Source organism: Vibrio sp. 1F255, assembly GCF_041439145.1.
Lineage (GTDB): Bacteria > Pseudomonadota > Gammaproteobacteria > Enterobacterales > Vibrionaceae > Vibrio > Vibrio crassostreae_C.
In genome coordinates, this window is record NZ_JBGONQ010000007.1 from 57672 (window position 1) to 115342 (window position 57671).

Below are 57671 nucleotides of genomic sequence, written 5' to 3' on the forward strand. Positions count from 1 at the left end.
AATGCTCTTAAGCAGATTGTTAAAAAGGCGAATGACGATTAAGTCACTCGCCTTTTTTGTTGTCTATTTTCTCTATTGATTACTTTCAGACGGCACAAAAAAATGGCCGTATCATACGATGCGGCCATTTTCAAAATTTAATGTCACTTGAAGACTTAATGCTCTCTAAAACTCAGAGCACTTTAAGACTTAAAGCATTTTACGAGCGGCTTCTACAACCACTTTGATTGAACGTGCTTCTGTTACTTTTAGAGTGTCGTGATCAGGCGTCTCTTTTTGAGTACGGTTGATGATTACACCAGCAACACAACCTGCTTTCAGACCAGAACTTGCACACATAGTTAGCAGTGTTGCAGATTCCATCTCGAAGTTTAGAACGCCCATGTCTTGCCATTCTTGCATAGAGCCTTGGAAGCGCTTAACAACGCGACCAGAGAACGTGTCGTAACGCTCTTGACCTGGGTAGAACGTATCGCTTGATGCCGTTACGCCCATGTGAACTGTTGCACCTGATTCATCAACTGCCGCTTTCATTGCTGTTGCAACTTCAAAGTCAGCCACTGCTGGGAACTCCATAGGAGCAAAGTGTAGGCTAGCGCCGTCTAGACGAACAGAACCTGTAGAAACAATCATGTCACCCACGTTTACGTGAGGTTGGATAGCACCAGTCGTACCAACACGTAGGAAAGTGCGAACACCAAGTTGAGCAAGCTCTTCAACTGCGATAGAAGTCGATGGACCACCAATACCTGTTGAACATACAACAACTGGTTTGCCGTCTAGCTCTGCGCGGTAAAGCGTGTATTCACGGTGACTAGCAAGGAATACTGGGTTCTCCATCTCTTCTGCAATTTTTTGCACACGAGCAGGATCACCAGGGATGATCGCAAGAGTAGCACCGTTAAGATCTGCTTCAGTAACACCTAAGTGGAAAACAGCTTGAGACATAGTTCGCTCCTTTTGGCTTATTGGGCTTTTTACCCTTATTTAAGCTCATAGTAAATTCGTGGGGTACGAACACACTCTAACCAAGCTCATTACAAAATGAAGTGACACATGTCACATGAATGATCGCAACAATAATTCAAGTTTCACAAAAAACCGATTGGCATCACAAAAATAAGCAATCCGCACGCCTATGTTGCATACTAATGAGACAAAAAGCGCCTTTAACGTATTACCGCTAAAGGCGCTTTTATATTAAGAATGCTCTATGTCGGTGAGCTCGATTTAGTCCGCTTTAGATTTAAATCGAAGCAGACGCAATGCGTTCAATGTCACCAATGCAGTTGCACCACTATCCGCTAAAACTGCCACCCACAAACCGGTAATACCTAACAAGCTTGTCACCAAGAATACGACCTTCAAACCAAGCGCAAGGGCTACGTTTTGACGGATGTTGTTCATGGTCGCTTGCGACAGTTCAATCATCGCTGGCAGCTCAGTTAAACGGTTATGAGTCAGTGCTGAATCCGCCGTTTCCAAAGCGACCTCCGTACCACCACCCATTGCGATGCCGACATTCGCCGTTTTCATTGCTGGTGCATCATTAATGCCATCACCGACCATCGCCACGTGCGACTGTTGAGATAACTCCTCAACGTAAGATACCTTGTCGCTTGGCAATAGGCTTGCCTTGTACTGCATACCAATCTTGCTACTGATCGCTGCTGCACTGCGCGGATTATCGCCGGTCAACATGATAGATTGAATACCTAATTCATTAAGTCGTTCAATCGCAAGCTTAGCGTCACTGCGTAACGTATCTTGCCAAGCAATCAGACCAATCACCGTCGTAGCTTGCTCTGTTGATTCTTCTTGATCTTTAACCTCAAGAGCAACCACAACCGTCTTGCCCTCACCTTCTAATGCTTCTACCTGAGAAACCACATCGGCACCAAGTTCGAACGTGACTTTAGACGGTGACAGAACCTGATACTTAACACCATCAACATCCCCTTCAACACCACTACCAATCAACGCTTTCTTGTTGTGTGATTCAGGAATCTCAATATTCAGGTCTTTTACTTTAGCGACAAGTGACTGCGCCAACGGGTGAGTAGAGCCAACTTCAATCGCCCCAACCACACGCAGCATCGCGTCTTGTTGCCACCCCGATAGAGGTTGAATATCCGTAACCTGAGGCTTACCTTCGGTCAGTGTGCCTGTCTTATCGAAGGCGATGGTTTGGATTTTACCAAGCTGCTCTAGCGCTGCGCCGCCTTTAATGAGCGCGCCACGTTTCGCTGCTGCTGCTAAGCCAGAGGTAATCGCTGCAGGAGTCGAGATAACCAAGGCACACGGACAAGCAATCAACAATAGCGCTAGGCCACGGTAAACCCATGTTTCCCATGGCTGCGCAAACAACAATGGTGGTGTGATGATGACCAACAGAGCCACTACCATCATTAACGGTGTGTACCAACGGCTGAACTTATCGAGGAATCGCTCTAGTGGTGCTTTACGAGACTCTGCTTCTTCAATCAGATGAAGAATGCGATCGATCGCGTTCTCACCCTGTTTTGAAGTGATGGTGATACGAACCACTTTATCGACCACCACAGCGCCAGCCATGATGCTATTGCCTTCGATGTGTTCAACAGGAACAGATTCACCGGTTAACGCACTTTCATCAAAGCTTGCCGCGTCTGTAATCAATTGGCCGTCAGCAGGTAAACGAGAGCCCGCGGCCACTTCAATCACATCACCTGGAACCAGTTCACTGACTGCTACTTCTACACGCTCGCCGTTGATGATCTTAGTCGCGTTTTCTGGTACCAATGCCATTAGAGCTTGAACGCCACTTCTTGCTCTTGATGAAGCAAACGCTTCTAAGCGCTCACCAATCAAGAACAACAATAGAACCATCGCTGCTTCCGCAGTTTCGCCAAGGTACAAAGCACCCAGCGCGGCAACACTCATTAAGGTTTCAATAGCAAACGGTGTACCTGAACGCGCCAGCTGAACCGCTTTCTTCGCCACCGGATATAAACCAAGCAGACAAGTTACCGTAAACAAGCCTTCGCTTAATTGAGGAGAGGTACTTTTCAGAAGCGCCGCAAACAGCATTGCCGCTGCAATCGCGATAATCTGTAAATTAGGTTGGATATAAGCTTGCCAAAAAGTCTCAGGTTGTTGTTTTTCTTTCTTTGAACCGACTTCCGTAAGAGGGAAACCCGTTTTGATAGAGACCTGTTCAATGGTGTCAGCAAGGCTTTCATTATCGAATTTCACAACCAGCTTTTCGGTAGCAAAGAGAACCTTCGCTTGAATAACACCGTCAATATTGCTGATCGCGTTTTCTATTTTTCTTGCACAAGCTGGGCAGTCCATTCCGGCAACCAGCCAACTTTTCGAAAATTTGGCATCGAGAGATAAAGTTGAGGACTGACTGTCTTCTTCTCCACTATCCGACGAACTACAACAATCATCTCCAGACGATGACGAAGCAGCAGAAGAGCTACAACAACCAGATGAAGTACCTGCTGCTGTGATGCTTGAAATTTTAGGGCTAGAGCAACTTGCTCCTGCCGCTTGAGGTTGAACGTCCACTTTTGCTGAGCGGCACGCTGCATGTTTTGCGCACATAATGTATCTCCTTAATACTCAAAAGCCTTGAGGTTGTTGCTAACTTACGAGCAACAGAACCTTAAGTTCATCAAAAGTATAAACCTTGGAGGCTACTCCAAGGTCAAGAAGAAGTTTTCAAGAAAACAAAAATATTATGCCAGCGCCGATGGCTTACTGAGATTTAAGCTCCGCACACTCTTCACGGTTAGCGGATACATCATCAATAAGAACCGCATCGTGTGAACAGAATGGCTGAGTGTTCAAGCTGACAATCGACACATCATCTTCCACTGGATCAACTTGAGATCCTTGCATCAGTTCAGCGATATGATGTCGAAGCACCAAGATACCTAAAATTCCGAACAAAACATTACCCAAAGCTTGACCATAGAGAACACCCAAAGCGCCATACCACTCCGAACCTAGATAGACGAACGGCAGAGTACCTAACGTCGCTTTACCCAAATTCAATGCTGTCGAGTAAAGCGGTTTACCTAGGTTATTAAAAGAGGTGTTGGCAACAAATAGTGCACCGTTAAAGGTGAAGGTTAACGCCACATAGGTACAGAAAGCCGCCACAATGATTGCTGCATCACCTTGTAAGCTAAAGCCTTGAATGACATAACCTTGAACGAAGTACAACAGAATACAAACAGCGATGGTGTATGCCGTAGTAACCAGCAATGAGTTATTGAGTGTTTCTTTTACTCGGTCCATGCGTTCAGCACCAAAGTTCTGACCAATGATTGGCCCCACAGCGCCAGACAAGGCAAAGATAACCGCAAAACAAACTGGCGTCAGACGACCTATCACGGCAAAGCCCGCGACAAAATCCTCACCATATTGTGCGATACCCGTTGTTACAATCGCATTACCGATAGGCGTTGCGGTATTGGTGATAATCGCAGGCAGCGCAATCGCCAATATTGGTCGAATATTAATGCGCCATTGCACAAAAGAAGGCGGAGCTACCAGCTGATGGCTGCGAATAAGAGGATAAAGCGAAAAGAATAGCACCGAGAAACGAGCGACAACCGAAGCGATAGCCGCCCCTTCGATGTTCCAACCAAAACCAAAAATAAACAGAGGATCGAGAATCGCGTTAACAATGCCGCCAGACAAAGTTGCCCACATCGAACGCTTAGCATCACCTGCCGCTCTTAAGCCCGCACCCGCTGCCATCGCTAACGCCAAAAATGGACCACTAGGTAGCAAAATCTGTAGGTAAGCTTGAGCGCGTTCGGCTGCAATGCCTTTGGCGCCTATCGCGGCTAGCAGCTCTGGAATATAAGCGAACATGATTGCAGTTATGGTTGAACTGATAACAAACGCAGTCAGCATGATACTGGTGCTTAGGTTTCGAGCGTGCTCTTGATTCTTGGAGCCGATGGCTTTGGACACTAATGCGCCCATGGCAATGGAAGTACCGATAGAAACGGAGGTAGAAAAGAAAGTCAGCGTACCTGCAAATCCTACCGCAGCAGCCAATTCAACCTGTCCGAGCATACTGATAAACAGCATGTCGAGCAGATCGACCACAAATAACGCCATCAAACCGACAGAGCCAGCCCCCGACATCACCAATATGTGGCGCATCGTTGAACCTTCAACAAACTTTGCCGTTTGATTTGACATGAAACCTCCAAAAGTTGGAATACCCAAGAGCTAAAGCCTAATCAGCTGTTCAACTGTTCAACTGTTCAACTGTTCAACTGTTCAACTGTTCAACTGTTCAACTGGCTAGGGATCCAAAAAGAAAGGATCGACCAAGAAAAGCGCTATACAGAAAAAAGGCGCTAGTGCGCCTTTTTTCAATTGAGAGTATTGAGAAAAATAATCGTTCTTAACACGCTACTATACCTGATGTTTGAAGCATTCTTCCAAGTTCTTGCCAATTGCTCTCAAAACATCAGTTCTGGTGATAATACCCACCAGTTTTCGATTATCGATCACAGGGTATGCTTTAGGTTTTCCAACCTGCATCATGTCCGCCAATTCAATAATGGATAAGTCAGGTGACACCGACAGCACTTCTTGGTACATACAGTCACCCACAAGGTGTGTGTCTTGGCAGAAGTAACTGACCTTCACAAGTTTCTCGAGTAAATCCTGCTCTGAAAGGAAGCCAATCACTTGTTCGTTATCATCGATTACGGGCCCACCCATATGGTGGCTACGCATCACTTTGTCTAACGCTAGACTTAACGGCATATCAGGAGTAAATGTCACAACCTGCTGCGTCATGTAATCTTTCACTTTAATAGAATGCATTGCGTTCTCCCTAAATACTTTGCGTCATATATTTTCTATCTTGTTAAGTTAATTGTTGTCTAAAATCTTGATTTTACTAAATGGATTTCAACAATTTTATTGATAGGCAAAACCTAACAAGACAAAAAAGTGAGACAAACAAAGGGTTGAGCACGTTTTCGAACGCCAGAAAAAAGAAAAAAAGAGCCCTTACAAAGCCTTACTTTCCCTTGCTTAACCTTACTTAGCCGAGCTAGCCTGCGTAAATAAACCCTGTAATCTTCACCTCACTAATAATTAGAAATCCCGTTTTAGGAAGTTTATGCAACACGACAACAACATGTACGCGTATATTTACGCAGGTAACGACGGCACGGAAAACACACTCATCGCCACTATCGATAATCAAGAAAAACCGCTGATATCAAGCTCCGTTGATGAGATAAAACGCATGTCATGCTTAGCCATTGATTTAGCAGCAAAACACGACCTAAAAGTGAAGCTGGTGAAATATCAAAGAGAACAAGAGATCGACTTCGGCCTATTCGTTAAATAGTGAATCCGACACTGATTTGGTTAATCTCTAACTGGCAGCCATAGTAGCATTAGCAAGCGCAATAGCCGTGAATGGCTGCCGAATTCGACCTGACAAGCCTAACGGGTAAAGGCTATAATGATCAGACGGCGCCCTTGCCGATTTTCATTGTCCAAATACGGTTTACTATGTCTTCCCAAACCCCACCTAAAACGTATCTAACGAATTCCTTATCTAAGTTAAAAAGCTACTTTAGTGAGTTATTGGATTTCCAATCACGCATTTGGGTGGTTCATATCTTTGAAGACTCTATTACCGATCAGTCGTTTGTGATTAATGAAGATGGCTTTAAAGAACCGCTAGAGTGGATGAAAAAACGTGATTACCAAGCGAGAATGCTTGATCGTGTTGATAAGATGAAAATCTCACAGGTGATTGAGATTCAGTTCGAAGACAAAATGCATCGCTTGATGCGAGTGAAGTAGCTTTATTGTTTGGGCGTTCACGAAAAGCCCTTGCTAGAAATCAAGTATAAAAAGGCCAGCGCTCGCTGACCTTCTCTCATTGATTACAAACCACCATCTAACGCGCACAATACTCATGCCACAGGCGCACCGCTTTCTGGTATGCCTCAGTTTTATCGTGCGTTTCTGCAAAGAGAATGGCTGTCATGCTGTCGACAACGGTATTCGCCATTAGCGCCATATCTTCAGCCGATGTGCCAAGTACACATTGACTAGGAAGTGGCAGCTCTAGGTTCATCATCTCTTCCCAGTAGAACGATTCGACTTTGTCAGGAGAGCTCATCCATACCGTTTGGCTAACTTTAGGATTATATTCCGACTCACCGTTCATCCCTTTGAATGAAATCACCGAGTGGGATTTATTTCCGATAACATGCTCAACTTCCGCATGAAGTTGTGGAAAGCCAGGATGGAAACTGCCACGCAGACCTAAACGGCCACCACCAGGATTCAATGCTCGAACTACCGTGTTAATTGGTGTTCTCAAACCGTAGCGGTGTTTCCAACCAATCATGGTTTGTGCTTCGGGCGCAAAGTTAGCTAGCGGTAAATAAGCAATGCCGTCTTGTTCAAGAATCGACTTAGCATGTTCAGGGCTCTCAGCACTTTGCACACCGACATCTTGCAAATGGCTTTCAACGTGCGTCCTACCGCTCGGCTTATCCATATAGCCATGCATTAACACTTTATAGCCATTGTCAGCTAAGATTTTTGCCGCCAACAAGTTCCAAGGCTTGCCACTGGCGTTATCGTTACGCTTACCTGCATAACACGGCCAATCAATATCAGCGCCTAAATCTGGCACTCGAGATTGAAACGCTTTTACAAAGCCAGCGATCTCTTCATTGGTTTCATTCTGCACACGAATCAACATCAGTAGCATAGCCATTTGGTCGTCACCGACTTCTCCGCTTAAATACTCATCCATGATGCGGTAGGCTTGTTCGAACGATAAAGGCTTACGCCCTCTTTCTCCTCGTCCAACTGTACGAATACACTCTAAAATACTACTCATTGATTGTTTATTCTCTTCCGTTGATATCAATAAAATTCGAATACACTTTCGATTCTATGATACCCACCGTGCATTGCAAAGCGATTCAGTTGCTCTCGACCGAATTACCAATACGCGGATTGGTGTTCTAAAAGTAAACTTACTGGTGTAAAATTAGCGTATGTAATGCTAACCGCGACATATTGAGTAGTATCCCGATGACTGTAAAAAAAACGCTGAGCCAAAGAAAACGTGAATCGATCGTTGCCGCTGCTATCGCAGAGTTTACTGAGCATGGCTACAAGGCCACCAGCATGGATAAAATATCGAGTCGCGCAGAAGTATCAAAGCGTACCGTATACAATCACTTTGCCAGCAAAGAACTGCTTTTAGATGAGATTCTAGACAGCATTTGGAGCAAAACTCTGGCCGCAACGCATTTCCCATATCAAGCAGAACTGCCACTTGAAGAACAGCTTTCCTCGATAGCCAATCAAGAGCTTGAGTTACTTGAGTCTGAAGGCTTCATCGACCTGTCACGCGTTTTGTTCTCAGAGTATTTCCATAACGCAGAACTGGCGCATCAAGCGATGGAAAAATATTCCCAAGCAGAAAGTGGACTTACAACCTGGATTAAAGCCGCGTTGGCAGACGGTCGTTTAGTAGAACTAGACCCACAATTCGCCTCCACGCAGTTCATTGGTCTGCTTAAGTCTTTTGCGTTTTGGCCGCAAATCATTGGTCATGTGCCGTCACCGGATGCTGCACACAAGCAAGTGCTCATTACTTCAAGTGTCGAGATGTTCCTTAAACAATATCAGGCGTGATTTTGGTGGTTGACGAGAATTCAACCACAATAAAACCATCACTGGTATCCGCTGTTATTTTCCCTATACTGCAACCCACTTTCGTCATTACGACTCAGTAAAACTTCAACTTTAGGTAGCCCTATGATTACTTTCACCACCAACTTTGGCGATATCGAGATTGAACTGAACCTTGAAAAAGCGCCAGTAACGTCGAAAAACTTCCTTAAATACTGCCAAGACGGTTTCTACGAAGGCACGACATTTCACCGTGTTATTGAAGGTTTCATGATTCAAGGTGGTGGTCACACTATCGACATGACAGAAAAACCAACTCGCGCCCCAATCGTCAACGAAGCAAACCGTGGTTTGAAGAATGTGATTGGTTCTGTGGCAATGGCTCGGACTGATGCACCACATTCTGCAACGGCGCAGTTCTTCATCAACCTTGATGACAACGATTTCCTAGATCACACCTCAACAACCAATGCTGGCTGGGGTTACGCGGTATTCGGTAAGGTTTCAGCAGGTATGGATGTGGTAAACAAAATTGCGAAAGCACCAACAACCATTCGCTGGGGACACGAAGATGTGCCTTGCGAAGATATTGTGATTACAAAAGTCACTATTCGCGACTAATTCATTCACGTCCTTTCCCGCCCCTAGTGCATTCGAATTGATGGCATAAAGAAAAGAAGGCTGTGCGATAGGACTATGGTGGTAAGGGTTCGACTTTACCACCTGTATTTAAAGCTCGTTGTTAGAATAGTTACCAGCGAGAACGATAAGTACGGTGACACCCTTTGCACGTCTTATTCGCAGAATTTAACCCTTGCTCTGCACTCGACAAGTCTTGTTCAACACTCGCCTGATAAGGCTCAGAAAAGCACTTGAAGAACAACTCGTTCCTATCCCCGTTCGTTTAAACAAAGAGTTGATGAACGAGTTAGATGCTGAAGAGCAACAACAAATGCTCAAGCTACTTCAGAAAGTAGTCGCGGCAATCTGATCTTACCGCGTTCACTGCTTAGCAAGCTTAGTGCTTAGAAATTATTACACTCTGAACGTGTATTGAAAAACAACCCACACTCGGCCTTGCGCCGTGTGTTTTATTTTCGTCTCGACCATTTGATATAGCAAAATAGTGAAGCAATGATCACCGCCCCACCGAGCAGCTTCTGCATCTCTACACTTTCGCCAAGCACACTCACACTTAACAGCAGCGTCCACACAGGCTCAAGAATCATGATCAATGCCGCCACTTCCATGTTCACGGAGTGCTGACCGACCGTTTGTAGCAAGTAACGAATAGACGTTGCGATCACCGCAGAGACAATAAACCAGAAGACTAAGGTTTTGGTGATTTCGAACTCCGGCTGAGCTGTCATAGAAGCAAAGGCTAAACCACTCACACCCACCACAAACAGTTGCACACAGATTGATGCGATAGGCTTGATATTGGTAATCACACGCTTGTTCATCACAAAGTGAACAGACAACAACATCGATGCTAGTAAGAAATAAATCTGACTCTGCTCAACATGCCAGCCGTTACCCAAAGTCAGCAACAGCATGCCAATAATCGCGATCGGGAAAGACATCCAAAACGCGCGATTAGGCTTAACTCGAAACAAAATCCAAGACACAAACGGTGCAATGATCATGGCTAAGCTCATGATGAATGCCCCTTCCGACAAGCTTTCAGTCACCGAAACTGCAAACACCCATACCTGCAATGAGGCAGACAACAACAAACCCACGCCGCAAAGAGACAGAATCTGCTTAAACGAAAGCTTACGAATATGGTGAATACAAAATGGCAGAAGAATAAGACTCGCGACGAGGAATCGCACACCAATGAACACTGGCCCAGGCATTTCTAATACCACCAGCTTAGATGCAATCCATCCCACCCCAGCTAGCAGGGTGGCAAATAGAAGGTAAAGCTCTCCGCGCATCGCTTTCACGTTCATCATTTTACTTAGTCCAATAACAAAAAAAGCAACCCGACTCTGCAAGGTTGCTTTTTATAAACATTCAACAGGATCGAGATACTATCTCAATACTCTGCTTCAGGCAGCTGTTTTTAGCCTGCGTATTCTGGGTAATCCGTTAAACCTTTTTCAGCACCACCGAACAATGTGTTTGGATCGTGCGCTGCAAGTGGGTAACCATTTTGAATACGAGCTGGTAAATCTGGGTTCGCAACGAATGGACGACCAAAACCAACCATGTCAGTTACGCCTTCAGCAACGGCTTTTTCGCCACGCTCGCTATCGTATTTACCCGCATAAATAAGGACACCCTCGTAGGCTTCACGAACTGCTGCTTTAAATGCTTTTGGCGTTTCAGGTGCATCGTCCCAATCAACTTCTGCAATGTGTAGGTAAACAATTTTGTATAGGTTAAGTAGTGCTGCCGCCGCTGTGTAAGTCTCTACTGGTGTAGCGTCAACCGTACCATTCAACGATGTGAACGGAGCAAGGCGTACACCAACACGGTCAGCACCAATCGCTTCAACCATAGCTTCAACCACTTCGCCTAGGAAACGTAAACGGTTTTCAATTGAACCACCGTATTCGTCAGTGCGGTTGTTTGCTTCAGAATCGATGAATTGGTTGATTAAGTAACCATTCGCTGCGTGAAGTTCGATACCATCAAAGCCTGCTTCAACCGCATTCAAAGCCGCTTGGCGATACTGTTCAACCACCTCTTTGATGTCTTGTTTCGTCATTTCACGAGGTTCAACCACATCAACAAAGCCCGGTTCATCAGTACCGTTATCGATGAATACCTTTACGTTTTGTGCTTTAAGTGCAGAAGACGAGATTGGCTGTTCACCACCAATGTTGTCTGGGTGTGTTACACGGCCTACATGCCAAAGTTGAGCGATGATAACGCCCTCTTTTTCATGTACGGCATCAGTCACTTTTTTCCAACCAGCGATCTGCTCATCAGAATAGATACCCGGAGTCCAAGCATAGCCTTGACCCATAGGTGAAATTTGTGTGCCTTCAGCAATAATCAAACCTGCAGAAGCACGCTGAGCGTAGTAAGCCGCCATCATATCGTTTGCTGAATTACCAGGTTGCGTTGCGCGAGAACGCGTCATCGGTGGCATAACAATACGGTTTTTAAGCTCGATATTACCAAGTTGAATTGGTTGAAATAGTGCGTTTGTCATTGTTATATCCTCGATTAACCTAGTTGAATCAGTTCGATTTGGTAGCCGTCTGGGTCAGTAATAAAAGCGATATGAGTTGAGCCGCCTTTCACTGGACCCGCTTCGCGAGTGACGTTGCCACCTAGCGATTTGATTTTGTCACATGCTGCGTAAATATCTTCTACACCCAATGCCAGATGACCAAACGCGCTGCCCATCTCGTACTCATTCGTATCCCAGTTGTACGTTAGCTCGATAGTCGTGCCGCCTTGCTCATAGCCAACAAAAACCAATGTGTAGCGGTACTCTTTGTTTTCGTGGCGTTCAAGTTCCTTCATTCCCAATACCTTGGTGTAGAACTCGATAGACTTGTCTAAATCAGTAACTCGGATCATTGTGTGTAGGAATTTCATATTTCGCCCTTTTTAGCCCAGCAACCTGAGCCGATATAATCGTGAGTGGAGGTTACCCACTCCTTTGTTAGGGTTAATATACGAGCTGACAGCAAATAAATGAAATTATCATAAATTCTCATTGTGATAATTTTCTATTATAACTCACTTAATACAAGTGATTTGTTAAGAAGATATTTGGCAAACAAAAGATAGGGCGACGATCAGAAAGCGGAGCGCCAACTGTTTAGTGATTTAGACATGTCATTAGTCGTATTGATGATCTGCTCTCTGAACCACTTATGTGCCGGATCGGTGTTCTGTTTTTTCAACCAAATGAGGTAATGAGAGATAGGCTGATAATCGAAAGGCGGTTTGAACAACTGTAACCCAAGACGTTCCTGATACTGGATCGCCATAGAAAGCGGCACAACAGTGATGTAATCAGTCTGGCTACACAGCATTAGGTTACTGGCCATAGAGCTGCCGTGAATTACAATTTTACGCGAGGATAAGTCTAACGAAGTGTAGTGAGTCAAACTTCTTACTTGGCGACGTGTTCTGGCTAAAACCGCATGTTGCTCACTGAGATATTGCGCCTCGGTGATCTCACCTTTGATCCTAGGGTGCCCATTTCGGCAAACAATCACAAACTCACTGTCGTAGAGCTTTTCGCTCATCATGCTTGAATGCTCAGGCAACACAATGTCGATCATCAAATCAAACTTCTGAGTTAATAGATCCTCATGGACTTGATCATCACTATCTGGTTGGTCATACACCTCAAGAGATAAGCCTTGGTTAGATAACTGAGAAAATCGATCGAGCAACATCCACTTTAAATGTTCGGGAACCGAAGCCACAAACCTGCGCTCTGTACTCGCTTCATCAAACCCAGCCATACCTTGAAACACGCCGTTGAGCTCGTGTATTGGCGCTTTGATTTGCTCATACAAGCTTTGCGAGTAAGCAGTAGGCACAACCCCTCGCCCACTGCGCACAAACAACTCTTGGCCAATTTCATTTTTCAGTCGGCCGAGCGCAGTGCTGATCGTCGATTGATTGGTATTCAAATGATCGGCAGCCTTACTCAAACTGCCCTGCTCCATCACCGCTGAAAACACAGCCAATAAGTTAAAATTCGGAATGTCATTACTCATGATTCAGTGCTCATTTGGCGATAGATTTAATTATCTTATCGTAAAAGCGATAGAATGAAACAACGGATGCTCATTGAGAAAACAAAACTGAGAAGGAAGCATCATATGGTAAAGAGCAAAAATGTCAGAACAACTCACTCTTTCGAATAGCTGCCACATTCGCCAGATTGGAATCTAAATCTCTTCGCTGTGCCAGTAACGCTTAATCCACCCAAACTCACCCTAGACTGGTCGGAGTATTCAATATTTCCGTCCTGCCTTATTGATACTTTTATAGCCACTTCTATGATCCAGGCTAATTAAATAGACATATTTTATAAGCCGAGTTTGAGCCTGTTCAAATAAACCCACCTCACGTTTAAGCAACCACTCAATTCATCGTAATTACGATAATTCAATATCGCAATAATGCGTAGATAGCACCAGTTACACTTCCTATTATTTCGCCAACAAATCAATTCTTAACCTAAACAGAAAACCTAAAAATGTGTAGATGATGGTGTTGCACACATCACGGAAGACAGCCTTAAAACCCAATGCAGCAAACGAACCTATCAATGGTAGACGTTACTTAAGAATGATTTCGCCAGGTGTTTTTAACACTCTATTCGCGAGAATGCGTTGTCTACGTGGTCAAAGCGATTTTTAATTGTCATCTAGTACTTTTGACTCAGTAGGTCTATACGGTTACGTGAGTTCAACACCTCTTTCAGATGTCTTCTAAAAGTCTTGTACCAAGGCTGCACTTTCTCTCTCCTTATTTAGGTTGAGATATGAACTTTATAAAAATCGTTTTCCAGAAAATCTGGGCCGTTGTGATGGTCTTGATTAAATTCTGCCTGTTTATGGCAGTGATGTTTGCGGGAGCATGGGCTCTTGCACCATTAGGCACAATCCATTCTAAAGACATCGACATGTCTCAATTCAACAATCATCCCAATGAAATGATGATGAACTTCTTCCAGATGGAGTCCTTCTCTGGTTACTTGTTCTCAGTGACCATTGCTGTGGTTTTAGCCGGTGTTTACGGCATGTGGCAGTTGCATGAACTGGGTGTGCATAAAGCAAAAGAGCACAAAAGCGCTCACGTTCAAATCGTGTTTGCACTGTCACTTTGCGGACTCTTCATCAGCAAAACATTCTGGGTTATCGCCTTGGTTATCGCATTGGCGAACTGGAAACATATTGGTCAATCACTGAGTGATGTGATTCGCCGTGGTGTTCAGCCTAAACAAGACGCGACCAATACAGAGACAGCCGCAGTCCACGTATCACCTGAACAACCGGTAACAGAGCCGTCTTCAGTAGAGCAATCTTCAAAAGAACAGGCTTCAGAAGAAAAGACTCCAACAACACCATCCGCTACAGAAAAAGAGGTCGCATAATGAAAGAGATGATGATTCCATACATCCTAATTGTATGGTCACTGTTTGCGACAGGCGCACTTAAGAAGAACTTCAAGAACTACACATGGGCTGCCATTGGCGGCGTAACGATTCTTGCGGTATTAGCGGTTATCTCTCGCTTGTGGGCACCCGTTGATCTAACCAACTCAACCACAGTGAAAGCACCACACGCGGTGATGTCACCGATCTTTGGCCAGCAGATCGACCAAGTGCTTGTTGAACACAACCAAATGGTTAAAGAAGGCGACGTAATTTACACACTCGTCGACATTAACTCAGCCGCAGACAAAGCAAAGATCGAATCTTCAATTGTTCAGAAAGAAGAAGAGATCAAGCAAATGAATCGCGACTTAGAGCGTGCTGAAACGTCACCTGAAATTTTCAATATGCGTGACGTAGAAAAGTACGACTCTGATCTTCGAGTGCTGCATGCTGAACTGGTGTCGTTAAAAGCCGATTTACAAAAAGTAAATTGGGCGCAAGAGAAAAAGACCATTAGAGCTGAGTTTGATGGTCAGGTATCGATAGTGAATATTGCTGAAGGTTCTGTCATGGGTAACATGCACCTCTACAACACCAGCAAAAAGTTTCTTGAGATGCGTATTTCAGACCAAACTTATGGCTATGTTCAAGTAGGAGACTTCGCTGAGTTCTTCGTTGATGCATACCCAGGCCACGTGTTCCGAGCAAAAGTACACAGCTTTAATGCCGGTACCGGTGAGTCGAGTATTTCTCCACTTCAGGGGCCACAAAGCGTCGGTCAACACGTGGTAAGAAACGGCAATGGTTTAGGTCGTACTATCGTACTTGAGATCATTGAACCAGAAGGTTACAACATCCCTATTGGTTCAACTGGCGCGGCTTGGATCTCAGCTGAGAAGCCACATCCGTTCTGGGGCTTCATCGATGTAATCGGCGCAGCAACGGTTCGCCTACAATCTTACAAGTCTTACTTAGGTGCTTGGTAAGTACTCAGATTCTCGGTAAGTACTCAGATTCTCGGTAAACACTTATATAACAGCCATTAATTCCAAATTAAATGCCCTGAATGTCAGGGCATTTTTGTATCTGTCACAAGCTCATCTGGCTAATTGATTTAGATCAAATAAAAATCGTTAATACAATCATTAATAAAATAAAACATCGTAATAACGATAGGTTGAAATCCTATTAGCGCGTAGATAGCGCCCCCTCTCCTGTCTATTATTTGGCTCAAGAAATCCAATTCCTGTATCCAAATATAAGGTCACTATCATGACTAACACATTCAAAAAAATGGCACTTCCAGTTGCAATCGCAAGTGCACTATTTGCTTCTGGTTTTGCATCTGCAACGCCAACTGTAGAAGCGACATCGAAAGTCGGCCAAGAACTTCAGACGGCAAATGCTGCGCAATACCAAAACATTGATCTTGATGCTCGCTACAAGAGCGAGGTTCTATTCGAACACAAATCAAACATGTTCTGGGGAAAAGGCGAACGTATTCAAGTTGTTTCTAAAACAGGCGATTCTCTAGCTTACACTGCTGAGTCTGACCATGTTCACCCAATCCTCACCAAGCATGGTCGTAAAATGGACCAAGCAATCATCAAAGTAGATGACAACGTATATCTTGGTTACGGTTTCGGTCTAGATACACCCGTCATGATTGAAGGTACGGACGGCATCATCATTGTTGATCCAGGCGAGTCGGTAGAAATGGCTCAATCGGTTAAAGAACAGTTCCGTCAAATCACCGACAAGCCGGTTAAAGCAATCATTTATTCTCACAACCACATCGACCACATCTCTGGTGTGCGTGCGTGGGTGACTGGCGAAGAAGTGGCATCAGGTGAAGTAAAAATCATCGCTGAAGAAGGCCTAACCGCTGCAGTGGCTAACTGGTCTTCAAACCTAGGTACTCTATTTGGTCACCGTACTTCTTACACAGGAGCTAAGCACGTAGAAGAAGGCGAGCACGGCACAGTAAACGACGGCCTTGGTCCGCGCTTCATGCAAGGTGCTATCTCGTTCATCGAACCAAACCTGCTTGTACCAAGCCAAAGCCACATCGAAATCGAAATTTCTGGCGTGAAAATGCACATCGAGAACGTGCCATCTGAAACTAAAGATGAGTTAGTGGTTTACTTCCCAGACCAGAAAATCCTGCACGCGGCTGAAGTACTTCAAGGTGAGAACTTCCCTAACCTTCACACCATCCGTGGTACTAAATTCCGTGACCCATCAATGTGGTTCAAGGGCATCGACGTAATGCGTAAGTTCGACACTGAGATCATGATTAACTCTCACGGTCGTCCTATTGAAGGCAAAGAAGCGGTATCTGACGTACTAACGGCTTACCGTGATGCGATTCAATACACTCATGATCAAACTATCCGTTACATGAACAAAGGTATGACGCCAGACGAGCTAGTTGAAGTAGTTAAACTTCCTAAGCACCTTGCAGAACACCCTTGGTTAGGTGAACACTACGGTACTGTTGCACACGCCGTGCGTCAGATTTACGTAGGTTACAACGGTTTCTTCGAAGCGGATCCATGGCAGCTAGAGCCAATGGCTTACGAGCAACGCGCTAAAGCATTCGTAGAGATCATGGGCGGTCGTGACAACATCCTTACTACTGCACAAGCAGCAATTAAGGCTGAGAACTACACATTTGCAGCAGAAATTCTTTCTTACCCAATCACGGTAAACAAGCAAGATATGGAAGCTCGTGAGATGAAAGCACAAGCTTACAAAGCATGGGCTGCAGACCAAGTGAACATCAACTGGCGTAACTGGGCGCTCAACGCGGCGGCTGAACTAGAGAACAAACGTGACTTCTCTAACATGATCAGCTTCGCTTCTGTTGACGTTCTTACTGCACTACCAAGCAAGCAGATCTTCGACATGATGACTTCAACGCTTATCGCAGAAAACTCGTTAGACGTGAACATGATGCTAACGTACAACTTCTCTGATACGAACGAAGCATTCACTATCGAAATTCGCAACGGTATTGCTCAGTTACACGAAGAAGCAGTGAAAGGCGCAGACATTCAAATCGACACCACTCGTGCAGTATTGAACCAAATCTTGATTGCAGGTCCAAACGCTCAACAAGTGATTGGTACCAACCTACAGTCTGGTGCATTCACGTTCTCGAATGGCGACATCAAAGGCTTCGGTCAATTCATGAGCTACTTCGATAAGGCAATGACTCCAGAAGAGATCATGCTCATCGTTCGCTAATAGCGAGCTCGAACGGTCGCTCTTCGACGATAGCGTATTAGTAAACAATCAATAACACACTATCAACCGATGCACTGACCGCTTCACATGGACGACAAACAAATACAGGGACCCTTTGTGGTCCCTTTTTATCGTCAGGTTCGGCTGCTGCCGTCAGATTCTTAACCCTGTTATAGGTCTCGATAACCATTATGTTAAAACGATTTGCTCTGATTCTTTCACTCACCTCTTCACTCACGTTTGCCTGCGGTCTTCACCAAGAAACCGGATTTAGCTTAGTGACAGAGCCCGGTTCACTAGAAGTATTTGGCAACATCATTACAGCCAGACAAGACGATGAATTCAACAACCTCAATAAGCCGGATCACTTTCGACTCTTTGCCATCAAGGCCGCGCTTGCGAAACCCCACCCAAGCAAAATTGAGTTCAACCTATTCGAAGCAATCAAAGGTCATTACAGCCAAGTGAAACTTGAGAAGGGTGTCGATGTGTCAGGTAGAGACACTTTGCCTACTGAAGAAGATCTACTGTTAATTACTGAATTAGATGTGTTCGATGCGCTAGCAACTGGCACCATATCTTGGGATCACGCGACACTAAATAGCTTAGTGATCATCAATGGCCCACAAGATAAACGAGAGCAGCTTGAAGATTGGCTTAGTGATATTTTTGAAGGGTAATAGCTTAAAGCGGGACAGATAAAAAGTCGTCAAACCCTCGGACTTCAGAACATTGAGGGTTCAACGACAAACTTAAATCAAAAAAGCGTAGGCAACGGAACCAACTCCAGCCCCAGTACACCACTGATGCTCATCACCACCAGCAGAGAGACCTTGAAGACCGTCTTTGACCACTGGATGTAGTTAAGGCAATCGACTTTGCGGAATGTCACTTTGGTCCACATAAAACAGACTGCCGCCGACACCGCTAGGTATTCATAACCTGCTTCCCCAAGTAGGAACAGCGCCAATGATACTGCGCCAAACGCCACAACATACGCTTTCATGTGTTGATGTGCTTTGTCGACGCCCTCTTTCACCGGTAACACTGGAATGCCTGCATCTCGATAATCTTGAAGGCGGAACATCGCGATCGCGTACGAGTGTGGCATTTGCCATAAACAGAACATCGCGAACAACAAAACCGCTTCCAAACTAATGTAATTAGTCACCGCCAAGTAACCCACTAACGGCGGAACGGCTCCCGAAATACTGCCGACTAAAGTGCCGTAAACCGATGTACGCTTGTACCACATGGTGTAGAAAAAGACGTAAAACACATAGCCAAGCAACACCATGACCGCAGAGATCGGATTAGCGAACTGAAACAGCAGCGCTGTGCCTGCTAGCAGTAAAACCAAGGCATAGACGAACGCTACATCTGTATTGATGTTGCCCTGAACCAATTCTCGATTTTGTGTGCGCTTCATCTTTTGGTCGATGTCTCGATCAAAGATGTTGTTCACAACACAACCTGATGCAATCACAAGTCCCACTCCCGCTAATGTTGTCAGTAACAACATCGCACTGGCTGGTTCTGTTTTTGCGGCGAGGAAGAACCCCGCCGCAACAGAAATCAGGTTGCCGAAAATGATGCCCGGTTTGGTGATAGACAGATATCTTTTCAGCATACCTAGCCTACAACTTCATGTTGACGTTCATGTTGTAGATGATCCATACCGAGCCAGCGATAAGAATCAATACAACAATGGCGGTAAACATCAGTGACACCAAGTTCCAACGCCCATCGGAAGATTTCGCTTCCATATGTAGAAAGTACTTAAAGTGCACAAAGATTTGCACCAGCGCGCAGCCGAACAAGATCACGTACGTTTCTGTGCTTGGTAACACATGCGCCCACACGATGTAGAACGGAATAATGGTGAGAATCAGTGACGCTATAAAGCCTTTCACATAATCCGTTGCACCACTGTCTAGATGCTGTTCCATTACATCACCCCCATTAAGTACACGATGGTAAATACGCAAATCCAAACGATATCAAGGAAGTGCCAAAACAAGCTCAAGCACTGGAAGCGCATCGACATGTTGTCGTTCAAACCTTTGGTTGAAAGCTGGTGATAAGCCACCGCCATCCAAATCAGACCAAACGTTACGTGCAAACCGTGTGTGCCAACCAAGGTAAAGAACGCAGAAAGGAACGCACTTTCTTGAGGGCCATACCCTTCTGCAATCAAGTGATGAAACTCATACACTTCCATACAGATAAAGGCTAAACCCAATACGAAAGTGACTTTTATCCATCGCTTCAGTCCCGTAACGTCTTTGCGCTTCATTGCAATCATGCCAAAGCCAAAGGTGATACTACTGAACAACAGCATCATGGTTTCGACAAACACGAACGGCAGTTCAAAGATGTCTTTGCCTGTAGGCCCTGCGATTGATCCACTCTCAAGCACGGCATAAGTCGCGAAAAGCGTGGCAAACAGGACACAGTCACTCATCAAGTAAACCCAGAAGCCAAACAACTTATTGCCCGCAGCTTCGTGGTGATGATCATGCGAGTGTGCAAGACCATAAGTGTGTGACGGAGTATTAGCTTGCATACGTCGTCTCCAAGTCATCTTTATTGTCGTTGTTATCACTGTCAGCATCACTGTCACCGTCAGCACTGTTACCACGACCAGAATGGTCGCCTTTCACTGACTGTTTCTTCGCTTCTTCAAGCTGTGCACGTCGAGCCGCTTCAATCGCTTTGATCTCTTCAACTTCCACGTAGTAGTCCACATCGTCGTTGTAGCTGTGTTGAATACACGTCACCACGATGCCCACTAAGCTTGCTGCTGCTAACCACCAGATGTACCAGATCATCGCGAAGCCAAATGCCAACGCCCATGCAGAAACATAGATACCTGTCGGTGTATTCTTCGGCATGTGAATACGTTCGTATTCTTCTTCCTGAGTTGGGTCAAACTCGCCACTTTGCTTTTGGTACCAGAACGCATCTAGTTCATCGCCCTTAGGCAGTTTTGCAAAGTTGTAGAACGGCGGTGGTGAAGACGTTGCCCATTCGAATGTACGTCCACCCCATGGGTCACCGGTTAGATCTCGGTTTTGGTCGCGGTCACGAACACTCACGTAAATCTGAACGAACTGACACACCACACCCATCGCAATCACGCCCGTACCTGCAGCCGCAACCGCCAATAGTGGGAAGAACTCAGGGTTAATGTCTTGGCTCAAACGACGCGTCATGCCCATAAAGCCCAGAGCGTAAAGCGGCAAGAACGCCATCAAGAAACCGATGATCCAGCAGTAGAATGCGCGTTTGCCCCAAAGCTCGTTCAGAGTGAAACCAGTCGCTTTCGGGAACCAGTAACCAATCGCAGCAAAACAACCGAACACAACACCACCGATGATCACGTTGTGGAAGTGAGCAATCAGGAATACTGAGTTATGCAGAATGAAATCTGCGCCCGGTACTGCCATTAATACGCCCGTCATACCACCAACAGTGAAGGTGATAAGGAAGCCAACTGTCCACAACATAGGTGTTGTGAAACGGATACGACCTTTGTACATGGTGAACAGCCAGTTGAAGATCTTAACCCCGGTCGGGATAGAGATAATCATGGTTGCGATGCCAAAGAAGGCATTCACATTGGCGCCTGAACCCATGGTAAAGAAGTGATGCAGCCAAACCACAAACGCTAAAATAGTGATAGCCACCGTCGCCCATACCAGTGAGGTATAACCAAACAGTTTTTTGCGAGAGAAGGTTGCAGTCACTTCAGAGAACACACCGAAGATAGGCAAGATTAGGATGTACACCTCAGGGTGTCCCCATGCCCAAATCAGGTTCACATACATCATCACGTTGCCACCAAGGTCGTTGGTGAAGAAGTGCGTGCCGATGTATCTATCCAACGTCAGAAGCGCGATGGTTACCGTTAGGATTGGGAAAGAGATGATGATCAGGATGTTGGCACACAGAGATGCCCAAGTGAATACTGGCATCTTCATCATTGGCATAGACGGAGTACGCATGCGCAAAATGGTCGCAAAGAAGTTCACACCCGTTAGCGTAGTACCCACACCGGATATTTGCAGCGCCCATATCCAATAATCGACACCCACCCCCGGGCTTGCCTCAATACCGGAAAGCGGCGGATACGCCAACCAACCCGTGCGGCCAAACTCACCTAAGCCCAGTGACATGTTGGTTAGGATAATACCCACCACAAACAGCCAGAAGCTCAGGTTATTCAGATAAGGAAATGCAACATCACGAGCACCGATTTGCAACGGCACGATGATGTTCATCAAACCGATAACCAAAGGCATCGCTACGAAGAAAATCATGATCACGCCGTGAGCCGTGAAGATCTGGTCGTAGTGATGTGGCGGCAAATAGCCCGTTTCACCGGCTGCAGAAAGCAATTGCTGGCTACGCATCATGACCGCATCAGCAAAGCCACGAACTAACATCACCATCGCTACAGCAATGTACATGAAGCCCAATTTTTTGTGGTCTACAGACGTAAACCATTCATTCCAAAGGTATTGCCACTTACCGGCTTTGGTTACCGCGTACACCACTAAGCTGCCCACTAAAGCGATCATGGTTAACGTGACCAAAATAATGGGTTCGTGGTAGGGAATTGAGTCTAGAGTTAATCTTCCAAACATGACGATTATCCTTGGGTTTCCGGCAAACAGTTCATTGAACCAGGGTGCTGGGTCACGACATCGGTGAATAAAAATGGTGGGATACTGGAGAACAGAGTGACGGGTTCAGCCACACTTGGCGCAGCCAATGAACGGAACTGCTCCCAATCTTCAATACGATCAGGACTTGCTTTCACTTTCTCCACCCAGTTTAGAAATGCCACTTGATCAGGCAGAGCTGATGCGGTGAATTTCATCTGTGAGAACCCTTTGCCACTGTAGTTCGATGCAAAGCCTTTGAAGTCACCTTCGTGGTTTGCAATCAAATTCAACTTGGTCACCATTCCCGGCATCGCGTAGATCTGCGAACCAAGACGCGGGATAAAGAATGCGTTCATGATGTTGTCTGAAGTCAGCTTAAACGTCACCGGAACATCTTTCGGGAACGCAACATAGTTAACCGTCGCAATGTTTTGATCCGGATAGATGAACAGCCATTTCCAGTCCAGAGAGACCACTTCGATCACCATAGGCTTAACGTCACTCACCAGAGGCTTTGATGGCTCTAATTCGTGTGTTGTTCGCCAAGTGATGGTGGCTAGAATCGCGATGATGATGATTGGAATCGTCCATACCACCACTTCAATCTTGGTTGAGTGTGCCCAGTCAGGTGCATACTCTTCCGTGGTATTGCTCTCGCGGTATCGGTAAGCAAAGTAGATGGTCATCAGAATCACTGGGATGACGACAATCAACATCAGCAACAGAGCCGTGATAATCAGCTCTTTTTCCTGAACGCCAACGCTACCTTTTGGGTCGAGCAATGCGGAGTTACATCCTTCGAGCATCAGAACGGTTCCCAGCAAACCAATCTTCGACAAATTTGTCCTCGATAAAATGCGTTTATATCTTGAAGCTTCCATTAACTTTCTCGATGGTTATCCAGCCTCAGAACGAACGTCTGAGTACTGGTTGTCATGATCATTAGAATATTTATGTGTTGAGCATGTGAAACGCCGCATCTCAAAAAGCAATGCAATAAGGTTCGTTACTGCTGGGTTAAAACCACACAGAAAACATGACTTAATTGTTACACTTTGAAATACATTGTTACATTTGGCGCATTATGAAGAGTTGAAATTGAAAGCTCACCAAACAAACTTGGAAACTAACCTTCCATTTATGAAGACGAAAACTAAGAAGCAATAAGCGATTAAGACACACATCAATAGCGTGCTACACAGATGGAGCCAGTACTGACAAGGGATTTAGAAAAAGTAGATAAACACTCGCTCACCACCAAAGCTTGGGGCAAGTTCAAGGTACATTAGAAAGAGCGAATAAATAGAAGTGTGACGCCCGTCAAAATTGTAAATTCACATACCATTTACAAGGTATTCACTGGTTAGATTATTCAAAACCCACACCCATTCACCAAAAAGATAATCAAGCATTCATCGATGCACTAATGTGACGAATTGAAAGAATATAATGACTAACAGAAAGGATAATTTGACTAATTGAGGGCGTAATAGCGGTGAAAAGCACAACAAAAAGGTAGGAATTGGGATGAATTTATCGAGAATAACAACACCATAATCGAGCCTGATACGGCTCGATTATGGGCAATTAAAGAGTAGCTAAATTGAAGAGTAGTTAAATTAAAGATGCGTTAAATTGAAAAACAGTTATGCAGCTTGAGTACCGATGGTTTTTCGCTGATTTTTAGTCATTAAATGATAAACCACCGGCACAAAGTAAAACGAAATAAGCGTGGTTAATACGGTACCGCCAACAATCGCGACCGCGAACGGAGGCCAGAAACCACCACCAGCAATGATCAGTGGCATAAAGCCACCAACGGTTGTGATTGTGGTTGAACTGATATGTCGAGTACACGACATAACAGCATCAACGACTGCATCAACGACTGCATCAACACTCCCAGAGGAAGCCTCCTTGTCTAGCTTCAATTCAGTCAGAATCACGATGGCCGCGTTGATCGCCAAACCTGCAATGCCGAGCATGGCGATGATCACCGTAAAGCCAAACGGATAACCGAAAACCCACACCGACAACAACCCTAACCCACCAGCCAATCCTGCTACCATGAAGATGATGCTGCTCATTCGGAATGAGTTGAACGACATCACCACCACCAACACCATCAATACGACAACGACTGCGACATTCGAGATCAGGCTATTGACTGAATTATCTCGTTCAGCGGATTCACCACCAAAACCAATCGTGTAGCCTGATGGCATCTGATAGCTTGCTAGGCGTTTTTGGAATTCATTGAGCACGGTTTGAGGCAAGACACCCGCTTCAATGTAGCCCTCAATAGTATTCACACGTTGCCCATTTCGGCGGGTTATCGCGCCGCGACTGGTCGTCAATTCAAGTTCAGCCAGTGTCGATACGTTAATACCTGTCGAGTAGACATCTGAACTGATTGGTAAACGGATATTGCTTAAATGCGCTAAGTTCTCACGCGCCTCATCCGCCACACGAACACGGATTGGTACCGACTCACTGCCTTCAATCACAGAGCCACTTTCACGACCTGTCAGAGTAGTTTGCAGCATACCTGCGAACTGGTTCAATGAAATACCATTCAGCTTTGCGGTGTCTTCATCAACCTTCAACCACACCTTCGGAGTACCTGGTTGCAGGGTTTCCCTTGTGTGCGTCACATGAGGAACACCCGCCAAAATCAATCGCACATCCTCACCAATCGCTTTCAACGTATCGAGGTTTTCACCATACACTCGCAGTTCAACGGGCGCGGTAAATGGAGGCCCTTGGTTAAGCTTACGTACCAAGATTTGTGCTTCCGGCACCTCTTCATCCAACACCTTTTGCAACTGTGGAATTAGCGTATTGGCTTGGTCAAAGTTCTCTGTTTTCACCATGGCTTGCGAGAAGTACGGCGCATTATTTTGCCTTGCTTGCAGGTTGTAATAGAAGGATGGGAAGTTTGCACCCACGAGCCAATCGATACGCTCCACTTCAGGGTAACGATGAATGATATCGTCGATTTTTTCAGAAGTATTTTTAGTGGCGTAAATGCTCGCTTGAGGTGGCATATACACCTGAATCTCAAACATGTCTCGGTCTGATGGCGGGAAGAATTGCTCAGTCAACTGAGACATACTCCAGTAACCGGTAAACGGTACCAATAACACCAAAGCAATCGTGATGATTGGATGCGTGACGCCAAAGCGAACAGAAGACGAAAACCAACGCGTCAAAGCAGGAATTCTCAAACCCGTCATGTACCAATGGTGCTGCCCTTTCTTATCGACATCACTGAGTTGTTTCGGCAATAGCTTGGTCGCTAAGCCTGCGATTAAGGTGTGCGAGATGATGTAAGAGCCGATCAATGAGAAAGAAACGGTAATCGCAATACCACCGACGAACTCACCCGATGCACCCGGCATCAAGATAATCGGGGCAAACGCCAACACGGTAGTTAAAGTTGAGCCTAATAACGGCACCCATAAATGCTTCAATGCATTCATGGTCGCTTCTGCTCGTTGTTGCCCTTTCAAACGATAAGCTTGAATGGTATCGACCATCACCACCGCGTTATCAACCATGATCCCGAGCGCCACAATTAGGCCTGTCACCGACATTTGGTTAATCGGCACACCGGTCATTTTCATGATCGACAATGTAAGCAGTGACGTTAACGGCAAAGAAATCGCCACTAAGATCGCGGCGCGCACACCCAAGGTGACAAACAGTACGATCAAAATCAGACCAAAACCGATCATCAGGCTTTTACCCAAATCGTCCAAGCGAGTTTCGGTATAGCCTTGTTGATTGAAAAGCACGTTGACCTGAATATTACTCGGCAGCTCTTGCTCAAATCGACTGATGAGCGCATTAGCTCGCGACGTCCAGTTATCAACTCGCAGATCAGGGTGCATTCTTGCCGCGACAATCACACCCGGCTCACCATCAACAATAGCAATCTGGTCTTGTGGGGTTTTCTCACCACGTTTCACCGAAGCAATGTCTTCCATACGGATGATGTGACCTTTGCTATCAGTGGCTATTGGCACTTGCTTAATGCGTTCAATGGAATCCAGTTCAGATTTAATTTCTAAGCCAAAGCGAGAATAAGCACTGACCAGTTCACCCGCCGAGTTCTTGGCGTCTGCCCCTTCGAGCGATTCAGCGATATTGGCGCTTGAACGCCCTAGAGCAGCGGCATCGGCCGTACGTAAACTGATTTGAATCTCTTCTTGCGGCATCCCGTATTCATCAACGAATTCAGTACCCGACAAAGTTCTTAGTCGCTTGGCGAGCTCTTTGGCATAACGGCCCAGCGTTAACCTATCAGGCTCGCCTGCACCAGACCAAGTTAGAGATGCGATAGTTGTGAAAGCATAGGTATGGTCGCTATCGAGATCGGGAGATTGAGCACCCGCAGGCAAAATGGATTCGATGTCAGATAGCTTGTCGCGAGCTTGGGACCAGACGGGTTCTGGCTCGGTAATGGTGTCATTAAGTTCTAGCGTGACAATCGATACGCTCGGCCTAGAGGTTGAACTCACCAATTTAACTTCACTCAGCTCACGCAGCTTGTTCTCGATTACCTCAGTAACCAAGGTTTCAACACGCTCGGCACTGGCGCCGGGGAAGCTGGTTGTGATGTTCGCGTAACGGTTGATGATTACTGGGTCTTCTGCACGTGGCAACGTCATGAACGCCGAAATACCACTCACCATCAGCAGCGCGGTCATCAAGATAAGCAGTCGAGTGTTGGAAATAGTCTCTATTATTTTCATACTATTACCTACTCAGCCGCACTGACTGGTTTCACGATTTGGCCCGGAACTAAGCGATGTAAACCACTGGCGATGACCTGTTCACCGTCTTCAATCGCCCCACTCACATACGCTTGTTGATTGTTGGCAAACAACACCTGAACACTTCTACGTTCAACTTTGTTGTCTTCACCAATCACAAAGATGTTCCACACACCGCGCAATCCATCAATCAAACCCGTTAATGGCACCCAGTAACCTGAGTCATCAATCTGCTCATCAAATTTAAGGTAGGCAAGTTGCCCTTCCAATACCGATGATTGTTCAGGGAATAGGTAACGCAAACCGACACTGCGAGATTGGGTGTCGACCATTGCGCCGGGATTCAATAGCTCCACGGCATAATCTGTTCTCCCAACTCGGATGTTAGGCGAAGAAAGTGAGGTGACTTTTTGCATTTGGTGAGCAGGAATACCGATGAAGGCCTCTTTGCCCTCAGAAGCGAGCAGTGTAAGAGTTGGATTACCCACATTCACCACATCTCCGAGCGAAACAAAGCGCGTCGCGATGGTTCCAGAATAAGGCGCAAGCACTGTCGACTTCACCAATTTCAGTTCATTGCCTTTTACCGATGCATCGATGCGCAACAAGTTCGCCTGCAATACGCGTTGCTCACTGGTGAGAGAATCAATCTCCGCTTCGGCACTGAAGCCTTTCGCTTTCAATGAACGTTGACGTTTAAGGTTCGCTGCCACCAAACTCAATTGAGCTTTGACTTCTTCAGCCTGCGCTTTCAGTTGGCTAGACTCGGTTTCCAAAAGTTGGGTATCCAGTCTGATCAACGGCTGACCCGTTGTGACTGTGTCACCGACATCCACCAGAATCTCATTGACCTTACCCGCCAATTCAAAACCCAAATTCGCCTGCTGCCCCGCCTTTACCACACCGACATATTCACGTTGTACTGCATACGCTGGAGAGCGTTCCAAAGCGACAGTTTCTACTGTTAAGACTGTCGACGCTGCACTATTCGATTCCACTGCAGCATTATCTGCATCGGATGCTGTCTCGGCTTGTGTATTTTCACCACACCCGACAAGAAGAGTCGACAACGCCACTGCTACTGCACTTCCCTTCATCAATTTATACATACTCACTGTTCCTATGCAGTACTCAATCATGTTCTTTTTTTAGACTAACCAAACCAAACTAGACTGTCTAGTTTGATTATGTTAAAAATAAGTTTCATCGTTAATGATTGATAAAACCATCACAAAAAGCATAATGCTTAGCGCAGAACGAAATGCATTGAACTGAGCAAAGCCAAGTACCAAGCAAGTAACGAGAAACAGCACGTGACAAAAATCATCAAGAGTGAACAGAAGAGATCGCAGATCCTAACCGCAGCAAGCCAGCTTTTCTCTGAGTATGGCTTCAAGATCAATATGGATCAGATAGCAAAAGCAGCGAACGTTTCAAAGCAAACGGTCTACTCTCACTTTAAAAACAAAGACGAACTTTTCGAAACCTGCATGCAAACCAAGTGTGCGGAACGCGAACTCAGCCCTGCAGCCTTTGATATGGATGCTGCGGTGGGTGATGAGTTGGTGAAATTTGGTGTGAAGTTTCAGGATTTATTACTTGATGAACAATCTAGACAAACCTTTCAAAATGCCATTAGCCAATCGAATACGCATCCAGAGATCGCCTCTATCTATTTAGAAACTGGGCCTCAGAAAACCACCAAGTTACTTGCTGATTATTTGCAGTCGAAAATAGACTCTGGTGATCTCACACTGTCGACATCAAGCTCGCCAGTCATTGCAGCAAGCCAACTGTTGCTGATGTTTCACGGCAAATCGGCGTATTGGTCATTCTTCGGTCACGATAGCGGAGAATCCGAAGAAGAAAGGCTTCACTACACTCGCGAATGTGTCGCGCTATTCTTGAACGGCAACCAGCCTCGTTAATTGTAGCTCTATCTTTGAATAAAAAAGGCACAGAGAAATTCATCCTCTGTGCCTTATCAATCATCAGTCACTCTCAGCAATAACAGAGATCGGTTTATTGGGTATGTTCCACAACGATCAGCTCATCGGTATTGAAGCCACGCTCTTTCGACATGGCTTTAAACTTCTCCATCACTTCTGGTGCGACTTCAGGCGTTCTTGCGAGTAGCCATAAGTAATCAGTGTCGGGCCCAGAAACAAACGCGTATTGGTAGCCCTCTTTGTCTAATTCAAACACGACATAAGCGCCGTAGAAAGGGCCAAAGAAAGACACTTTCAAATAGCCTTGTTCAGAGCCCTCAACGAAGTACGCTTTTCCTTCCGCTTCGTTCCACTCACCCTCTTCGGCAGAGTATCCACGGTTAATCACCTTCACGCCGCCATCATCACGCAGGCTGTATTCAGCGCTCACATTACTTAAGCCGCGCTCAAACGAGTGATCCAAACGAGCCACTTCGTACCATTTCCCTAGGTATCGTTCCAACTCAAACTGTTGAACAGGCTTAACCGTTTCGGGCATGCCAACACAACCACCCAATAAGATCACGCTAAGCAGCAATAATATTTTTTTCATCCTAACCTCGACTTGTTTTTATTAGTAATGCGAGTAAGTCTCGTGAAAACATAAACTTACATCCTTGGTAATACGTTAAATCCATTTTTATAGTTCACTTAACTGTAATTTATTCAGAACCTTATGTGAATCGTTTAGTCTGCGAATGGATTCGCAATCCTTTATTCATGAGCTGTATTCCCACAACCACCTCAAAAGATATTGGAATTACATGCAAACAAGAGAGCAATCAAGGACACTTTATTATTAAAAATTCACGATATGATTCTGGCCACTCGCTTTCTATACTTACTAAACAGTGGAACATGGAAGACATAATAATGAATAACAAGCTCACTCTGTCACGCACTGCATGGATAGCATTACTCGCAAGCTTATCGGCCGTAGCGCCGGTGCTTGCACAAGCCAACACTATTGTTCAAACACAAACAGCAGTTCAAGCGCAAACAACTGTTAAAAGCCAGAGTGCTGACCAAATTTTTACCAATGCAGATATATATGGGCATCGCGAGTCAGACTCGATCGTTACCCACAAAGGCAAGATCATCTTTATCGGTAACCAATCACAGGCGCAAACTTTTCAAGGGCAAAGCACTGATGTCATTGATCTAGACAATGCCTTTGTCTTGCCGGGGTTCATTGACAACCATAACCATGTGTTTGAAGCCGCCTCAGAGCTGGGTGGCAATTGTGAACTCGACTCTGAAGCAACATTAGAAGAGCAAATCCCCTACTTAGAAGCGTGTAAGATCAATGCTGATACCGATGGCAGAGGTTGGCTAATGGGTTATGGTTTTTCTTTAGAAGCAACGCTCGATAGCGACTCTGACTATACACCGCTAGAGATCATCGACAGTATCTTCCCGGATCGCCCAGTGGTGATCATGGAGCAGACTTCACACTCGATGTGGGTCAACTCAAAAGCACTAAAAATCGCTCGAATCAGCCAACAATCTTCAGACCCACAAGGCGGTGTTTATTTAAAAGACCAAGACAGCGGTAAGCTCAATGGCATCTTATTAGACAATGCTGGCGATCAACTGATGGAGATGGCTTGGAATAGCCAAAGTGAACTGTTTGAGCAAAGCTACCAAGGCTTAATGTTCGGGCTTGAGGAAGCGGCAACCCACGGCATCACCACCATTGGCGACGGTCGCATGTATTGGAAACGAGGTTGGTATGACGTTTGGCTAGAGGCCGAGCAAAATCAAGACTTAACGGCGCGTGTCTCGCTACGCCCTTGGGTGTACCCATCGATGGTGATGTCTTCTCAATTAGAAGTCTTTGAGAAAATGCATTCCGACGATAAAAGCCATCTGTTACTTGTCGATCAGGTGAAAATGTACAGTGATGGCATCTTTATCAATGGCACCGCCAAAACACTCGCGCCCTACTTAGATACTTATCTACCCCAGTCTCCTAATGGCTTGAACTATATTCCGCCAGAACAAATGAAAGAATGGTTAACTGCGCTCGAGAAAATCGGCTTTAGCGCCCACATTCATGCGATTGGTGATGGAGCGGTTCGTGAATCTCTTGATGCGATAGAAAGTATTCGCAAACAAGGTTCAACCAAACCCTACACCCTAACCCATGTCGAATTAATCAATGATGAAGATGTGCCACGCTTTCGCCAGTTAGATGTAACTGCAGATTTCCAAGTTGGCTCTGATTACGTTGCAAGGCATCAACACCAATGGGCCGAAGCTTTCCTAGGTGCTCGCCGTGCTAAAGCCATGATGAACCTCGATGCAATACTCAAGACCGACGCGAATATCACCTTAAGCAGTGACTGGAACGTACACGACATCAACCCTTTAGTCGGCATCGCGAACAGTTTAATCATGGGTAAAACGGGCCTAACTGATATCTACACGGCTATCGACGCTTACACGATTAATGCCGCTTCTAGCTTGGGCATCGACGACATCACTGGATCTATTGAGGTAGGAAAATCGGCGGACTTCGCGATTCTCGACCGAGACATCACCACAGTGTCAGCAAGACAAATAGCCAAAACTCAGGTGTTGATGACGGTGTTGCGAGGAAATGTGGTTTACGAAAAATAGAACCAACAAGCACGTCGAATTGGTTATCGCAACTCAAACGAAAACGAGCCAGCTTAATCAGCTGGCTCGTCTGTTATTCACATATGTATTTTATGTTGTGTTACGCGTTGGTCTTTTTTAGTGCTTTCTCATTTGATTCTTGCTTTTCATCCAGAGCAAAGTAGATCTTCGATACAATCACTTCAGCAACCAGAATCGTAAATACCACAGCGAAGAACGCAACTACACCGCCCCAAGGGCCTGTGAAGCTCACCTTGTCACCGAACATAAGGTTTATCGCTTCTAGCATCACGAATTTTGAGCCAACAAGAATAATGTATGTCGACAGCGCTCGATACACCTTAGGTGCCGTTCCAGATTTCTGTTTGAAGTAATCCGCTACCTTGTGTTCTAAGCCAATAGAGAGCTTCAACAATAACTGCAGCAACAACGCCGCTATCAAAGAAATAGTGAAAGATTCAATGTTGACGAAGTCCCAGTACTCATCGAAAAAGTTAAGTACTACTAAGTCCACCAGCACGGCTAACGTGTAACCTACGAATAGACGTTGTGGTGTGTTGAACCCGTAAACTTTGTCTGATTTAGTCATTCTGTCTCTCTCTAATTTGATAAGTAGCCTTGATTTGAAATACATCTTAGCGTTCGAATCGAAGCAAAACTTACCATTTCATGACACCACTCAAAATCATTCACGACATTAATGAATCGTCATAGTGTCCTCGCGCCTCCACCTTTAATAATCCTGATCGCCCACGTATCACTGTAAAGTAAAATGGCACTATCGAGTGCTCTGCTGCTACCAAGTAACCTGCCACTACCAACTAAAGAAAGAATAGAGACGCTAAATGAATGACCCGTATTTAAGCAATGAGTGTGTTAGTTGAAATCTTGCGTCCAATAAGACATCTTCGATGCATCTGACTTACTGGCTTTGTATCCAATCCCTATCTTTGTGTGTCGGCTATTCATCACGTTTTGGCAGTGACCTTCGTGACCAACCCAACTATTAAGACCGGCATTGTTAACTTGACCATCACTTCGCGGACTGGTGTAACCGAAAATAGGAATCACAACCGAATTGGATGAGAGGACAAACGCATTCTGACCAGAACTGTTCACAACAAAGTGACCTTGAGCATCTCTTCGGTACTGCTCATCTGAGTTCAACTGGGCATTACTCGCCGTGTTATTGTCCCAAGCGATAGGAGCTGCTGGTGGGTAGTTACCACTCGAAAACGATGAACCAAAGGCATCACAATAACGTTGTGTCGACCTCGCACAATTTGTCGAGATAACAGATTGATACTTAATACTGTTCTGACTTAGATCTTCTGGAATATTCACAATTCGGCACCATTTTTCATCGGCAACGCCTTGACCGGGCATCCCCCAAATCGCACCATTCAATAATTGATTTGTATCTAGTGAAGCGAAATCGATGAGAGTGTCGCTATTAAGCTGACCTAGATCCAAATCGATCTTTCCAGATGAAGTGTTCAACTCAAAGATCGAGGCCCCAACCTCCTTAGCTGCTGCATTAATTTTGTCGCGCTGTAATAATTCCCACGAATCACCAAACCGCTCTTTTGACTGCTCTCCATAAGCTTGAGCGATAAAATCGTAAGTAGGTAAATTAGACTCTGTGCCGCTCCCATCTTTGGAAACTACGCTGCCAACGGTTTTAAATTCCAACGAACTGTCGAACACCGCATCGTTAAACACATACGATCCCAAGAGCTCACTAGAACAAGAGTTACTTTGCATATCGTATCGATATTCAGAAATTGTACCGTCCACAAGTAACTGATGATCCTTCCTTTGCGCGCTTAATCCTGTGGTTTCGTAACAGTGCCAATCGTTAACAAAGTTGCTGCCATTATCGATAACGATTGTTGGTACAGCGATAATCACATCAACCTTCTGAGTATCTCCACTCTTGAACGCAGGCAGCTCATTTTTGACGGCAATAGATGAGAAATTTCTGATTGGATCCGTTTCTTCGATAAAACCTTCGATCGCAAAAATCATATTGTTGCTAAGAGCTTTAATGTCAGGCTGCTGAGAGGTAGATGATGAGCCGGTATTACTTGGATTACTTGGATTACTTGGAACATTAGCGTTATTAGACGTTGTGCTGTCACCTCCTGATGAACTCTCTCCACCACAACCCGTAATAATCAGTGCTAGAAGGGCGACTGCCGAGATATTTTGTTTTTTCATGAGTTAATCCTTAAGCATATATTTTTCTTGATGTAAGGATGTTGCCTCATAGAACGAACTTAAATTTCAGACCAATGTCAGAGCCCCTAAATACTGACACCGATTTAACATTTTATAAGATATTGTCAATTTAACGTTCGACCTATAAGTGGATGAACTCATTCAGTATTTTCATTAAGCCTTCCGTTTTAGATCCAGTTACAGTTCGGTAAATTGACTCTCAACACAAGGTGACGACGATTTGAAATACACCTTAACGTTCGAGTAGGAAAAACTTAGAAATATTGAAAAGCACCAAAAGATAAGTCTCGTCATTGCTTGTCACCAAATGGCCATTCTTCAAATGCTGCGCCCCATATGATGACCCCATCAGCGACACACACTCATTTCCAAAAGGTGCAGACTATGAAAAAGCTAATCACTAACGCGAACGTATTTAACGGTGTTGATAACAACCTAATCGAGAACGTATCACTTCTTATTGAAGACAACTTGATTACTCAAATTGGCGAGGTTGATGCAACGTTAGCGGATGAAATCATTGATGCTCAAGGTGGCACAGTCATTCCAGGCCTGATTGATGCGCACGTTCATATCACGCTCTCTGCCTCTTTTAATGTCATTGATACGATGACTCGTGAAGAAGTGGCGATTCGCTCAGCAAAGATTTCAGAAGAGATGTTAATGCGCGGCTTTACTACCATTCGCGACGTGGCGGGCAATACGCTTGGCCTTAAAAACAGTATCGACAAGGGCTATGCGACTGGCCCACGCATTCTTCCTTCAATGGCGGCTATCTCACAAACCTGTGGTCACTCCGATTACCGTCAAAACCAAGCACAAGAGCGTTTAGCAAACGGCCATGAAGACTCACCAATGATGAAGCAAGGCTCAATGAAAGTGGCCGATGGGCGTTCAGAAGTATTGAAAGCGGTGCGTGAACAGCTATTCATGGGCGCATCACAAATCAAGATCATGGCTGGCGGTGGCGCATCTTCAACCTTCGACCCGCTAGACACATTGCAATTTACATCAGACGAGATGAAAGCCGCAGTTGAGGCCGCTTCAGATTACGGCACTTATGTCGCTGCGCACATCCACACCTCTGATGCGATGCGCCGAGCAGCTGAAGCGGGCGTGATGTCTTTCGAACACGCGACCATCATGGACGACGACATTGCCGAAATCATTAAAGAGAAAGGCATTTGGGTGATTCCTTCTTACTTTACCTCTTCATTGATTGCAGAGCGTAAGATCCCGCTGCCAAATGAAGAGACATACCGCAAGACAGAACGCGTAGGCAAAGCGATGTTCAAGTCAGCAGAACTGATTAAGAAATACGACATCCAGAACATCGCTTTTGGCACTGACTGTGTAGGTGAAACCAACGTTCACGCGACACAATTGAATGAACTTGGTGCGATTGAGCAAGTATTCGATACCATCACCGCGCTTCGCATGGCGACATCAAACTGTGGTCGCTTGTTCGAAATGTCGACCTACCAACACCCATACCAAGAAGGCAAGTTAGGTCAGATCGTTGAAGGCGCGTATGCCGACCTATTGATCATCGATGGCAACCCACTGGAAAGTGTTGCATGTGTGGCGAACACAGAGACACAAAAACTGATCATGAAAGACGGCAAGGTGTACAAAAACACGCTTTAACCTCGAAAAGCGCTCGTCCATTCACCATAAAAGCAACAAATCTAAAGCAAATAACCGAGATGACTAACTTGGTTGTTTGCTTTTCTTTGAATCGCCTAAAACTGATCTCGCTTTCGACCAACAAACTCTGACAACAACTCGATTCTATTTTAGATCAGCATAAATTGTGGTTGGAAAACCAAGGCGGCGAACGAGCACAATTAGGTAATACCGATCTAAGTAATCTAGCGCTTCAAGATGTTGACCTTCGTTGCGCCAACCTGATACGTACTGATTTTAGTGGCGCCGATTTATCGGGTGCGAACATGAATGAGGCTGACATCACCTATGCCAATTTCAGCCACGCGAACCTCAACAATACGAGCTTCCGCGATGCTGACCTACGAAACGCCAACATGAGTTACGCCCAAATGCTCAACGTCGATTTACTGCGTGCCGACTTGTTTCGCACTGACTTCAGCAATGCTCAAGTTAATGACTCTGCTTTCAAACGAAAAGACACAGGCAATACCATTATTGAGCTGCGAGATCCTACCCGACAGTGTCTCTCTGCCAAGTAGGTTCAAGCAGCGATGATCTCCAATGCGCTGATATTGTTGCATATTCATTCGATTATTCGATAAATACCGAATTGGACTGGGCACTCACCTACTGAGCTCAGGTCGTAATAGCAGATCTCGCCCCCATATCACTAAGCATCGAACGACATTGTTCTTACTTGGTTTTTGTTCTTACATATTTTCGATTCTCATGTATTATGTGCGCCCATAATTGTATGACAAATATGTAGTGCTGTTTCTGTATGACCAAAGCCACCAACCACGCGATTTTGCTCTTAGTATTCGCCAACCTGCTCGCCTCCTTTTCAGACGTCTCACTCAAAGTGCTGAATGGCGAAGTGCCCACGTTCCAATATGTGTTTATCCGCCAGCTATTGAGCGTGATGTTGCTGCTTCCTTTTTGGCTAAAGCTACCCAGAGAGACGCGCATGCAAGGTGGCTGTCGCATCAACTTCTTACGGGCTCAATTCATCCTAGTAGGTAGTGGCTGCGCAATGATTGCCATCACACACCTCACCTTGGCGACCGCAAATGCGATGTTCTATGTTGGGCCCATTCTTATGCTCCCGCTTTCTATTGTTTTACTGAAAGAGAAGCCGACATCATCAAAAGTGGTCGCGACACTGATTGGCTTCGTGGGTGTGTTAATCGTGTTGCGTCCAGAGCAATTTCACTGGGCCGCTATTGCGGGCTTAGGCAGTGCGCTCGCGATGGGTGTCGGCAATATTTTGATTAAACGTCTTCACGCAGAACAACACATTATCTCGACACTATTTTGGACCAGTGTGATGACTCTACCGCTGGCGTTGGCTCTTGCTCTGCCTGCATGGGCGGCGATTGAATGGCGTCATGTTGGGTGGATTATGGCAATCAACCTATTCGTTCTGGGGTACCATGCCCTTGTGGTGGTCGCTTATAAAAAAGCGCCAGCAAACCAAATTGCTCTCGCAGAATATTCGGGGTTGGTGTTTGTGACCCTATTTGGCGTGATGTGGTTTGACGAGATTCCAGACATGTTGACCCTTGTCGGTATTAGCCTGATCGTCATTCCTATGATGCCAATAAAATGGAAGAAGTATTTCAGTAGGCCAAACCAGACGGCCCTTGATATAGAAGCTAATCAGCCTAAGCCTTAATCGTCGGCAGCATCATTACTGCGCATCGAGCTAACCCACTTTCGACCTATTCAAATGAGAAAAGGGACCGGTATTTCTACCCGTCCCTTTTTATTTTCGTTTGTGTAAGGTATTACTTAAGCTTGAACACCAACACTTTGTTGTATGCCGTTACCATCAGTAAATCTTGCTGTTTCCCGCCAATTTCTAGATTGCTGATATGGCCCGCATCGATAGCAATGAAGTCTATTTGCTTACCGTCTTTATCGAACACACCCACGCCACCATGCGCTGCAACAAAGAGGTTGTCATCGGCATCAACAGCAACGCCATCAACCATAGGTTCAGAGCCAGACTCCGCTTTCACTTGAGCAAATTGCGTCTTATTGCTGAGTGACTGTCCATCAACATCAAATCGGTATACCCAGCCATCAGATGTGTCGGCAACGTATAACGAAGATTCATCAGAAGAAAAAGCGATGCCGTTTGGTAACTTGAACTCTCCAGTGATCAACTTTAGATCACCATTTAGGTAACGATAAACGCCATTAACCGCTTGCTCTGGTTCTGCCTTTGCTGGGCCGTAACCTTGGATACCAAACGGAGGATCGGTAAACCACACGCTTCCATCGCTATTAACGGTTAAATCGTTCGGGCTATTAAGCAGCTTGCCGTTATACGTTGCAGCGACAATCACTTTCTATCCGTTGCCCTGACGGTACGACAGCTTTCTATCATGGCGGGCAGCCCACAGGTTGCCTTTGGCATCAATATCGAGACCATTGGCATAGCCAGAATTGTCATCAAAAACGCTCAACTTGCCGTTAAGGTCGTAAGAATAGGTTGTGTTATTTGGAATATCGCTAAACAAGAAACGTTGATGTTCCACATCCCATGTAGGGCCTTCAACAAAGCCGAATGAGTCTCCAACCAATGTTGGGTTGCTTTCTACAACAGAGGCAGCTGAAACATTCATAGAGGCAGCCATTGCAGCGGTAATAAGTAGTAATTTGTTCATTGTTCTTCTCCTTTCTGTTTACGTTTTGAATCTTAGTTGCTTGAAGGAGTGAGAAAAACAGTACAAAATGACTTCACTGTTTACTAAATGGTGTTAATGATGAATTTGATTTATATGCAGACCTTCTTGACTGTCGCCGAAGAGCAAAGCTTCACCAAGGCCGCTGAAGTATTGGATGTGTCAAAAGGTTTGGTGTCTCGGCATGTACAACGACTCGAAGAAACATTGAATTCTAAACTGTTTCACAGAACGACTCGTTCTATCAGCCTCACGGAAGTGGGTGAAGAGTTGTATTCGAAAGCGAAGCAAATTCAACTATTAGCAACTGAAGCGGAAATGCGTGTCTTAGACATGACGCAGGAAGTAGCAGGCGATTTAAAAATTACCGCACCGATAGAGTTTGGGCGTGCGCTTTGTCGTCATATCATCCCTACTTTCAAGCAAGAGTACCCAAAAGTGGATTTGATTCTCGACTTTGGACCGATGAAAAAGAAGATAGAATCTGGCGACTTTGACATTGCTTTTAGAGCCTACGATGAACTGCCTAATGATGTGATTGCCAACGATCTCGGGCACATCCGCAATGTTCTCGTTTGCAGTGCGGATTACGCATCAACTTACCCAATCGCCACCACCAAAGACATCCACAAATGTAGCTTCATTCTTAACAGTCAAAATGAACGTTGGAATCAGTTGGAGTTGGTCAATGGCGAGCAAACCTACCATGTTGAAGTAACTGGAAGCGTTAGCTCGAATACCTACAGTTCAATTTTAGAGTTGGCGATGCAAGGGATAGGTGTCGCCAGCTTGCCGTTCTATCAAGTTGAAGAGCAGCTCAAACAAGGTGAGCTTATTCACGTGTTCCCTGAGTGGTCGATAAAAGCCCAAAAGCTAAGCCTTATCTATGCTCAAAGAAGAGTAACACCGCAGAAGTTAGTCACTTTTAACCGAGCGGTAAAAGAGTGGCTGGAATCGAATAACGCTTATACGTTGTGAGTTTTAGAACGCTAAACCTTTCAATTGGAACGTATGTGCGTTCCATTCATATCAGGCTCAATCGCAGTGCTTTCAATAGCTGATAGGCTGCCGTGTATTCGTCGATTTTGAAACACCCTCCCCCTCTAACTCCCCCTCAAGTTGAGTTCATCCCCCTCTTTAGATTGACGACCGAGGGGGAGAATCTTCTTTGGCGCTGAATGTGAAAATGCGCATGTCGCCATCGGCATTCAGTTCCTCCCCTTTCCACGAAATCATAATGGGTAGAAAATACGGATTAAGGGGAGATTAGGAGGGAATTTGAGGTTGGTGTGATTACCGAGGGAGGTTGGGCTAACACGGATTTGCCCCTTTTCTTGATAGAGTAAAAACTCATTTATATTCTGTTTGCTCAAATTTTCGACATCTGAACTAATATGAGAGCGGTTACTTCCGAAGAGTCAGCATAGCTCTCTTTTTATATTGCTAATCATTTATTCCCCATGTACTACTCTGTCGGAATTCGCTTCACAAGTCTGCATGCAAAATTGAAGTGGCTTACCCAAAAAGTGAATGATCAGGCGCTATTGACAGAATAATTGCGCAAGACACCCCTTTGCCTGTAAGAGGTTGATCTTATTGTAAGTTACAGAATGCGTGTTGCCATTTTTCGTGATTAATATATGACGAGTAACAGACATTGAGGAATTTTTCATGTTTTATTCACACCGAATATGATTAATAATCAAGCCCGGCATACTGAGGAAAACAAGGTTTAGTGTGAAATCCAATCAAAAAGGGTTTGTCCGGCTTATCTATGCCACAAAGTATTCATGGCTTGATTTACGGGCAGCCTGGCGCTCTGAAGCCGCGTTCAGGCAGGAGTTGGTGTGTTTTTGTGTACTAACACCAATAGCGCTTGCTTTACCCGTCGGTGGCTTGGAGAAGTTACTGCTCATAGGTTCATTGGTCGCGGTTATCGTTGTCGAATTGCTCAATTCTGGCATAGAAGCCGTGGTTGATCGGATTGGGCATGAAAGGCATGAATTATCAGGACAGGCAAAAGATATGGGTTCTGCGGCTGTTCTGCTAACTCTTTTAATGGCGATATCTACCTGGGGGTATGTCTTATTCTCAATTTTTACCATGAAATAAATAGTTTATACAAGACAGGAAGTTATAAATGATAGATGTTGTAAAAAAACGTTTGGGGATTCTTTTCCCTTTGGCTGTAACGTTTGTTGTTTGCCTATTTATTCTCATGCTATCCCGGGTAGGATTAAGTGTCTGGCATGGAGATCGTGTTAGTGATGCTGACGGGTGGATAGCTATCTTGTTTCATGGGCTGCGCGTTGATATTTCAACGGTAAGCTATTTATTGGTGCTTCCTTCGCTGTTGACATGTTTGCTTGCCAGTAATGGGAATCTAGGGAAAGGCTGGTTGTTTGTCCTGAGGATCTGGATTGTTTCCGGGTTATGGCTATTGGTGTTCATGGAACTTGCTACACCTTCGTTTATCCTCGAATATGACGTTCGTCCAAACCGGCTATTCATTGAATACCTGATCTACCCTAAAGAAGTTTTTGGGATGTTATGGAGCGGATACAAGCCAGAACTGTTCATCGGTGCATTTGTTAGTTCGGCAACATTATATTGGGGATGGAAATTCACTCGTCATTTGGTGACAAGCCTGACATTTCCACGTTGGTATTGGCGGCCAGTACTTGCAGTCCTTGTTATAGCGCTTGGTGTTATGGGCGCGCGTTCCTCGCTGGGTCACAGGCCTCTCAATCCTGCGATGGTCGCTTTCTCTACCGATCCGTTAGTGAATGATCTTATTATAAATTCTAGCTATTCGCTTGCTTTCGCGGCCAAGCAACTAAAGGATGAAGATAGCGCATTCAAATACTATGGCGCTATGGATAACGATGAAGTTATTCGGTTAGTCCGTGAATCAACTGGGTTAAGTGAGCAGGAGTTTTTTTCTGATTCATCCCCAACAATGGCTTATCATCAGGCAAGCTATAAGGGTAAACCTAAAAATCTAGTCATTCTGTTACAAGAAAGTCTTGGTGCAAGGTATGTCGGTGCATTGGGTGGCTTGCCATTAACCCCAAACCTTGATCAGTTAATGACCCAAGGCTGGAACTTCACTCGCATGTATGCAACAGGCACCCGTTCAGTCCGAGGAATCGAAGCGGTGGTTACCGGCTTCTCGCCGACACCGGCGCGTTCAGTTGTAAAGCTAGGTAAAAGCCAAACCGGTTTCTTCACTATTGCTGACCTATTGAAAAGCAAGGGATATCATACTCAGTTTATTTATGGCGGAGAAAGTCATTTTGACAATATGAAGAGCTTTTTCTTAGGTAATGGCTTTGTTGATATGCAAGATTTCCCGACCTTTAAGAATCCAGCGTTTGTAGGTTCATGGGGAGCATCTGATGAGGACTTATATCAAAAGGCCCATGAGCAATTTTCTCAGCTAAGCGCGGATAGTCAGCCTTTTTTCAGTCTAGTCTTTACCTCTTCAAACCATAGCCCGTTTGATTATCCGTCCGGCCGGATCACGCCATATAATGAACCAATGCAAACTCGGGAGAATGCGGCAAAGTATTCAGATTATGCCTTGGGTGAATTCTTCAAGAAGGCTAAATCGTCTTCTTACTGGGACGATACTATTTTTGTTGTAGTGGCTGATCATGATTCTCGCGCTTATGGAAACCAGTTGGTTCCTATTGACCATTTTCATATTCCTGCGGTGATTGTCGGTGAAGGGGTTCCTTCAAAACAGGATCCTCGTTTAGCAAGCCAGATTGATCTTGCTCCGACGTTACTGTCTCTCATTGGAATTAATAGCGTTAACCCAATGATTGGGCATGATATGACCAAGGATATTGATGAATCAAAGCTTAGGGCGATGATGCAGTTTTATAAGAACTTTGCCTGGATGGATAATAATAATGACGTTGTCATTTTCCAGCCGGATAAACCTGCACAAGGCTTTCATTACGATGGAGAATCAACTGAATTACTTGACCGTAAGATATCAGAACCAATGATCAAGATAGCAAAGGCGAATGCACTGTGGGGAAGCCTGGCTTATCAGAATGATTTCTATCATTCATCAGAGGCTCAATAATTAGGGTGGATTACTCACAAGTGATGTCAGCGAGCACCTGTTGTGACATCGTAGCTTGAAACCAAGCATGGCGGCTTTGATAAACAGAGCCGCCTTTTTCAATTCCAACTAGGACTGGATAAGCGTTGAGTTACGACAGCTCCCTTTGTCTTGTTTGCGTGCGTTTGCATTCGGCGAACAATGACATGTCGCCGGTTAATTATGAAAAGTCTCTAAAGAAAGTGTCCGGCTGGAGTTGACCAGAACAAACAGAAGTGGACCTCAATGGTTGGACACATAAGCTAATTCCTTTCCATACCTGTAGTTATATATAACTTTCTAATTTAGGAAAATCACTGACTCACATTTGTCCAGAGACGTTTCAGCTACTGTTGTAACTAGCCTTTGCCCCAAAATCGTTTAGAGCCAGTACTCTTTAAGAATGAGGCAGTAGGCGTTTGCCCTACTAAAAGTAATCACTTCCCCCGTACAAAACCTAAAAAAATTCTATCTGTTCCGTTAGGATTAATGGCCCATAAAATTAATTTATGCAAATAGTTGAATTATCACTGCTTAATCCCCATAAAAGATAAGGACAAAAACGAAAGCTCAAAGGCCACAGAGAATTCTCTGGCATATTGCTTTCACAAAAAGTTTGAACAATCAAAATCAAACTAATGCTGTAATGGAGTGAAAATGTGGTCTGATAAAGAATCCTCACTAGACTTTTTAAATTTTAGTGAGACAGCCGAATCGATTAAGGATCTAATCACTGAAAAGGAGTTGATGCCTATATCTGTTGGCGTTTTCGGTGACTGGGGCGCAGGAAAATCAACAATCTTAGAGCTGACCAAAAAAGCAATTTCTGAAGAGAGCCAAGATTATATTCAAGTACATTTCGATGCTTGGATGTATCAAGGTTATGACGATGCTAAAGCAGCGCTATTAGAGACAATTGCATCGTCCTTGTTAAAGCAAGCAAAAGGCAACGCCAGCTTGAGCAAAAAGGCTAAAGAATTTGCAGGACGTGTTGACATCATTAGATCTTTAGGACTTTTGATGGACGGTGGTGCCGCTTTAGCTGGCGTCCCGACCATGGGCGGTTTTCAGAAGTTGATGGGATTGTTTAGCGGTGGTGAAGATGGCGAACTAGATTTTGGTGATGCTAAGGATGCTGTAGATGGCGCGAAGCAGATAGCTAAAGACAGCAAAGGAATTCTAAAATCTAAAAAGGCTTTATCACCCCCCAAGGAAATTAAAGAGTTCCGCAAAGCCTACTCAGACTTGTTGAGTGAATTTGATAAACCGCTCATAGTTTATGTCGATAACTTGGATCGTTGCTCGCCATTCAATGCCATCTCTACGCTGGAAGCTATACGGCTATTTTTGTTTTTACCAAATACAGCATTCGTGATTGCGGCAGACGAAGATATGATTCGCTTAGCTGTTCCGGAATATCATAAGGGTGCTTCACAGCGCCACCAAACAGACTACCTAGATAAATTAATTCAAATCCCAGTACACGTTCCAAGACCTGGTACTCTAGAAATCAGAGCTTACCTGATGATGTTGACAGCTCAAGATCATGGCGTTACGAGTGACCAGCTTGAGGGGCTTAGGGAAAGCCTAGAGCAGTCCCTTCAGCTATCTTGGAAGCAGTCACCCATATCAGTCGATGAGCTTTTGGACGTTGATAAAGTTCAAGATGTTCAGGGTAAGGACGAACTCAGAAGTAAGTTCATCGTGGCCGAACAACTTGCTCCATTGCTCGCAGAGTCCTCCAATATAAATGGGAACCCTCGAATTGTTAAACGCCTTTTAAATCAGGTAAAAATGAGAAGAAAAACAGCACTTCGTCGTGGTATGCAGCTGGATGAGAAAACCATTACCAAATTGGTAATATTTGAGCGTTGCTTGGGGACTCAAGCAACAAACAAACTGTATCAGTTGATTGATGCAGAGAGTGGTTCCCCAAAGATTCTGACTCAATTAGAAGATCCAGAAATTGAATTCGATGATATGGATTTACCAGAAGAGTGGAAGCTAGATTTAGCCTTTCTTGACAAGTGGTCGAAGCTACCACCGATGTTTGCAAATGTGAACCTGACCCCAGCGGCATACTTAAGTAGAGAGAGTATCCCCATGGGCCTAGTGAATGCAGTCATGTCCGGTGCTGCTCAAAAGCTTGTGAAGGATTTGATGAAACAAACGGAAAGACTAAGCCATACAAACCAAAATGCGATAGCAGCGACCCCAAGAGAAGACTATTTAGCAGTGATGGATGGACTAATTGAAAACTTCAGAACTGTAAGTGATTGGTCAAAAGCTCCCCCAGGCATATATGGCGCGAGACTACTAGCTGTTGAAGAGCCTAAATGTAAAAAGGCGCTGCTAACTTACGTGAAGGGACTGCCAAAGCAAAGGTGGTTGAATGTAATTATCAAGGAATTAGAAAAGTAGGTATAAATGGGTACTTCAGCATCATCAACTGGCCCTAATAACCAGAGCCCACTCATTCCGTCATGGGCTGAACAAAGCCCGCCTGTAACAATTGAGCCCGCTCAAGATACTGGTAGCCCAGACGGGGAAAATCAAGGTGACAAGGAAGTCGACAATGAAAAAGTTCAGCAGGAAATCGGCAAACCATCTGGTACTGCCAATCCTGCAAACCGTTTTGCAGGAGCTAGAAGAGAATTCGGGAATTATGCCAAGGCCGGAGGTTCAAGCTCTGATCTAAGACGAGCACTAAAGAGTTATTCTAAAAAAGGCTCTGGTGGTGGAAAAACCACAAGCCGAAGATTGGCTAGTGGGATAACGGCTGGTACTGGTTTACTTGGTGTGATGCGTGGAGACACTGTTACAGTCAACAACCAAAGCCTTTCCTTAAATGACTTGAAAGGCCTATCCACTGACCAAGCTATTGATAGAATTGCTTCACATTTAGCTCCTGATAATGCTGACTCAGACTCTGTGAGAATTGCCTTAGATTACGCGCTGGAAGAAGCCCTACCTGATACCGAAGATTTCGATCCAAATAGTTTTACTGAAGAAGTTATCCAACAAGCCATCGGCTGTTATTTAACTGACTTGATTTTCCAAGATGTGGTTGAAGGCATGGGCAGGGCTTGGTTCCACGTAGAACCTGCTAGCAAGCACCATAGCATGGAAGTTGAGCTAAGGGAGCTTATCAAGGTAATAGCTCAGGAGCAGCTAGACAAAGTCACTAATGGCAACCCTAGCAATGTCACCAGAAATAACATTACCAAGATTCAAGCTGATGCCATCGCAATGACAGTTGAAGAATGGGAGAGTTTCGATGACTAAATTTTACTTCAATGATAACCCAAACCAACTACCTGAATATTCAGAGTCATGCCACCCAGTTCAACTCTTCCACACTCACGAATATGATGAAAAAAAACACAGCTTAGCTTCCAGAGGGCTACTGCAAACAGTAAGAGACTTGGGAGTTGCTGTTGAACCTAAGGCAATTGATTTGATCACAATAGCTTCCGCTGTTACCGCAGCTGATACTTTTGAGCTGAGAGAAAAGGCAGAGAATGCTTGGTCAAGACAAATGCACCTTCACATCCCAGTAAGTGATCCGAACATATGGGATGCAGAGGGGGCTCAATTGAGCTCAATTTTGAACTTTCTTACTGGCGATCAATGGATGTTCACTTTTGAGCAGACATCAATGGAAATACCTAAACCTAAGATAAGTAAGCTGGCTAAATATAAAGCCAAAACTCTTCTAGGAAAAAATGCTGTTTGCCTATTTTCTGGCGGTCTTGATAGTGCTGTTGGTGCCATTGATATCCTTAATGGAGAGTCAGACTATAAGCCTCTCTTAGTAAGTCACGCCTATCGTGGAGATGGTGCAAAACAAGAACAAATTAAAACTTTGTTATCTTCGCCATTTGCAGAACTCTCCTATTCAATCTCTCCTCACATCACTAAATTTTGTGAAGGCAAAACTGACATAAGTATGCGAGGAAGAAGCTTTAATTTCTTGGCGATGGCCGTATTGGGTATTTCCGCACTAAGAAGTGCTAACAGTGATGCCAGTATTAAAACCATTATCGTTCCTGAAAATGGCTATATCTCTATCAACCCGCCGCTAACTAGAAGGCGAATAGGAAGCCACAGTACGAGAACTACGCATCCGAACTTCTTGCAGAGATTGGAAGAATTGCTGACGCGTATAGGTTTTGACGTCAAATTCGTAAACCCTTATCAGTTTAAAACAAAGGGCGAGATGCTGGCTGAGTGCGTTGACCAAAACGCTATCAAAAAAGCCGTACCGCTAAGCGTTTCATGCAGTCACTGGCACAGAGAGCATATACAATGTGGGCACTGCGTACCTTGTCTAATTAGAAGAGCATCAGTGCATCATGCTGGCTTTGATGATGATGCACCATATAAAACAAAGCGATTGAAAACACTAGTTAAAGAAAAGGGTACAAGAGACGACCTACAAGCTGTTCAAACCGCCATTATCCGGTTGAAGCAAACCAATAGTTACAAATCTTGGTTACGGAAATCTGGTCCCATCCCACTAGATAAGTCTGTACGTAATGCTTTGGAGGCAATGATTAAGCGTGGTTTGATGGAAGTTGAAGTGTTTATAGAGGCAAACAAAACATCATGATGGATTTGCATTGCCACGTTGACCTATACCCCGAGCATGAGAAAGTATTGGATGACATTGAGCGTTCAAATTATTACGTATTATCTGTAACAACAGTGCCTTCAGCCTTCGAAGGCACTGTTAATCTTACAAAAGGACTTAAGCACTGCAAAACTGCTTTGGGGTTACATCCTCAACTAGCTCATTTAAGGAAGAATGAACTACCAGTTTTCGATCGACTTATAGAGAAAACTAAATATATTGGTGAGATCGGACTAGATGGCTCAAAAGGCTGGAGAGAGCATTTTGATGATCAATTACTTGTTTTTAGTCACATTTTAAAAAAATGTGAGTCATTCAATGATAAAATTTTGACCATTCATAGCCTAAATGCAGTTGAAGAAACACTACTTTGTCTCCAAGAGCACCCCAACGCAGGTACGTCAATATTGCACTGGTTCTTGGGAACAAAAAAACAGCTGTTAAAAGCGGTTGAGCTAGGTTGCTATTTCTCTATAGGTCCAGCCATGCTGGCCTCTGCCCGAGGAAAACGAATCGTATCTTGGATACCACGACAAAAAGTGCTGTTGGAGACAGATGGACCGTTTGCAAAAGTCTCAGGGCAAGTATTGTTCCCCTCAGATGTTGATAGAGTAATTCAACACCTTTCTGAGGAATGGGAATTGCCATACTCAGATGTAATTAAACAGTTGAAGAATAATTTACGCATATTGCTTACCGCTAAATAGTGCCCCAAGGTCGAGTTTGATGCCTTTGTGATCATAGGGCGCTTAAATCCTAGATCTGGACATTTCATTAAGTAACTTTGCAATACTAAAAGTTATCCGTATAAAGCTAAATTAGTAGATTGTCTAACACTGAATTGTCCAGAAACGTTTTTAAAATTGATCAAACTCTATTGTCCTCCGACAACAATGGCTAGATATAGAGCGAGCATAGGGTCAGATAGAGTTTAAAAGTAGGTAGTGGTTAGGGGGGAGTTGGTGATCTTAATTACACATCCCTGTGTAACGTATTTTGAATGTCAGCTGGCTTTAAAGAGCTTCATAAATTGACTAAAGCGTGGAATCAGGTTTTGCACAGTCGGCGCATCTGGAATCTCATTTACAAAAATCATAAAGCGCTGTGCTTTACTTTTATCACCTTGAGCAGTCCCTGCTAGTATTGCTTGAGCTAAAATTACATGCTCAGCGGTAACGTCCTTATTCGAAAATTCGTGAATCAACATAGAAAATCCTAATAAGTATAAATACGGATATAATAATACAATATATTGATGTTTATATCGATAGCTTATGGCATTCATCAATGTCAGATTTGTGTAAAAACAATACTGGACAGTGAGCTTAGTGACTTTCCATACTTATGCTAATTCGTGATTTGCTAATACTTGGTTCTTCGAAACTCATTTATGTACAGATGCTTCGTAGGATGAATTTTTACCTTTGGCACTTCCTTTCTCGAACGTGCCTTAAACGTTTCATTAGGTATGGCACGAGTAATACAGCTAGCTAATGTGAAAAACAGGCACATTGCTCACCAAACAGCGATAAAAAAATTCGTTTCCAAATTTTGAAATAGACCCAGTAAAGCGCAGTGTTATTTTTTGTTATTGTGGATCTACATGCCCAGAACAAGTATAGGACTGACCATCAACACCACGAATAGCGATCTGGTAGTTCAGCGCCAATCCATTGCCGACGATGTCTGACAGGCCCTCAGTTTCTGGATTGTTCATGCGATCGTGGTACATCTGACAAACGTGTTCTTCACCATGCCATTTTGATTGCACCTCTTCGATTCCATCAGCCTCGATGTCTACGCGAGCAACTCCATTTGTGCGCTTGGCTGCTTTGGTCGTGATGTTCGTCGTCGTCATTGATGTATAACGGATACCATCGATTTTCGAACTGGCTTCGGTAAGTTGGTCGTGGTCTGCATGTGTGATAATTGGGTCAGACACGAATACGTTCGCAGCCTTTACCTTTAAGCTGGTACAGCCAGTAATTGTCATAAGTGCAAGTGCGATAGCTGTTAAACCAATGGTTTTGATTGAGGTCATTTCATTGTCCTGTTAGTCATTCTGTCTGGGATTTACTATAAACAATAAAACACTGTATTATTAGTTCAAACTATGAATGCTAACTTACCGATAATGGAAAGCCGCGACTAGGATTGGTTACTTGTTTAAGACTGCTCTAAGTCTAACTTTTCACGTGGTTGGTCGTGAATGTCCTTGGGGGTTCGTGCCATAAAGAGCTATGTTAGATCTGGCTTATCCATAAGCTTTGTTAATTTAGAAAAAGCGCAACTCAATTTTATCCAAATCCAGTTCAACACGACCCAAAAACAAAAAGGGATTGGTATCTCTACCAATCCTTTCACTACTTATTTATAAAGTAACGGCTCTTATTCTCTACAAACTCTCAATGGCTTTCTGTACCGCAGGGCCAATCTGACGCTTACGCGAAGTTACACCTTCTAGCGTCAACATATCGCTTGTTGGTTCAGCATTGAAAGCAGATTTGATGACTTGGTAGTCACTTTCATCCACCCAAAGTAAGTTTGCTTCTTTGTTCTTAGTGTCTGTGATTGAAAAGAACAGATGGTCTAGCCCGTTCTCTTTTTTGTAAGTCTTCATAGCCGCTAAAAGCTCGTCTTTACGGTCAATCAGTTGTTGAGCCGTTAGCGTTTCAGCCACACCGATACCCACCTGTTTGCCACCGTATTTAAAGTTTTTGTAATCCAGAGTCAGAATGGTTTCAGAAGAAAGATGGCTGAGATCCGACTTAGCAATCAGCATCTGTTGACCGAAATCTTCGATATCTGAAATGCCTGCAACCTTCGCTAGCTTCTCTGCGTACTCACGATCATGCTCAGTAGTGGTTGATGATTGGAATACCACGGTACCAGAGAGAATTGCGCCTAAGCCTACACAAGCAAGGTGCTTAGGTAGTGTCACATCCAGCTTTTCAGCGTTGTCAGCCAGAATAGTTGCAGCCGATCCCCAACCTCGAATATCCATTTCGACAATTTGTGGTGTATTAATCGGTGAGCCACCAATTGCGTGATGATCAACCACAGCAACAATCGATGCTTGGTCGATAGTTGGTGCTAACTGTGTGACCTGGTTGAAATCCACCAGCCCCACTCGATATGAAGAGTAATCTGTCTCTACGCGTGGAGATTCAGCATTACAGTAGTTCAAGATGAAGGTGGATTCTGGATTGATAGGCTCTGGTACTGTCGCTGTACCGCCATAGATATGAGCCGCGAGCATCGCAGACATTACCGTGTCGCTGTCTGGGCTTAGGTGCCCTGTCCATACGAGATCTTCACTGTTTTCATTGGCAGATTGTTGAAGACTGAAAGCATAGCTTGCTGAGCTAAAAGACATAATTAGGGCTGCAACGACAGGGGTTAGCTTCACGGGTATTTCCTTATTTGAATGCGATATAGAAGCCCATAAGCTAAACACCAAAAATTTCAGAACCGTGTCACTAATATTTCAGATTTACTTCAGTGAGTAACGAAATGTAATTTCCCTCTCTTTGAGAGTCTTCTTCTCCCATCAATTGTACCTCCCCCTTTCTATTACACGCCCGCCACAACCAATTTTGGATTAGCTCAGCTTTTCATTATTTCACAATGAATTTCAATGAACCCTAATGATAAGAAAGCTAAGATACTGATTTATTTACCTCATAACATCATCAACCCACATATTAGAAATAAGATAATCTTATTAAAAATGGATTATCGAAAGGCACAAATAAGGCTACAAAGCAGCCTTATTGAGTAAGCATAAATGAGCTATTGATTCACCGATATCGAGGTTCTGTTCCTCCCCTTTCCCACTACTGGTAAGGGATCGGAGATGTAAACCAAGGGGAGGTTAGGAGGGGATTCTAGTGTTTGTATCGAAAGGTGTTGCTGTCATCAATAATCTCAATTTTGACTTTTACTACGCCTTTCTTAACGTCACCAATTTGAGAAAATGCTTTGTGGGAAAGGTCAATCACTCGGCCTTTTACGTAAGGGCCTCTATCGTTAATTTTCACATCAACAGACTTGTTATTGTCTGTATTGGTCACTCTCACGATAGTGCCAAAGGGCAAAGTTTTATGAGCCGCAGTATTCGCATTCATATTATACGTCTCACCACTTGCTGTGAGCCTTCCATGGAATTTATCGCCATACCAAGAAGCTTTACCAACAAGAGTATGTGACTTGGCATATTCCTTTGTTTTAGAACTGCCGACAGCCGACGTTGAGGTGCATCCGGCTAATATCATAAGAACAAGAGCGGTAAAGATAATATGTAATTTCTTCATGTAATTTGGGTGCGCTAATCTCTGCATGTTTCTCTATTTTCGTTGTTGTTGGTTAGCAATATAATGCTGAGTATAGTTACTGCTCAGCCAAGGCTACCATTCGGTATGATGACGGAATGTTTTCATGAACGACACTTTCTTCCGTCATATTCATGAAAGGTTTTATCGTCAAAACGTCAACTTTAACAACGTCTTAAATTTGTACATTTCTCAATCACTTCATGTAGATAAGTCACTCAGCCAAACATCCAAATACAAAAAAGGATTAGTATCTCTACCAATCCTCTTTAGGGGATGTTTCGTTTTTCTGCCTATGGTGGGTAGATAACGCGATTACTCGTAATCAGTCACGTACGCTTCTTCTCGGCTGTATAAGTTACGCTTTACTGGTTTGTACCGAATTCGTCATCGATTTGGCTTTAGTTTCAGGCACCAAAGACATCAGCCCTGTAATCAAAAGAGCAGCAACACCCGACATCGTGACTGGTGAGCCAAATATGCTTTGCACTAGCTTGGGGGCTTCTTTCAATAAATCCGGTACCAGCATTACCCCCAGCCCTAAACCTAATGAGATAGCAATCGTCATGATTCTGCGACGATCAAGCTTCTCACTAGCGATAATCTTGATGCCCGCCGCAGCAACCGTACCAAACATTACCAATGTCGCTCCGCCTAATACAGGCTTTGGAATCGTCATTAATACCGCGCCTAAGATGGGAAATAGACCTAATAGAAAAAGAATTGCCGCAATGAAGTAGCCAATATAACGACTCGCAATTCCAGTAAAATGGATCACGCCATTGTTCTGGCTGAAAGTCGTGTTCGGAAAAGTATTGAATACCGCTGCGATGAGCGAGTTCACACCGTCACCTAGCACGCCAGCTTTGAGTCGATTGATGTATTTTGGACCCTTAACTGGTTGGCCTGAGAACATGCTATTGGCGGTAAGGTCACCCGTCGTTTCAATAACAGTAATCAAGTAGATAAAAGCAATAGGGAGAAAGGCTTGCCAATCAAAAGCGAAGCCATATTTAAATGGGACAGGGATACTCAATAGCGGTTGAGATGCAAAAGAAACCATTGGCGCTTTGCCCATCAGAATGGCAACGCCCCACCCGACAACCAGACCGACCAAAATCGACGACAGCCTTACCATGGTGTTGTTACTTAGGTTAAGTGCCACTATGGTTCCGAGCACAATCGCACCCAACATCAGGTTGCTTCCAGAACCAAAATCTTCTGCGCCAACACCACCAGCGATATCAGTGACGCCAACTTTAATCAAAGAGACACCAATCGTCGTGATAACGATGCCGGTCACAACGGGCGTGATCACTACTTTGAGTTTTTCGATAAAGCGCGATAGGACGATTTCGACAAATGCACCAAAGAAGCAGACACCAAAAATGGTGGCGAGCATTTCATCCGGCCCACCTCCATTTGCTTTAACAAGAAAACCCGCACCTAACACAGAACCTAAGAACGCAAAGCTGGTCCCTTGGACACAGATCATCCCTGCGCCAACTGGCCCTATTTTTCTAGCTTGTATAAAAGTTCCAACCCCAGACACCATCAGTGCCATGCTGATCAAATAAGGGATGTGTTCACCCAACCCTAAAACACCGCCAATAATGAGTGTGGGTGTGATAATGCCAACAAAGCTGGCTAATACATGCTGCAGCGCCGCGTAACTGGCTGCTTTGACTGATGGTCGATCGTCTAATCCGTAGATCAATTCACTGTTCTGTTCCATGTGACTTCCTTTATGTATTTTTTATTGTATACAATTTACATAAAGGCAATAGAGCAACATATATGCCAATGGTTTAACATCATATTTATCAATCAGTTAAGTTTTCAATCAGTCCAACGTTGCACTATAGAGCAACAATGTCGGCTTGTTTTAGTGCAACCGATAGTTTATCCGATGTTCCTAAATTAAGCCCTACAGACACAAAAAAAGGATTGGTATCGCTACCAATCCTCTTTAGGGGGTGTTTCGGTTTTTCTACCTATGGAAGGCAGTAACGCTATTACTCGTAATCAGTCGCGTACGTGTCTTCATACGTATGTGAGTAAAATTCGAATAGGTTACCAAACGGGTCTTCTAGGTAAACCATTTGCGCTTGTTTTAGTTCGTCTTCTGGGTGGTAACGCATGATGTCCATACGAACCTTACCACCATACTCTTCAACACGCTTAATAGCTGAATGAAACTGCTCTTTTGGAAGTTGCAGACAGAAGTGGAAGATGCCTAGGCGAGAGAAATCAACTTCGTGACGCTCTTGGCGTTCTTTCATTTCGAACAACTCAACACCGATACCATCAGAAGTTACTAGGTGTGCAATATTGAAGCCTTTAAAGCCTTCACCGAACACAGCGATACACATACGGCCGATGGCTGATTCGCGCTCTTCCATTACTTTGGTGTTGTTCATTACGATTCTTAGACCCAGCGCTTTCGTGTAAAACTCAACTGCTTTGTCCATATCGCCAACCATGATGCCTACGTGATTCATTTTCATAACTTGCTCCAAATTCGTTTTTAATTCTGTGCGTTTCGAAGACTGGCTTCGATGTTTCGTTTCGATGGAGAGAGTATAGGTACATGCGTTAATTAACTGAAATTATCATAATTTATATTAATGATAATTTTTTGTTATTTACAGTTTGATATAACAACTCAACTCACGCAAAGAAACCATACCGAACCCTACCTACATAGACACATGGATACACACACCAATAGAGATAAGCCCAATGTAGAGAACAACCTAAAGAGCATAGCTACTTAAATTGGGAGTTGTTGATGTTTGATGGCTTTTGTTAATTGTTTTTGTTGATAGCTTTTACCGATAGCCTTTTCCTTTCGAAGATAGGATTCGCCTATTGAATCTATAGAAATGTCCGATTTCACTAATTTTCGGTGGCAATGCAATATATCTACATCGACGCGGGATAGCGTTAAACACTATAAATTAGAAAGAGAGTCAAATCATGATCAACACAGAAATCAAACCATTCAACGCAACAGCATTCAAAAACGGCGAATTCGTAGAAATCACTGAGCAAGACGTTAAAGGCAAGTGGGCTGTATTCTTCTTCTACCCAGCAGACTTCACGTTTGTATGTCCAACTGAGCTAGTTGACCTACAAGACAAATACGCAGAGCTTCAATCTCGCGGCGTAGAAGTTTACTCAGTATCAACTGACACTCACTTCTCTCACAAAGCATGGCACGATACTTCTGACAAAATCGGCACTATCGAATACTTCATGGTAGGCGACCAAACTGGCAACATCACAAATAACTTCAACGTTATGCGTGAAGGTCAAGGCCTTGCAGACCGTGCAACGTTCCTAATCGACCCTGAAGGCGTTATCCAAGCAATGGAAATCACAGCTGAAGGCATCGGCCGTGACGCAGAAGACCTACTACGCAAGGTTAAAGCAGCACAATACGTAGCCGCTAACCCAGGTGAAGTTTGCCCAGCTAAATGGAAAGAAGGCGAAGAGACTCTAGCTCCATCTCTAGACCTAGTAGGCAAGATTTAATCTAAGCCTAGCTAACAAGAATAGCTAAACGGTTCTACAGGCGCGCTTCGGCCCCCCTCCTAAAGGGCAGTCGCGCGCCACCCTTTCAAAACATCAACACCACAATATTTGCCGACTTGCGCCCCTTTTTATTTTCCTTTTTCAGCAAGAAGGTATTGGTCAATACCAAGACACAGAATTTAAGAGCAGGCACGATTATGTTAGATCAAGCAATGAAGCAGCAGCTAAAAGCATACCTAGAAAACCTAAAAACCAATGTTCAGTTAGTGCTTAGCCTGGATGGCAGCGACACCGCGAACAAACTTCAAGATCTGGCGAATGACATCTCGTCTTTAACCGATAAAATTGAAGTGACTCGCGATGACAGCGCAAGCACTCGTAGCCCTATCATGCAGGTCGTGAACCAAGAGAAAGGCACCGCGATCGGTTTTGCCGGTTTGCCAATGGGTCACGAATTTACGTCACTGGTTCTAGCACTGCTTCATAGTGGTGGTCACCCTATCAAGCTTGAAGCGGACGTAATCGAGCAAATTAAAGAACTCGATCAAGAGCTTAATGTAGAGATTTTTATCTCGCTCTCATGCCAAAACTGTCCAGAAGTGGTTCAAGCCTTCAATATGATGTCGGCGATTAATCCTCTGGTTAAGACAACGATGATCGACGGCGCAGCATTCCAAGATGAAGTGAAGTCTCGCGACATCATGGCAGTACCAAGTGTATTCGTTAATGGTGAGCTATTTGGTCAAGGCCGTATGTCACTGGCTGAAATCCTTAACAAGGTTGATTCAGGCGCAACGGAAAAGAAAGCAGCAAACCTAAACCAACAAGCACCGTTTGATGTATTGGTTGTCGGCGGCGGCCCTGCAGGTTCTTCAGCGGCAATTTATGCTGCACGTAAAGGCATTCGTACTGGTGTGGTTGCTGACCGATTCGGCGGCCAAGTGATGGACACCATGGCGATTGAGAACTTTATCTCAGTAAAAGCGACAACTGGCCCTAAATTAGTGGCAAGCCTTGAAGAGCACGTAAAAGAGTACGGTGTTGAAGTGATGACTGAGCAGCGCGCTGCAAACATCATTGCAGCAGAAGACACTGAAGACGGCTACATCCACGTTGAGCTAGAGAGCGGCGCAACACTACGAGCTCGCACGGTTATCACAAGTACCGGTGCTCGCTGGCGTGAAATGAACGTTCCGGGTGAGCAAGAGTACCGCAATAAAGGCGTCGCTTACTGCCCACACTGTGACGGTCCTTTATTCAAAGGTAAGAAAACAGCGGTTATTGGTGGTGGTAACTCAGGCATCGAAGCGGCAATTGATTTAGCGGGTATCGTTGAACACGTAACCGTACTTGAATTTGCAGACACATTGCGTGCCGACCAAGTGCTTATCGACAAAGCGAACGCAACACCAAACATCGAAATCATCAAGATGGCACAAACAACGCAAGTGATTGGTGATGGCAACCGTGTAACCGGTCTGGAATACAAAGACCGCAACACCGATGAACTTAAACAGATTGAACTCGCAGGTATCTTTGTTCAAATCGGCCTGATGCCAAACAGCGAATGGTTGAAGGGTTCGAAAGTTGAGCTCTCACCACGCGGTGAAATTGAAATTAACGCTCATGGCGCAACATCAATGAAAGGTGTGTTCGCAGCGGGTGACGTAACAACCGTACCTTACAAACAGATCATCATTGCGATGGGTGAAGGTGCGAAAGCAAGCTTAGGTGCATTTGACCACCTAATCCGTAACTCAGCTCCAGTTAAAGAGGCTGAAACGGCTTAATCTTTAAACCTAAAACTTAAAACTTAAAAGCTTTTAACTCAAGTTCCTTAAATATTTGTTAACTTAATTCTTTACTGTTAACGACTTAGTCGACATTTAGACGCCACTCCTATGGATTTAGGAGTGGTTTTTTTATTTGTAGAGACGCTTTATGCTGGTTGATAAAGCATAAAGGCAACCACCATCGCTAAGCTTCCACCCAAACAACGGTTCACAAACATCATCTGTTTTGGTGATTGCAGTAATTTTTTCAGCATGGTGCCGCAATACGCCCACACCAACATGCACGGCACACCAGTAATCACCATGCCCGCGATAATGGTCACGACTTGAATCAAGTAATCGGCATTCGGAGTAATGAACTGTGAAAACACGGTTAATGACGCTATCCAACCTTTAGGGTTTAACACCTGCACCAACACACCTGACATAAAACCTGAACGTTTATCTGTGGTGCTTTCTTCGATTTGCATGTTAGCAATCGACCATGCCATGAACAGCAAATAAGCCGCACCCGCGTATTTCAAAATGTTGTATAGCTCTGGGTAAAGGGTAAATAGGCTCACCAAACCGACACT

Annotated in this window: 50 protein-coding genes and 2 pseudogenes (1 of these 52 only partly in view); 23 read left to right on the forward strand and 29 right to left on the reverse strand. The window is 44.6% G+C overall.

The window, feature by feature from the left end; translation table 11 throughout:
• Window positions 1–189: 189 nt before the first annotated feature.
• The 4 genes from udp to ACED41_RS06345 all read right to left on the reverse strand — a co-directional run bounded on the left by udp (window position 190) and on the right by ACED41_RS06345 (window position 5841).
• Window positions 190–948 carry a uridine phosphorylase gene (gene udp / locus ACED41_RS06330; RefSeq protein WP_017065292.1) on the reverse strand — a complete coding sequence of 253 codons (759 nt, stop codon included), beginning with the start codon at window positions 946–948 and terminating at the stop codon, window positions 190–192.
• 282 nt (window positions 949–1230) lie between these two features.
• Window positions 1231–3588 (reverse strand): zinc/cadmium/mercury/lead-transporting ATPase, encoded by a 2358-nt coding sequence (locus ACED41_RS06335; protein WP_371724661.1) that lies wholly within the window; start codon window positions 3586–3588, stop codon window positions 1231–1233.
• A 153-nt stretch (window positions 3589–3741) separates the two neighbouring features.
• A complete protein-coding gene (locus ACED41_RS06340) occupies window positions 3742–5205 on the reverse strand; it encodes an MATE family efflux transporter (protein ID WP_371724662.1) in 1464 nt (487 codons plus the stop codon).
• A gap of 219 nt (window positions 5206–5424) precedes the next feature.
• Window positions 5425–5841, reverse strand: a complete 417-nt coding sequence (locus ACED41_RS06345) for a CBS domain-containing protein (protein WP_017060213.1) — start codon at window positions 5839–5841, stop codon at window positions 5425–5427.
• 301 nt (window positions 5842–6142) lie between these two features.
• Here ACED41_RS06345 and ACED41_RS06350 point away from each other — a divergent pair, with 301 nt between their 5' ends.
• Window positions 6143–6376 carry a hypothetical protein gene (locus ACED41_RS06350; protein WP_371724663.1) on the forward strand — a complete coding sequence of 78 codons (234 nt, stop codon included), beginning with the start codon at window positions 6143–6145 and terminating at the stop codon, window positions 6374–6376.
• A 167-nt stretch (window positions 6377–6543) separates the two neighbouring features.
• On the forward strand, window positions 6544–6840 hold the full coding sequence (locus tag ACED41_RS06355) for a hypothetical protein (RefSeq protein WP_029235295.1): 297 nt from the start codon (window positions 6544–6546) through the stop codon (window positions 6838–6840).
• Between the two features lie 97 nt (window positions 6841–6937).
• On the opposite strand, the gene ACED41_RS06360 is transcribed toward ACED41_RS06355, so the two are convergent.
• Window positions 6938–7924, reverse strand: coding sequence for a glycosyl transferase family protein (locus ACED41_RS06360; protein ID WP_081324522.1), 987 nt, complete (start codon window positions 7922–7924; stop codon window positions 6938–6940).
• Between the two features lie 167 nt (window positions 7925–8091).
• Between ACED41_RS06360 and ACED41_RS06365 the strand changes: the two genes are divergently transcribed.
• Window positions 8092–8700 (forward strand): TetR/AcrR family transcriptional regulator, encoded by a 609-nt coding sequence (locus ACED41_RS06365; RefSeq protein ID WP_017066785.1) that lies wholly within the window; start codon window positions 8092–8094, stop codon window positions 8698–8700.
• A 123-nt stretch (window positions 8701–8823) separates the two neighbouring features.
• Window positions 8824–9318, forward strand: coding sequence for a peptidylprolyl isomerase (locus ACED41_RS06370; RefSeq protein ID WP_017060208.1), 495 nt, complete (start codon window positions 8824–8826; stop codon window positions 9316–9318).
• 130 nt (window positions 9319–9448) lie between these two features.
• Here the strand turns inward: ACED41_RS06370 and ACED41_RS06375 are convergent.
• Window positions 9449–9565: pseudogene (locus ACED41_RS06375) on the reverse strand (cytochrome c); the annotation flags it as partial.
• On the opposite strand from ACED41_RS06375, the pseudogene ACED41_RS06380 reads away from it, so the two are divergent.
• Window positions 9563–9688, forward strand: a pseudogene (locus ACED41_RS06380) (MarR family transcriptional regulator); the annotation flags it as partial. The pseudogenes ACED41_RS06375 and ACED41_RS06380 overlap by 3 nt on opposite strands.
• A gap of 100 nt (window positions 9689–9788) precedes the next feature.
• On the opposite strand, the gene ACED41_RS06385 reads toward ACED41_RS06380, so the two are convergent.
• The 4 genes from ACED41_RS06385 to ACED41_RS06400 form a co-directional block, all read right to left on the reverse strand.
• The gene (locus ACED41_RS06385; RefSeq protein WP_017060207.1) at window positions 9789–10655 is read right to left on the reverse strand and encodes a DMT family transporter; all 867 of its coding nucleotides are present in this window, start codon (window positions 10653–10655) and stop codon (window positions 9789–9791) included.
• Between the two features lie 110 nt (window positions 10656–10765).
• A complete protein-coding gene (locus ACED41_RS06390) occupies window positions 10766–11863 on the reverse strand; it encodes an alkene reductase (protein ID WP_371724664.1) in 1098 nt (365 codons plus the stop codon).
• Window positions 11864–11877: 14 nt separating this feature from the next.
• Window positions 11878–12255 carry a lactoylglutathione lyase gene (gene gloA, locus ACED41_RS06395; protein WP_017066787.1) on the reverse strand — a complete coding sequence of 126 codons (378 nt, stop codon included), beginning with the start codon at window positions 12253–12255 and terminating at the stop codon, window positions 11878–11880.
• A gap of 203 nt (window positions 12256–12458) precedes the next feature.
• Window positions 12459–13394: a LysR family transcriptional regulator gene (locus ACED41_RS06400; RefSeq protein ID WP_229648068.1), complete on the reverse strand. Its 936-nt coding sequence runs from the start codon at window positions 13392–13394 to the stop codon at window positions 12459–12461.
• 773 nt (window positions 13395–14167) lie between these two features.
• Between ACED41_RS06400 and ACED41_RS06405 the strand changes: the two genes are divergently transcribed.
• From ACED41_RS06405 to ACED41_RS06420, 4 genes are all read left to right on the forward strand, one after another.
• A complete protein-coding gene (locus tag ACED41_RS06405) occupies window positions 14168–14779 on the forward strand; it encodes a hypothetical protein (RefSeq protein ID WP_017065282.1) in 612 nt (203 codons plus the stop codon).
• Entirely contained in the window at window positions 14779–15768 is a 990-nt protein-coding gene (locus ACED41_RS06410) for an HlyD family secretion protein (protein WP_371724665.1), read from the forward strand. Before ACED41_RS06405 ends, ACED41_RS06410 begins: the two co-directional genes overlap by 1 nt.
• A gap of 286 nt (window positions 15769–16054) precedes the next feature.
• Window positions 16055–18031 (forward strand): alkyl sulfatase dimerization domain-containing protein, encoded by a 1977-nt coding sequence (locus ACED41_RS06415; RefSeq protein ID WP_371724666.1) that lies wholly within the window; start codon window positions 16055–16057, stop codon window positions 18029–18031.
• 191 nt (window positions 18032–18222) lie between these two features.
• Complete coding sequence (locus ACED41_RS06420) at window positions 18223–18711, forward strand: hypothetical protein (RefSeq protein WP_371724667.1); 489 nt, start codon at window positions 18223–18225, stop codon at window positions 18709–18711.
• Between the two features lie 77 nt (window positions 18712–18788).
• Here ACED41_RS06420 and cyoE read toward each other — a convergent pair whose 3' ends face one another.
• From cyoE to ACED41_RS06455, 7 genes are all read right to left on the reverse strand, one after another.
• Window positions 18789–19661, reverse strand: a complete 873-nt coding sequence (gene cyoE / locus ACED41_RS06425) for a heme o synthase (RefSeq protein WP_171311262.1) — start codon at window positions 19659–19661, stop codon at window positions 18789–18791.
• A gap of 7 nt (window positions 19662–19668) precedes the next feature.
• Window positions 19669–19980, reverse strand: coding sequence for a cytochrome o ubiquinol oxidase subunit IV (cyoD, locus tag ACED41_RS06430; protein WP_004736302.1), 312 nt, complete (start codon window positions 19978–19980; stop codon window positions 19669–19671).
• A complete protein-coding gene (gene cyoC / locus ACED41_RS06435; RefSeq protein ID WP_371724668.1) occupies window positions 19980–20597 on the reverse strand; it encodes a cytochrome o ubiquinol oxidase subunit III in 618 nt (205 codons plus the stop codon). Before cyoC ends, cyoD begins: the two co-directional genes overlap by 1 nt.
• A complete protein-coding gene (cyoB, locus tag ACED41_RS06440; RefSeq protein WP_371724669.1) occupies window positions 20587–22680 on the reverse strand; it encodes a cytochrome o ubiquinol oxidase subunit I in 2094 nt (697 codons plus the stop codon). The genes cyoC and cyoB overlap by 11 nt, the downstream gene beginning before the upstream one ends.
• Window positions 22681–22685: 5 nt before the next feature.
• Window positions 22686–23582, reverse strand: a complete 897-nt coding sequence (cyoA, locus tag ACED41_RS06445; protein ID WP_371724670.1) for a ubiquinol oxidase subunit II — start codon at window positions 23580–23582, stop codon at window positions 22686–22688.
• 765 nt (window positions 23583–24347) lie between these two features.
• The gene (locus ACED41_RS06450; RefSeq protein WP_371724671.1) at window positions 24348–27458 is read right to left on the reverse strand and encodes an efflux RND transporter permease subunit; all 3111 of its coding nucleotides are present in this window, start codon (window positions 27456–27458) and stop codon (window positions 24348–24350) included.
• An 8-nt stretch (window positions 27459–27466) separates the two neighbouring features.
• Window positions 27467–28588 carry an efflux RND transporter periplasmic adaptor subunit gene (locus tag ACED41_RS06455; RefSeq protein ID WP_371724672.1) on the reverse strand — a complete coding sequence of 374 codons (1122 nt, stop codon included), beginning with the start codon at window positions 28586–28588 and terminating at the stop codon, window positions 27467–27469.
• 204 nt (window positions 28589–28792) lie between these two features.
• Here ACED41_RS06455 and ACED41_RS06460 point away from each other — a divergent pair, with 204 nt between their 5' ends.
• The gene (locus ACED41_RS06460) at window positions 28793–29407 is read left to right on the forward strand and encodes a TetR/AcrR family transcriptional regulator (RefSeq protein WP_371724673.1); all 615 of its coding nucleotides are present in this window, start codon (window positions 28793–28795) and stop codon (window positions 29405–29407) included.
• 94 nt (window positions 29408–29501) lie between these two features.
• Here ACED41_RS06460 and ACED41_RS06465 read toward each other — a convergent pair whose 3' ends face one another.
• Complete coding sequence (locus tag ACED41_RS06465; protein ID WP_371724674.1) at window positions 29502–30020, reverse strand: lipocalin family protein; 519 nt, start codon at window positions 30018–30020, stop codon at window positions 29502–29504.
• A 320-nt stretch (window positions 30021–30340) separates the two neighbouring features.
• On the opposite strand from ACED41_RS06465, the gene ACED41_RS06470 reads away from it, so the two are divergent.
• A complete protein-coding gene (locus ACED41_RS06470; RefSeq protein WP_371724675.1) occupies window positions 30341–32089 on the forward strand; it encodes an amidohydrolase in 1749 nt (582 codons plus the stop codon).
• Between the two features lie 100 nt (window positions 32090–32189).
• On the opposite strand, the gene ACED41_RS06475 is transcribed toward ACED41_RS06470, so the two are convergent.
• Window positions 32190–32678, reverse strand: a complete 489-nt coding sequence (locus ACED41_RS06475; RefSeq protein ID WP_069597250.1) for a hypothetical protein — start codon at window positions 32676–32678, stop codon at window positions 32190–32192.
• 287 nt (window positions 32679–32965) lie between these two features.
• Window positions 32966–34309 carry a CAP domain-containing protein gene (locus ACED41_RS06480; protein ID WP_371724676.1) on the reverse strand — a complete coding sequence of 448 codons (1344 nt, stop codon included), beginning with the start codon at window positions 34307–34309 and terminating at the stop codon, window positions 32966–32968.
• A 405-nt stretch (window positions 34310–34714) separates the two neighbouring features.
• Here ACED41_RS06480 and ACED41_RS06485 point away from each other — a divergent pair, with 405 nt between their 5' ends.
• The 3 genes from ACED41_RS06485 (at window position 34715) to ACED41_RS06495 (ending at window position 37673) form a co-directional block, all read left to right on the forward strand.
• Entirely contained in the window at window positions 34715–35977 is a 1263-nt protein-coding gene (locus ACED41_RS06485; protein ID WP_371724677.1) for an amidohydrolase family protein, read from the forward strand.
• Window positions 35978–36141: 164 nt separating this feature from the next.
• The gene (locus ACED41_RS06490; protein WP_017060189.1) at window positions 36142–36537 is read left to right on the forward strand and encodes a pentapeptide repeat-containing protein; all 396 of its coding nucleotides are present in this window, start codon (window positions 36142–36144) and stop codon (window positions 36535–36537) included.
• Between the two features lie 242 nt (window positions 36538–36779).
• Window positions 36780–37673, forward strand: a complete 894-nt coding sequence (locus tag ACED41_RS06495; protein ID WP_102332974.1) for a DMT family transporter — start codon at window positions 36780–36782, stop codon at window positions 37671–37673.
• A 112-nt stretch (window positions 37674–37785) separates the two neighbouring features.
• Here ACED41_RS06495 and ACED41_RS06500 read toward each other — a convergent pair whose 3' ends face one another.
• Window positions 37786–38349 (reverse strand): SMP-30/gluconolactonase/LRE family protein, encoded by a 564-nt coding sequence (locus ACED41_RS06500; protein ID WP_371724678.1) that lies wholly within the window; start codon window positions 38347–38349, stop codon window positions 37786–37788.
• A 3-nt stretch (window positions 38350–38352) separates the two neighbouring features.
• Window positions 38353–38670, reverse strand: a complete 318-nt coding sequence (locus ACED41_RS06505) for an SMP-30/gluconolactonase/LRE family protein (protein ID WP_371724679.1) — start codon at window positions 38668–38670, stop codon at window positions 38353–38355.
• A gap of 99 nt (window positions 38671–38769) precedes the next feature.
• Between ACED41_RS06505 and ACED41_RS06510 the strand changes: the two genes are divergently transcribed.
• The 7 genes from ACED41_RS06510 to qatD all read left to right on the forward strand — a co-directional run bounded on the left by ACED41_RS06510 (window position 38770) and on the right by qatD (window position 48142).
• Window positions 38770–39666, forward strand: a complete 897-nt coding sequence (locus tag ACED41_RS06510) for a LysR family transcriptional regulator (RefSeq protein WP_371724680.1) — start codon at window positions 38770–38772, stop codon at window positions 39664–39666.
• A 759-nt stretch (window positions 39667–40425) separates the two neighbouring features.
• Window positions 40426–40800, forward strand: coding sequence for a diacylglycerol kinase (locus ACED41_RS06515; RefSeq protein ID WP_371724681.1), 375 nt, complete (start codon window positions 40426–40428; stop codon window positions 40798–40800).
• Between the two features lie 28 nt (window positions 40801–40828).
• Complete coding sequence (locus tag ACED41_RS06520; protein WP_371724682.1) at window positions 40829–42784, forward strand: LTA synthase family protein; 1956 nt, start codon at window positions 40829–40831, stop codon at window positions 42782–42784.
• Window positions 42785–43459: 675 nt separating this feature from the next.
• On the forward strand, window positions 43460–45223 hold the full coding sequence (locus tag ACED41_RS06525; protein ID WP_075110275.1) for a P-loop NTPase fold protein: 1764 nt from the start codon (window positions 43460–43462) through the stop codon (window positions 45221–45223).
• A 6-nt stretch (window positions 45224–45229) separates the two neighbouring features.
• A complete protein-coding gene (locus tag ACED41_RS06530; RefSeq protein WP_371724683.1) occupies window positions 45230–46087 on the forward strand; it encodes a hypothetical protein in 858 nt (285 codons plus the stop codon).
• Window positions 46080–47414, forward strand: coding sequence for a Qat anti-phage system QueC-like protein QatC (gene qatC / locus ACED41_RS06535; RefSeq protein WP_086775627.1), 1335 nt, complete (start codon window positions 46080–46082; stop codon window positions 47412–47414). The genes ACED41_RS06530 and qatC overlap by 8 nt, the downstream gene beginning before the upstream one ends.
• Entirely contained in the window at window positions 47411–48142 is a 732-nt protein-coding gene (gene qatD, locus ACED41_RS06540) for a Qat anti-phage system TatD family nuclease QatD (protein ID WP_033903517.1), read from the forward strand. The genes qatC and qatD overlap by 4 nt, the downstream gene beginning before the upstream one ends.
• 296 nt (window positions 48143–48438) lie before the next feature.
• On the opposite strand, the gene ACED41_RS06545 is transcribed toward qatD, so the two are convergent.
• The 6 genes from ACED41_RS06545 to ACED41_RS06570 form a co-directional block, all read right to left on the reverse strand.
• Complete coding sequence (locus ACED41_RS06545) at window positions 48439–48642, reverse strand: pyrophosphatase (RefSeq protein ID WP_102420170.1); 204 nt, start codon at window positions 48640–48642, stop codon at window positions 48439–48441.
• Window positions 48643–49023: 381 nt separating this feature from the next.
• Window positions 49024–49476 (reverse strand): hypothetical protein, encoded by a 453-nt coding sequence (locus ACED41_RS06550; RefSeq protein ID WP_371724684.1) that lies wholly within the window; start codon window positions 49474–49476, stop codon window positions 49024–49026.
• Between the two features lie 354 nt (window positions 49477–49830).
• Window positions 49831–50844: a manganese-dependent inorganic pyrophosphatase gene (locus ACED41_RS06555; protein ID WP_371724685.1), complete on the reverse strand. Its 1014-nt coding sequence runs from the start codon at window positions 50842–50844 to the stop codon at window positions 49831–49833.
• A 478-nt stretch (window positions 50845–51322) separates the two neighbouring features.
• Window positions 51323–51775: a septal ring lytic transglycosylase RlpA family protein gene (locus tag ACED41_RS06560; protein ID WP_371724686.1), complete on the reverse strand. Its 453-nt coding sequence runs from the start codon at window positions 51773–51775 to the stop codon at window positions 51323–51325.
• A gap of 349 nt (window positions 51776–52124) precedes the next feature.
• The gene (locus ACED41_RS06565) at window positions 52125–53501 is read right to left on the reverse strand and encodes a uracil-xanthine permease family protein (RefSeq protein ID WP_102498428.1); all 1377 of its coding nucleotides are present in this window, start codon (window positions 53499–53501) and stop codon (window positions 52125–52127) included.
• Window positions 53502–53781: 280 nt separating this feature from the next.
• Window positions 53782–54273, reverse strand: a complete 492-nt coding sequence (locus ACED41_RS06570) for a VOC family protein (protein ID WP_029222246.1) — start codon at window positions 54271–54273, stop codon at window positions 53782–53784.
• Window positions 54274–54745: 472 nt separating this feature from the next.
• Here ACED41_RS06570 and ahpC point away from each other — a divergent pair, with 472 nt between their 5' ends.
• Both ahpC and ahpF read left to right on the forward strand, forming a co-directional pair.
• On the forward strand, window positions 54746–55303 hold the full coding sequence (gene ahpC, locus ACED41_RS06575; protein ID WP_016798107.1) for an alkyl hydroperoxide reductase subunit C: 558 nt from the start codon (window positions 54746–54748) through the stop codon (window positions 55301–55303).
• Window positions 55304–55500: 197 nt separating this feature from the next.
• Complete coding sequence (ahpF, locus tag ACED41_RS06580) at window positions 55501–57093, forward strand: alkyl hydroperoxide reductase subunit F (protein ID WP_108179920.1); 1593 nt, start codon at window positions 55501–55503, stop codon at window positions 57091–57093.
• A 149-nt stretch (window positions 57094–57242) separates the two neighbouring features.
• Here ahpF and ACED41_RS06585 read toward each other — a convergent pair whose 3' ends face one another.
• Window positions 57243–57671, reverse strand: partial view of a LysE family translocator gene (locus ACED41_RS06585; RefSeq protein WP_004736366.1) — the 3' portion only. 171 nt of this gene lie beyond the right edge of the window; only the last 429 of its 600 coding nucleotides appear in the window; the start codon falls outside the window, past its right edge — the gene reads right to left on this strand; its stop codon occupies window positions 57243–57245.

What these genes read in the sequence shown, in the direction of transcription:
- ACED41_RS06415 (WP_371724666.1), top strand. Translation starts at nt 16,055, where the DNA reads ATGACTAACACATTCAAAAAAATGGCACTTCCAGTTGCAATCGCAAGT.
- cyoC (WP_371724668.1), bottom strand. Translation starts at nt 20,597, where the DNA reads ATGCAAGCTAATACTCCGTCACACACTTATGGTCTTGCACACTCGCAT.
- ACED41_RS06485 (WP_371724677.1), top strand. Translation starts at nt 34,715, where the DNA reads ATGAAAAAGCTAATCACTAACGCGAACGTATTTAACGGTGTTGATAAC.
- ACED41_RS06405 (WP_017065282.1), top strand. Translation starts at nt 14,168, where the DNA reads ATGAACTTTATAAAAATCGTTTTCCAGAAAATCTGGGCCGTTGTGATG.
- ACED41_RS06480 (WP_371724676.1), bottom strand. Translation starts at nt 34,309, where the DNA reads ATGAAAAAACAAAATATCTCGGCAGTCGCCCTTCTAGCACTGATTATT.
- ACED41_RS06355 (WP_029235295.1), top strand. Translation starts at nt 6,544, where the DNA reads ATGTCTTCCCAAACCCCACCTAAAACGTATCTAACGAATTCCTTATCT.
- ACED41_RS06390 (WP_371724664.1), bottom strand. Translation starts at nt 11,863, where the DNA reads ATGACAAACGCACTATTTCAACCAATTCAACTTGGTAATATCGAGCTT.
- ahpF (WP_108179920.1), top strand. Translation starts at nt 55,501, where the DNA reads ATGTTAGATCAAGCAATGAAGCAGCAGCTAAAAGCATACCTAGAAAAC.
- ACED41_RS06340 (WP_371724662.1), bottom strand. Translation starts at nt 5,205, where the DNA reads ATGTCAAATCAAACGGCAAAGTTTGTTGAAGGTTCAACGATGCGCCAC.
- ACED41_RS06370 (WP_017060208.1), top strand. Translation starts at nt 8,824, where the DNA reads ATGATTACTTTCACCACCAACTTTGGCGATATCGAGATTGAACTGAAC.
- ACED41_RS06465 (WP_371724674.1), bottom strand. Translation starts at nt 30,020, where the DNA reads ATGAAAAAAATATTATTGCTGCTTAGCGTGATCTTATTGGGTGGTTGT.
- ACED41_RS06545 (WP_102420170.1), bottom strand. Translation starts at nt 48,642, where the DNA reads ATGTTGATTCACGAATTTTCGAATAAGGACGTTACCGCTGAGCATGTA.
- cyoB (WP_371724669.1), bottom strand. Translation starts at nt 22,680, where the DNA reads ATGTTTGGAAGATTAACTCTAGACTCAATTCCCTACCACGAACCCATT.
- ACED41_RS06400 (WP_229648068.1), bottom strand. Translation starts at nt 13,394, where the DNA reads ATGAGTAATGACATTCCGAATTTTAACTTATTGGCTGTGTTTTCAGCG.
- ACED41_RS06475 (WP_069597250.1), bottom strand. Translation starts at nt 32,678, where the DNA reads ATGACTAAATCAGACAAAGTTTACGGGTTCAACACACCACAACGTCTA.
- cyoA (WP_371724670.1), bottom strand. Translation starts at nt 23,582, where the DNA reads ATGGAAGCTTCAAGATATAAACGCATTTTATCGAGGACAAATTTGTCG.
- ACED41_RS06350 (WP_371724663.1), top strand. Translation starts at nt 6,143, where the DNA reads ATGCAACACGACAACAACATGTACGCGTATATTTACGCAGGTAACGAC.
- ACED41_RS06345 (WP_017060213.1), bottom strand. Translation starts at nt 5,841, where the DNA reads ATGCATTCTATTAAAGTGAAAGATTACATGACGCAGCAGGTTGTGACA.
- ACED41_RS06470 (WP_371724675.1), top strand. Translation starts at nt 30,341, where the DNA reads ATGAATAACAAGCTCACTCTGTCACGCACTGCATGGATAGCATTACTC.
- ACED41_RS06495 (WP_102332974.1), top strand. Translation starts at nt 36,780, where the DNA reads ATGACCAAAGCCACCAACCACGCGATTTTGCTCTTAGTATTCGCCAAC.
- ACED41_RS06530 (WP_371724683.1), top strand. Translation starts at nt 45,230, where the DNA reads ATGGGTACTTCAGCATCATCAACTGGCCCTAATAACCAGAGCCCACTC.
- ACED41_RS06570 (WP_029222246.1), bottom strand. Translation starts at nt 54,273, where the DNA reads ATGAAAATGAATCACGTAGGCATCATGGTTGGCGATATGGACAAAGCA.
- ACED41_RS06525 (WP_075110275.1), top strand. Translation starts at nt 43,460, where the DNA reads ATGTGGTCTGATAAAGAATCCTCACTAGACTTTTTAAATTTTAGTGAG.
- ACED41_RS06560 (WP_371724686.1), bottom strand. Translation starts at nt 51,775, where the DNA reads ATGCAGAGATTAGCGCACCCAAATTACATGAAGAAATTACATATTATC.
- qatD (WP_033903517.1), top strand. Translation starts at nt 47,411, where the DNA reads ATGATGGATTTGCATTGCCACGTTGACCTATACCCCGAGCATGAGAAA.
- ACED41_RS06550 (WP_371724684.1), bottom strand. Translation starts at nt 49,476, where the DNA reads ATGACCTCAATCAAAACCATTGGTTTAACAGCTATCGCACTTGCACTT.
- ahpC (WP_016798107.1), top strand. Translation starts at nt 54,746, where the DNA reads ATGATCAACACAGAAATCAAACCATTCAACGCAACAGCATTCAAAAAC.
- cyoE (WP_171311262.1), bottom strand. Translation starts at nt 19,661, where the DNA reads ATGCTGAAAAGATATCTGTCTATCACCAAACCGGGCATCATTTTCGGC.
- ACED41_RS06520 (WP_371724682.1), top strand. Translation starts at nt 40,829, where the DNA reads ATGATAGATGTTGTAAAAAAACGTTTGGGGATTCTTTTCCCTTTGGCT.
- ACED41_RS06510 (WP_371724680.1), top strand. Translation starts at nt 38,770, where the DNA reads ATGAATTTGATTTATATGCAGACCTTCTTGACTGTCGCCGAAGAGCAA.
- gloA (WP_017066787.1), bottom strand. Translation starts at nt 12,255, where the DNA reads ATGAAATTCCTACACACAATGATCCGAGTTACTGATTTAGACAAGTCT.
- ACED41_RS06420 (WP_371724667.1), top strand. Translation starts at nt 18,223, where the DNA reads ATGTTAAAACGATTTGCTCTGATTCTTTCACTCACCTCTTCACTCACG.
- ACED41_RS06385 (WP_017060207.1), bottom strand. Translation starts at nt 10,655, where the DNA reads ATGATGAACGTGAAAGCGATGCGCGGAGAGCTTTACCTTCTATTTGCC.
- qatC (WP_086775627.1), top strand. Translation starts at nt 46,080, where the DNA reads ATGACTAAATTTTACTTCAATGATAACCCAAACCAACTACCTGAATAT.
- ACED41_RS06450 (WP_371724671.1), bottom strand. Translation starts at nt 27,458, where the DNA reads ATGAAAATAATAGAGACTATTTCCAACACTCGACTGCTTATCTTGATG.
- ACED41_RS06565 (WP_102498428.1), bottom strand. Translation starts at nt 53,501, where the DNA reads ATGGAACAGAACAGTGAATTGATCTACGGATTAGACGATCGACCATCA.
- cyoD (WP_004736302.1), bottom strand. Translation starts at nt 19,980, where the DNA reads ATGGAACAGCATCTAGACAGTGGTGCAACGGATTATGTGAAAGGCTTT.
- udp (WP_017065292.1), bottom strand. Translation starts at nt 948, where the DNA reads ATGTCTCAAGCTGTTTTCCACTTAGGTGTTACTGAAGCAGATCTTAAC.
- ACED41_RS06505 (WP_371724679.1), bottom strand. Translation starts at nt 38,670, where the DNA reads ATGAACAAATTACTACTTATTACCGCTGCAATGGCTGCCTCTATGAAT.
- ACED41_RS06410 (WP_371724665.1), top strand. Translation starts at nt 14,779, where the DNA reads ATGAAAGAGATGATGATTCCATACATCCTAATTGTATGGTCACTGTTT.
- ACED41_RS06335 (WP_371724661.1), bottom strand. Translation starts at nt 3,588, where the DNA reads ATGTGCGCAAAACATGCAGCGTGCCGCTCAGCAAAAGTGGACGTTCAA.
- ACED41_RS06455 (WP_371724672.1), bottom strand. Translation starts at nt 28,588, where the DNA reads ATGTATAAATTGATGAAGGGAAGTGCAGTAGCAGTGGCGTTGTCGACT.
- ACED41_RS06365 (WP_017066785.1), top strand. Translation starts at nt 8,092, where the DNA reads ATGACTGTAAAAAAAACGCTGAGCCAAAGAAAACGTGAATCGATCGTT.